Genomic DNA, 57,671 nt, shown 5'->3' with positions numbered 1-57,671 from the left:
GTGCATTTCCATTAGGTATTTATTTTTTGTCCGAGGATTTATAAAGAAATACAAAAATTAAATAAGGAACTTCAAGGAGGAAAAAGTAAGGTGACTTACAAATCGCGGCTTGCCATTTTAGTTGTACTAGACTCCATTTTGGTTGTTTCGTCTCTATACATAAGTTATGGACCTTTGCATCAAATGATTAGATTGACACATGGTTTATTTTTAAGTGCACTCATATTACTTATAAGTCACCATGTTTTTGCCAGTGTTTATAGGCTATATAACAAAGCCTGGGAGTATGCCAGTATCGGAGAATTATTAGCTATTGTAAAAGCTGTTACTTTGTCGGTTGCAATTACTGCTATTTTTCAGTTCGTTTTCTATGAAAAAGTATATTTTAGAGCTCTTGTAAGCACCTGGATGCTTTATATGTTATTAGTAGGTGGTTCAAGGTTTATTTGGAGAATGTTTCGAGACACCTATTTTGAACCTAAGCTGACAAAAAAACGGGCTCTCATAATTGGTGCGGGGTCTGCGGGCACCATGGTTGTAAGGCAGCTCCAAAAAAGCGTAGATGCAGAACTTCAACCAGTAGCTTTTATTGATGATGATCCCAAAAAATATAAATTACAGTATTTGAACATACCTGTATACGGTAATAAAAATGCTATACAAGACGCGGTAACAAAATTAAAAATAGATAATATAATCATTGCGATTCCTTCCTTAAATAAAGAAGAACTAAACCAGATCTTTGAAGAATGTGCAAAAACAAAGGTTAAAACACAAATTATACCTAAACTTGAGGATTTAATGACTGGGAAAATTTCAGTTAACCAATTTAGAAAAGTGCAGGTGGAAGATTTACTTGGAAGAGAGCCGGTAGAACTAGATATAACTAGTATTTCGGAATATGTAACCGGTAAAACAGTCTTGGTTACAGGAGCAGGAGGTTCCATTGGATCAGAAATATGCCGTCAAATTTGTAAATTTAACCCTTCAAAAATTGTACTCGTTGGGCATGGAGAAAACAGCATTTATCAGATTGACATGGAACTCCGAAAAAAATATCAGCAGGATATTGAAATAGTACCTGTTATCGGTGATATACAAGATAGAGACAGGATGTTTGAAGTGATGGAGCAGCATTTTCCTTTTGTAGTCTATCACGCTGCAGCCCATAAACATGTTCCATTAATGGAGTACAACCCTAGGGAAGCAGTAAAGAATAATATTTTTGGTACAAAAAATGTAGCTGATGCAGCTGATACTTTTGGTGTTAACACATTTGTCTTAATTTCATCAGATAAGGCTGTTAACCCTCCAAATGTAATGGGTGCCACAAAACGATTTGCCGAGATGATTATTCAGCATTTGGCAGAGCACAGCAGAACTAAATTTGTAGCTGTTCGATTTGGGAATGTACTGGGAAGTCGTGGAAGTGTTATTCCATTATTCAAAAGGCAAATACAAGCAGGGGGTCCTGTTACTGTTACTCACCCAGATATGACAAGATATTTTATGACAATCCCTGAGGCATCACGCTTGGTAATTCAAGCCGGGTCCCTTGCACGCGGAGGAGAAATATTTGTCTTAGATATGGGAGAGCCTGTTAAGATTGTTGAACTTGCTAGAAATCTAATTAAACTCTCAGGTTACTCCATAGAAGAAGTAGGGATTAAATATTCAGGAATTCGTCCTGGGGAAAAGATGTATGAAGAATTGTTAAATGAAAATGAAATTCACCACGATCAAATATTTCCAAAGATACATATTGGGAAAGCCACATTAATAAATCAAAAATATTTACTTAGCTTTATGCAAGAATTCGAATCATTTGATGAAGCTGAGATAAAAAATAGACTTTTAGATATGGCCAACAATAGGATTAAAGTAACTACGGCTGTTTAAGCTATTTAGCTAATAAAAATAAAAGATAAATAACAATTCAATTTGATTGTATCTTGTCAAAGAGGTGAGATTATTAACATGTTATATAAGATGCTAATAAAAAGATTAATAGATTTCATTTTTTCACTCATGGGAATGTTAATTCTTTTACCCGTCTTTTTAATATTGATATTGCTAATTAAAATGGACTCTAAAGGCCCTGTCTTGTTTAAACAAAGACGAATCGGAAAAGATAAAACTGAATTTTATATATATAAATTTAGAACAATGAAAACTGAAACACCTACAGACACGCCTACTCATTTATTAGGAAATCCAGAATTTTATATAACAAGAGTAGGAAAATTTTTGCGGAAAACTAGTTTAGATGAACTTCCACAAATATTTAATATCATTAAAGGTGAAATGAGTATAATAGGACCCCGCCCCGCACTTTGGAATCAATTTGATTTAATCAATGAAAGAGATAAGTATTTAGCAAATAATATTTATCCAGGATTAACAGGATGGGCGCAGATTAATGGCCGTGATGAGCTTCCTATTGAAGTTAAAGCCAAGCTTGATGGTGAATATGTTGAAAAATTAAGCTTACTTTTTGATTTAAAAGTGTTATTAAAAACAGTAGTAAGCGTAATTAGAAGTGAGGGTGTAAAAGAGGGGGCTCACCTTCAGAAGCATTAGGAGGATCATATATGTTATTTGTAACTGGCATTACTGGACATACCGGAAAATGGTTGCTTGATAGATTAATAAAAGAGAATTATAAAGGAAAAATTAGATGTTTAGTAAGAAAAAAAAGTAATACCACTATGCTTGATAAATCTGGACTAGATATTGAAACAATTTTTGGTGATTTAGAAGACCAAGAGTTCCTTCTTCAGGCAATAAAAGGTTCAGAAACAATCATCCATATATCCTCTATTTTATTTTCTAATAATATCATTGAGGCAGCTATAAAAAATAATGTAAAATGGGCTATTCTTGTCCATACTACAGGCAGGTATTCTAAGTACAAAAGTGCATCAGAGGAATATATAAAAATTGAGGATGGAATTCTTAAAAAACGAGACCAAATTGGTATAACTGTATTAAGGCCAACTATGATTTATGGTTCCTCAGGTGATAGAAATATGTTTAAGTTGGTTGATTATTTGGCAAGGCACAAGTTCTTTCCGATGTTTGGTAGCGGGGAGAATCTTATGCAACCCGTGCATGCAAGGGATCTGGGTTATGCATATTACGATGTATTAAATAACAAGGATAAAACTTTCAATAGAGAATATAATCTTTCTGGCAAAAATCCAATCAAATATATTGAACTAGTGAAGTGTGTTTCCAATACCCTAAACCGAAATAATAAAATCGTTAAAGTACCCTTATGGTTATCGATAATGGCTGCCAAATTTTACAACCAAATTAGCAAGAACGCAATAATATCTGAGGAACAAGTTCTTAGGATGCAGGAAGATAAAGTATTTAGTTATGAAGCTGCTGCTAAAGATATAGGTTACTCCCCATTATCTTTTGAGGAAGGAATTAAAGGGGAAGTCGAAGAGTATTTAAATAGCAAGCAGAAAGGCGTTTTAATGTGAAAATCCTTATAATATGCCAATACTTTTATCCAGAGCAATTTAAAGTAAACGATATAAGTTTTGAACTTGTTAAACAAGGTCATCAAGTGACTGTACTCACTGGCCTTCCGAATTATCCAAGTGGTGTAGTTGATGGTAATTACAAAAGTTTTAAGAATAGAAAAGAAGATATTAATGGGGTAAAGGTAATCCGATCCTGGCTCCTTGGAAGAGGTAAAGGAAAAAAAAGATTGGCTTTGAACTATTTAAGCTTTGCACTTAGCTCAAGTATTAAAGCATTTTTTTTAAAAAAGGACTTTGACTTTATTCTAGTTTATCAACTGTCCCCAGTTACTATGGCCATTCCTGGGATTTTACTAAAAAAACTAACGAAAAAACCGCTATATATTTATTCCTTCGATCTTTGGCCTGAGAGTATGGTCTCGGGTGGAATTTCTCCCGGCAGCAAAATATACAGTGCTTTGCTTAAACTTAGCAAATGGATATATAAGAGTGCAGATAAAATCCTGATCAGTTCTAAAATGTTTGAAGAGTACTTTAAACACACTTTAGATGTTCAAAGAGAATGTACTCATCTTCCTATATATGCTGAGGAAGAATTCTCACATATACAAAAAGAAAAAAATGATAAGGAATTTGTTAATTTGATGTTTGCCGGTAATATTGGTGAAATGCAAAGTGTTGAAACAATAATTCATGCAGCTGATATCCTAAAAGATGAACCATTAATTAAGTTTCATATTGTAGGGGACGGTTCATCTAGAGAAAAATGTGAAAATTTGACTAAGCAACTGAAACTTTCTAATGTTACCTTTTATGGACACCATCCTATTACAGATATGCCTGGGTTTTATGGCATGGCGGATGCCTTTCTAGTGACCCTGAAATCGAATAAGGTGATTTCCTATACTCTTCCAGGCAAAGTCCAATCATATATGGCTGCAGGTAAGCCTATTATAGGTGCAATTGATGGTGAAACCAATATAGTAATAAAAGAGGCCCAATGTGGTATTTGCGGACAAGCAGAAGATTATAGAGAGCTGGCTAAAAACATAAAAACTTTTTTGAGGACAAAAGATCAGCATGCAACCTATGGAGAGAATGGAAAAAGGTATTATATGTCGAACTTTTCTAAACCTATTTTTTTTGAGAGGTTAAACAACAGCTTAAGAAAATAAAAATTAAATGGAGATGTTTAATTTGTTCAAAGATAAAACGCTATTGATAACTGGTGGCACTGGTTCCTTCGGAAATGCGGTTATGAAAAGATTTTTAGATACAGATATAAAGGAAATTCGCATTTTTTCAAGAGATGAAAAGAAGCAAGATGACATGAGAAAGCTTTATAAAAATCACAAACTCAAATTTTATATAGGAGATGTTAGGGATAAAGATAGTGTGAAAAATGCAATGTACGGAGTAGAATATGTTTTCCATGCAGCTGCTTTAAAACAAGTACCCTCCTGTGAATTTTTTCCTCTTGAAGCTGTAAAAACTAATGTATTAGGGACGGATAATGTTCTCACGGGAGCTATTGAATGTGGTGTACAGAAAGTTATTTGCTTATCTACAGATAAGGCCGCTTATCCCATAAATGCAATGGGGATTTCTAAAGCAATGATGGAAAAGGTATTTGTGGCTAAGGCAAAAACAGTAGATTCAGAAAGAACTCTAATATGTGGTACACGTTACGGAAATGTTATGGCTTCCAGAGGTTCTGTTATTCCACTATTTATTGAGCAAATTAAAAATGGACAGCCAATAACAATTACGGACCCCAATATGACTAGATTTTTAATGAGTCTTGAAGAGGCAGTAGAACTGGTAGTATTTGCATATAAATATGCAGAAGCTGGAGATATTATGGTTCAAAAAGCACCTGCGGCAACAATTGGAGATTTAGCACAAGCAATCAAGGAATTATTTGATGCTAATAACGAGATAAAAATTATTGGTACCCGGCATGGTGAAAAACTATATGAAACGTTGCTAACCAGGGAAGAACATGTTGGTTCAGAAGACTTAGGTGGATTTTATAGGGTACCTGCTGATAAGAGAGATCTTAACTATGATAAATATTTTGTAGAAGGTAACCAAAAACTATCTTTAGAGGAGGAGTATAATTCCCATAACACAGAAAGGTTAAATATCGAACAGATTAAAGAAAAATTGTTAGAGTTGGAATATGTTCAAGAAGAGTTGAAAAAAGGATTGATTATAGTATGAAGATATTAGTTACCGGTGCAAATGGTTTTATCGGTAAAAATCTTATCGCAGAATTAAGGAACCGGAACTATACAGATATATTTGAATATAGTCGGGATTCTAATCCTAGTTTGCTTAATAATTATTGTAAAGAAGCGGACTTCGTTTTTCACCTAGCTGGAATAAACCGTCCTAAAGATCAGTCAGAATTTATGGATGAAAACTTTGGTTTTACTACTAAACTATTGGAAACCTTACAAAAATATCAAAACACATGTCCTGTAATGATTTCATCATCTATACAAGCAGAATTAGATAATCCGTATGGGATTAGTAAAAAAGCATGCGAGGACTTTTTATTTGAATATGGCAAAAAAACAGGATCGAAAGTACTGGTTTATCGTTTTCCAAATGTTTTTGGAAAATGGTCAAGACCAAACTATAATAGTGGGGTTGCAACCTTTTGCAATAATATAGCAAGGGATTTACCTATCAATGTTAATGACCCTTGTGTTGAAATGAACTTAGTTTATATTGATGATGTTGTGGAGGAACTAATTAATTCTTTGAATGGGAATGAACACTATGTAGGTGATTTTTGTGAGGTACCAATATTTCACAACATTACTTTAGGTGCAATTGTTGAATTAATTTATTCATTCAAAAAAAGCCGGGAAGAACGAACTGTCCCTGATATGTCTAACTCATTAGAGAAAAAATTATATAGCACCTATCTTAGTTTTTTACCGGAAGATCATTTTAGTTATGATTTAAAGATGAATGTTGATGAAAGAGGCTCTTTTACAGAGTTTATTAAAACTCCTGATAGAGGGCAAGTATCTGTCAATATTTCTAGGCCCGGAATTACAAAAGGAAATCACTGGCATCATACGAAAAATGAAAAGTTTCTTGTTGTTAGTGGAAAAGGGGTAATTCGTTTTAGAAAAGTCAATTCTGAAGAGGTTATAGAATATTATGTGAGTGGTGATAAGATGGAAGTAGTAGATATACCAACAGGATACACTCACAACATAGAGAATCTTGGTGAAACTGATATGGTGACTATTATGTGGGCCAATGAATATTTTGACCAACAGAAGCCGGACACATATTATTTGGAGGTTTAGAGTTAATGAGTAAATTGAAAGTTATGACTATAGTAGGTACAAGGCCTGAGATTATCAGGTTATCTGAGGTAATAAAGGCTTGTGATATTTATTTCGATCATGTTTTAGTACATACGGGACAAAATTGGGATTATACACTTAATGAGATATTTTTTGAAGAATTAGGATTAAGACAACCCAATCATTTTCTTGGAGTAGTGGGAGCTGATCTTGGGGAAACTATGGGAAATATAATCTCTGCATCATACAAGATTTTAAGTCAAGAACAACCAGATGCTCTCTTAATTCTTGGCGATACAAATAGTTGTCTAAGTGCTGTTGCTGCAAAACGTTTGAAAATCCCCATTTTTCATATGGAAGCTGGAAATCGTTGTTTCGATCAAAATGTGCCTGAAGAAATTAATAGGAAAATAGTTGATCATGTATCAGATATAAATCTTGCTTATACTGAGCATAGTAGAAGATATTTGTTATCAGAAGGTATTAGAAAAGAACATGTCTTTGTAACTGGATCACCCATGACAGAAGTTTTATATAATAATATTGATAAGATTAAAAATAGTAAAGTGTTAAGGGAATTAGGTTTAGAAGCAGGAAAGTTTATCTTAGTATCTGCACACAGGGAAGAGAATATTGACAATGAGAAAAATTTCTTCTCATTAATGACTGCTTTAAATAATATTGCAGAAAAATATCAGTTACCCATTATCTACTCTACACATCCGAGAAGCTGGAAGAAGATTGAGGAGAGAAAATTCAAATTTCATAATTTAATAAGACAATTAATGCCATTTGGTTTTTTTGATTATAATAAATTACAGTTGAATTCATTCTGTACACTATCAGACAGTGGTACGTTATCAGAAGAGTCAGCAATTTTAGGGTTTCCAGGCGTTTTAATTAGGACATCAACAGAAAGACCTGAAGTATTAGATAAAGGAAGCGTCATTGTTGGTGGAATAGAAGAAAAAGATATCTTTCAAGCAGTGGAATTGAGCAGAGCGGTATGGGAGAACAATAACAAAGTAATTTTAGCCTCAGATTATACAGATAATAATGTTTCATTAAAGGTCACTAAAATTATCCAGAGTTACACAAAAATAGTTAATAAGGCGGTTTGGAAAAAATGAAAAACGGCGTGATTATTGTAATTAATTACGCAAATGAAGAAGAAGTAATTAATTATGCAGAAATGCTAGGAAAACAAAATGCCTCAGAAAATTTGAATCTTGTTATTGTTAACAATAAATCAAGTGAAAAGGCAAAAGTAAAATTAAAAGATGAAATAAAAAAAATTGACCTACCAATCTACTACTTTGAACCCACTCACAATTTAGGTTATTTAAATGGAGCTCTTTTTGGCTATAGAGAATTTATTAAAACAAGTGGTAAAATGCCTGACTGGATTGTAATATCCAATACAGATATTATGATTTCTGATGCTCGGTTCTTTGAAAAATTATTATCAAATGAATATGCAGAAGATATTTGGTGTATTGCTCCTTCAGTTTTTTCACCAATGACGAATTCTTATCAAAACCCTCAATATCTAAGTCGTCATAGTTTAAAGAAAATAGATAGATTGATTTTTATTCATAGATTTCAAATTTCAGCATATATTTATTCACTTTTAGCGACTATTAAAGGAAAAATAAAAGCTCAAGAGAAAAAGGATAGTCAGTATGTATATTCAGCACATGGATGTTTTTTTGCCTTGAAAAGAAGTTTCATTGAACAATTAAAAAGTAAAGATTATAAAGGTTTTCTATATAGTGAAGAGGCTTTTATAGCTGAACACTTATTAATTTATGGTAAAAAGTGTTTTTATGACAATACATTAGAATTAGATCATAAAGAACATTCGGTCACTGCATTTTTAGGGATAAAAAATAAATCTAAATATATAAGAGAATCATTAAAATATATACGAGATGAATTTTACATTAGTAAGTAAGCCTATGAAAATAGCAGATTAGAAAAGTTTGATTGTATTCGTATATTTGGTAGTCTAATCAGAGTAATAATAAATCACCTCTTCCGATATGAGGCTATGTCATCCCGTATAGTTTGATGTTATGTTGTTCAATACTCAGTGAGGTTTTGATTATTCCGAGCGATTGTTGTTCATTGTTGCTTTGGATATCTGGTCCTTACTTTTTTTATCTACAATAATTTATCTTGATGAACACAAACTTGGTTTTCAATGATTTCTATAGAATTACCACTTTAGGAAAAATATAGATGTAGTATTTTCTTATAAAGGTTTACTTTTTTGTATATTTTTAACCTATACCGTAATAATGAAAAGTAAACTGGAGGAATTCATCATGTATTTTGCTTTAATATTAACTTTATCTGTCATTATTCCTTTTACAAAGATCATCAATTATTTTCGGTTGAAGATATTCCCGATTATTTTAGTGTCCCTTTTTTTAATGTTTAATAGAGGAAATAACGATTATTTGGGTTATTTATCTATCTTCTTTTACCCGGAAGGATACGCTGAGCCAGGATATGTTTTCTTAGTAAACATGATAAAATTTTTTGGCGGCACTAGCCACAACCAGGTGCTTTGGGTATTAGGAATACTATTCATTATTACTCTTTACCGATTTGCCAAACACTCCAAAACGATTAATTTTGTGCTGCTTTTGTATGTGATATTTCCTTTTGTACTAGATATAACACAGATACGAAATACATTTATGATGTTATTTGTACTAAACGCTTTTATTGAATACTTCCGAGGAAAAAAGATAAGAACTTTAATCTGGCTACTTATTTCTAGTACATTTCATTTCTTCGGCATATTCTACATTATTTCTTTCCTACTAATAGGTCTAAAGAAAGAAAAAAGCTATTACAAGCTTATAATCCTGATTAGTTTAATTGGTCTGTTTTTTATGCCAGCTTTGATTAGGTTCGGCATCTCCTACATACCAATCCCCCGGATTGTCGATAGATTGACGGTGTATACAGCGGACACTATCAAGTATAGCTCACTGTTTATATGGGGAGGAATACTTATCCTTGATTTAATTGTTTTCAGGTTGTTTATAAAGCGTATGGATTTAACTGAAAACAATAACAAAAATCAAATCCAGCTCATTTATGATTTCATGTTTACCGGTTTGGTTTTTTTAGGATGTGTTTTGTTCTTATTCGAGTTTAATAGGTTCTTCCGCAATTTATTCTTGTTAAAGTATTTATTAGCTGATTACATGTTACCGAGTATGACAAAAAACGCTAAATTGTTATTGGTAGTGTATTTACTGATTACGGCCGTCCTCTTTGCGTTTTTATACTCTTTGGGGATTGAAGGGATGGATTACAATACTGTATTACTACGGAATTCCATATTCGGTTATTAAGCGTTAATAAATCCATGCTCTTTCCATTCTCTAAGTTTAAAGGGATCAAAACTCAGAAAACAGCGATATCGGCGGAAAGTATAAACTTTGTAGCCCTGTACCCACTCAAGGAACGTGGAAAGACGGCTACAAAGTTTTTGCTTTGATATCTACTCAACGTGACTACAGAATCGAAAAACAAGGAAGAGCTACTTATAGCAGGAATACTTTTCGCTATTATGAGTGGGATAATGTTAATGGATAGAAATCTCCTGAATATATAATAAAGAAAATAATTCAATTTCACCGAATATTATCTAAGTTGAAGATGAATGGGGGTTATAAAATAGACTTTCAACCGATAACTCTTAAAGACAAAAACTACAAATATATTCACAATCTCATCAACTTTCCAGAAGATTGTAGGAAGGTTTAGAATTAGAATTATTATTTTGCGGAGAAATTATTTCCCCCTTTTTCATATGACGGTTTGTCAATCTAAGTGCGACATTTCCTCAGAAAACGCTTCGTGTGCAGTTTTCCAATTTAAACATTTCCTTGGTCTTTGGTTAATAAGGTGTAAAGCATAATTTAATTCTTTCTCTGACACCTTGGCTAGGTCTGTTTCTTTTGGAAAAAACTCACGCAAGAGGCCATTTGCGTTTTCATTACTACCACGCTGCTAGGAAGAGTAAGGGTGGGCAACACGCAAATTCTTTTCCACGGTCTACAGTGGCTGTTTTAAATGCTTCTTTTGGAAATAACGAAGATATTCGTTTAATCGATTCTTCTTATAGAAACTGCGGTTCGATCCGGCATCAATACGGCAATTTAGTAACGGGTTTTGCGTTCGTTAAATGTAGCAACACAGCCCTTACTTTTCCCCCTGCCAGAGACAACTGAATCCAACTCCCAGTGACCGAAGGTTTCGCGTTTTTTTATTTCTTTTTGACGCTTTTGGATGGAGGTTCCAATATTAAAACGGCCCCTGGTTTCCCTTGGCTTTTGGCGCTTTCCCTTTTGCCTTAAAACGAATAAATCTGGGATGGAAAAAAGTCCTTTGTAAAGCCAATTATAGATAGTCTTAAACGAAATAGAACCTTTTAACAAGCCACAAGAAATCTGTTCTGGTGGCCAGGTTAAATACAGCTTTTCCTTTTATTTGATTTGCTAAAACCGGAGTCCACTTGCCCACTGGTTTACAAGCCTGCCTTCGCTTTTTGTATTTGTTGAGGGCTATCTGGCTTTGATAGACTTGGACCAACTCTACATTACGATTTAACTCACGTGCAATAGTGGAATGGTGTCTGCCAAGTTGGCTCTGGTGGAGAAACCAGCGCTATGAAGCGCTTCTAGTTTACCTCGTTCAAATGTGGTAAGATGGGTGTAACTCATACTCGTCCTCCATGTAAAAAAGTTGTGTGGTAACTGCTATTTTACACGAAGCGAGTGTGGTTTTTTTGTATTTTCTAGATGTGCCACTTAATAATTCCATTTTTATTGATACTCTAGGGCCTCCAAGTGTTATATTATTTAATTTAAAATTGTGTTTTCTGAAATTGATCAAAAGGAATTAATGATAATTAATATGTAAAATAGTATAAGAAGCGAAATATATTCCATTTTTCCTAAGTGGTTTCATTAAGAATTTTAATGTGTTTTTATCTGTTAATGGCAGATTAACTTACATTGGCACCTCTATTATTTTTTTTTGTGTGAAAGCAACAAGTTCTACTAAGGCATAAAATAATATTTCGTATTATTGTTAAAAAAAGATAGGGGAATTTTTGATGCAGTTAAAGAAAGATCTTTTAAAAGTGCTAAATACAAAAGTTATAAACTTATTAATTGTTATTATTACTGGGTTTTTGATACCCGCATTTATATCAATAAATGAGTATGCTCTTTTACAAACCTTTTTATTATATGTTTCTTATGTCGGTATATTACATTTAGGATTTATCGATGGGATTTTCATTAAGTATGGAGGCAAACATGAAGATCAAATAGATACTAAAATATTAAAGGGAGAACATCATTTTTTTTTAGCATTCCAGTTAATTACAACCTTTTTGTTTTTATTAGTTGGAATAATAATTGAGGATTTTACATTGATTGCCGTTTCATTAGTTATAATCCCACTTAATATACAAACCTTTTTTCAATTTATATATCAGGCTTTAGGAGACTTTAAAAAATATTCAAAAATAATTTTGTATTCTTCATACCTATTATTTATTATCAATTTATTCTTTGTTTTTATACTAAAAGCTAAAAATCATTGGATATATATATTAGGTAATATATTAATTTACTATATTATTTTTCTAGGTTTAGAATTACATTTCTTTAAGAAATATAAAGGTATTCAAGCAGTAATTGAAAAAAAGAAAATAGTTTTAAATTTTAAAATAGGGATATTCATTATGATTGGTAACTTATCTTTTATGTTTTTTTATTCTGCAGATAGGTGGTTGGTTAAATATTTCTTATCAGTTAATGATTTTTCCTTTTATTCATTTGCAATTTCAATGATGATGGTAATAAATGTTTTAATTGGCTCTGTAACATTAACATTTTACCCTTATTTAGCAAGAGGTTTTGAAGAAAAAACCATAAAAATAATAAAAAAATATTTATTGATTATTGGAACATTATCAAGTGGAGCTTATTTTGGGTTTGCAGGAATTCTTTATTATTTTTTACCAAAGTATATTCCGTCACTTAAAATCATATCTATTTTATTCGCAGGGTATCCAGTTATAATTATAATTAATGCATTATATATTAATTTATATAAGACACGAAGAGAGGAAAAAAAATATTTATACACAGTACTGAAAATGGCTTTGATTTGTTTGGGAATGAATCTAGTTTCAGTCGCTATTTATAAAAGTAGTATTTCTATTGCTGTCGCTACAACAATATCTTTTTATGTTTGGTATATCTATTCTTCTAGGCATTTTTCTTTTTTAAAAATCACATATAAAGAAACAATATATCTTATGATTTATGCTCTAATTTTTTTGATTAGTAGTAATTACTTGAATTTATTATATGGCACAATTTTCTTTTGTTTTGGAATATCTCTATTAATATTTTCGTTTTACAAAAATGAAACGTCAATGTTAATTAGGAGACTATTTAGAAATAACTTTTAAAATGAAAATAATATTTTAACAAAATTGATAAAAAGTTTTCGGTTAACTAAAATGGATGAGGTAGACATGGATAGAGGAAATATAATAGACCAAGGGTTCTCCACCCCTATTTGCAATTCCTTTATTTTTTTGTATCTAATCTTTTTAGAACAAAATTATGTCCAACAACAAAGAGAATCCCTGCATGATATAGAATCTCATTTCGAACAAGTCGTGATAAACTCCAACACAGGATCAATCATAAACTGAATGCTGCGTAAAGTACAAACTGTACGATAATATTGTCGCGGTTCCGATAGCAGTGCTTTTACTACTCGTATATAAGACATTGATGTGCCATGCAGATAATTCCAAGAACCATGATAATAAGGTTTAATCATTTATATCCAATTTGGGGTTATTGTTCATAAAATAGATATCGATGTATGCCCAAACAAAGTGCACCATTGATATAATGCCGAGAATTTTGGTTTCGAAACTTTTGGGGCAATGCCCTATAGATCATTCTATAGGCACTTTAAGGATTTGGCTAATTAAAAATCATATGAGAAATTATCAAAAGTAAAAGCAAAAATAGATCGGGTAATTGAAGAGTAAATAACCATCGTTATCAATGAGGGTAAATAAAATGACCCCGGTATAGTACGAGGGCACTGAAAAAATCTCCTCGGTATAGAAAAAAGGTATAATCCCTCATTTAGTGAGGAGGTTATCCTTTTTTCTGTATAATTAGAGTATTAATTTTTTGTGAGGGTGGGTCAAAAACAACAATCAATTAGTTTTAGTCCGTCCATGGATCTATTTGACATGATCGTTCCCAAGGATAATTTCCGGCGCAAAATTAATGAACTGATCGATTTCTATAAATGTCAACACAAATATGTACACTTTTGTTCGTTTAACGATGTACAAATTCCCTCGTTTTCTTTCACAAAATGATCCTTCAAGCGATAGGAATCTGCTACCATTGTTACTACTGTCGCATGGTGTAAAATGCGGTCTAAGATGGCATTTGCAAGCTTAGGTTCCTGAAAAATTTCGTCCCACGCTTTAAAATTTCCATTCGTCGTTAAGAAGGTACTTCTTTTCTCATATCTCATATCTATTAGTTGGAAAAACAGCTTGGCATCTTCTTGATCAATGGGTAAATAACCGATCTCATCAATGATCAATAGTTTATATTTTGTGTAATGCTTTAACCGAGCCTGAAGGCGGTTCTCCAGTCGTGCCCGTCTGCAAATTCTGGATTAAATCATGGCACTTAATGAAATAAGTGCTTGTCCGTTTCTTTGCAGCCGCAATTCCTATGGCAGTGGCTAAGTGGGTTTTCCCGACGCCACTTGGTCCTAAGAAAACAATATTCTCGTTCTGTTCAATAAAACTGAGTGTTAGAAAATCCAGAATCTGCTGTTGATTGACGGATGTTTGGAAAGAAAAATCAAAGTCCTTTATTTCCTTCAGGTGTGGAAAAGCAGCGACCTTTACCATTGATTGAGTCATATTTTGTTCCCGCAAATCAATTTCATAATTGGTTAATTTAATTAGCGTATCAAGAAATGACATTTGGTTCTTTACTCCAAAATCCACGACTTCATTTAAATGTAAGGTCATTTGCTTTAGTTTTAAATACTCCAGGTTCCTTAATAACTGCTGATAATTAGTAGTCATGTCTTATACACATCTCCAATCGTTTCTAGATTTTTCTTAGCCCATTCATTAATTTCAGGATAGTGAGGAGCTGAAACAGCCAGAGCTGATTTATAATGTGCCTCCTGATAATTGAGCTTAGCTTTACTGATTGGATGTTGTGCAATGAGTTTCATGTTATAATAAATCCACAAATGGTCATCATACACCTGTAAGCTTACTTTCTTTCCCTGGTATTCTGGTGGTACAGAGTACTGGTTTGATTTGTAGGAAATCATGTTGGATGCATTGACTTTTACAAGTGTATGCTTGATTCGATAGGAATCTCTTACTTTTTCAGTTGGTAGCTGGAGTAAGTGGTTCCTTTCTTTTTTAAATTCCATAATCGGAATTTTCCCCGTCCTCTGATGGATCTGATGATTCACCCGGTTGGCTAAATCCTGTATAAACAGATGTAACTCCTCTAATGTGAATTGGCCCTGGTAGGCATGTATTTCATCTAACAGCTTCATTGTCGTCTCTATTTTCCCTTTTGTTCTTGGCCGTCCAGCAATACAGGCTCTTACTTTAAAGCCAAAATCTTTGGCAAACTGCTCAAACTTTGCATTTACTTTGCCTGGAGAATGTTCCGTTCTTGCTTCATCCATCACAGTTTTCATATTATCCGTAAGGAGTTCCGCAGGAACACCTCCAAATGCTTCAAAAGCTTCTGTTAAAAAGGAAAATAGAGTACTTTGAGAATTGGATATGCTCATATAAAAGGTTCGTATTCTTTAGGCAGAGAGAATGAGTGCCGCCACATTTATCTGACCTTCTCCCCATCTTTTGTCTCATACAGAATGTTTTCCTTCCAATCTAATTGAGCCTGTTTGCCTGGTGGAGTTTCATAACGGATCGTCCCCTTTGGAGAAGCTATGCGCTTGTCCTCCACAAAGTAGGCATTAAATTCAGGAATACGCGCAATATAGGCACGGAAGGTTGAAGCACCGCACTCCAGCCCATGGTTATCCTTTAAGTACTGCCAAAGGACTCGGTGATAATAAAACACCTGCTTGGAATCCTCTGATAGAAGTGCTGCGATTACTTCATAGCATTCATCAATCTTTGAGGATTTCTTTCTCGTCCTCTTAGGGACAAAACCATTTAAATATTTATCAACTGTTCACCGGTCAACCCCTAATTCCTCTGCCAATTTCCTCTTATTAATTTTCATTTTCAAATGCTCCATTAGCTGCTTGAATTTTGGTAAGTCAAAAAGACTCTTAATCTCAAAATCAACATCGATCTTTAATGATAGATACATAGCTAGTCACCCCATGACTAGTATGTAAAATGAAAGCAAAAATGTATATATTTATTCAAGCATTATTGAACATATTTAAAATAGCATTTCTACCTGCTCACTAAACTCTATGGGAGATAGGTAGCCTAATTTTGCAAATGGACGCATGTGGTTATAGTAATGCATGTAATTATCTACTTTTTCTAATACAATAGAATTTGTAAGACGTACTCTTCTCAGAGTGTAGAATTCTTCCGATTTTATGGAAGAGTGGAAGGATTCAATGACGGCATTATCAAAGCAATTGCCTTTCCTGAAGCTGCCGCAGCTTTGGACAACGGGGAATTTCTAACAATAGATTAGACACTAACCCATCATAAGTGATATAGGTTTAAATGGCTGTAAAATTGTCCTAAATAATGCTGATATCAAACAGAGGGACGCTATTGGAGTATTCGTTCCACAAGCAGGGGACGTAGTCCGTTTGGAAAAGCAAGATGGTCAATTTCAATAGGTGTGAAATGGATTAACAATCCCTATGGAAAACAGTTAATCGAAAAATTAGGCAAAGACGAAACACTTAAATGCCATTGAATAAACTTTCATAAACCCAAAAAGCAGAAGGCGACTTCTGCTTTTTGGGTTATTGCTTTATAACTTTATCCTGATGAGGGGGCAGGATCCTATTGTTTTTGAGTACTGGATTTTGCCTATTCATCCTGTGATTCCGAAGGTGGATGCCCAGCTTTTTGAAAAAACAAAGGAGTTTATTTACAATTGTTTTGAAAATCTGTCAGAAGATGCTCTTCTAACCAAAGGACGGATTCGCATTCAGTATCAAAAGGAGGGCTGTGTTGTCAATCTTATTCCTGAAGCATTTATCCTGATTATTTAACGATCATATCATCCTCTTATTACTACTGGAAAGACCCTATCCTTTTTCCCTAATCCCTAAAAAGAAAATTATCGAAGATTTGTTGAAGGGAAAATTAGATTAGCTTAACCAGGACCGCATTATCCAGGAGCCAAATCCTCTTGCTTAAAACAGAAAAATAGACCTAGTTTGCATGAACCGCTATCCGGGTAATTAAATAATAAATACTTTTATACCATTCACAGAATGCTCTGTACTTTTTGCAATTAGGTATAAAGACACTTGTAAGGTAATCAGCAAAGCAGACACATACTGTGCGATAATGGCATAACCACTGAAATGTGGTGACGCAAAGCTATAGGGACTACTGCTGCATAGTGTGGTTAAGTCAGCCAGCTGCCGAAACGGCTCCTGCGGTTTGTGTGAATAAGGAGGTCATTGTGTTGGGGATAGCTGTAAAATTAAAGTATCATTTTCATCTGTTTTTGTATAAATACAATAAAACGCTCGTTCAGGACGCTTTATGTGAAGATTTAAAATCGCGTTTGTTAGAAAAATCTAATTACCATTGGGAAAAGGCAGTAGAATTAAGTGGGAAAATTCAACAGTTCAATTCAAATATAAGGGACTTTATGTCGAAAATTAGTTAATCAAACGTTTGATTAACTTGTGTTGAGATAAACTTTTTTCGTTATAACTAAAAAGCAGATTGGCTGTCCCAATCTGCTTTGTCTTTATTTATTGATTTCTAAATGGTCTTTTAAATCATTTTGAATTTTTTGTTTTTCTTCCGGAGAAACAATACCATAATAAATCTTATCTATCATAGTACCTTGCTCTTTCATGGATATTTGTTCCATGTTGTTTCCGGCAGCCTTGTAATTTTTTTGGATATCTACCATTTCATCAAAGGTTAAGTTGGTTTTTACATTTTTGCCAATAGCATTAAATATACTATTATAGTTTGCTAAAGAGGATACACTTGCACCTTCATGGATAATAGCCTGAATGATTTCTCGCTGTCTCAACTGACGTCCGAAATCTCCTCTCGGATCTTCATGTCTCATACGTGTGAAAGCTAATGCTTTGTCTCCGTTTAAAGTAACCTGACCTTTAGGAAAGTGATAACTGCCTTCGGTAAAATCAATATCATTATTTACGGTGATTCCTCCAACGGCATCCACTATATCTTTAAAACCTTCCATGTTAATTTTCATATAGTAATCTATTGGTATATCAAGAAAGTTCTCTACAGTATTCATTGACATTGGAATGCCGCCAAATGCATAGGCATGATTAATTTTATCCTGTTTTCCTTTACCGACAATCTCAGTACGAGTATCGCGAGGTATGCTTAACATTTTTACAGAATTTTTATTTGGATTGACGGTTAACACGATAATTGTATCTGAGCGGCCTCTATCTCCCGTTCTTTCGTCAACCCCTAGCATTAAAACAGAGAAAGGCTGTTTTTGAGCTAAAGTAACAGGTTCATCACGTTTATCTGACTTTTCGCGATCTATAGGCTGATGCATTGTATTAACAGCAGTTTTTAAAGAATTATAGACTGAAAAAGCATAAACACCACCTGCGACTAAAATAACTAACAAAATAATTCCTAAAACTCGTGGCCATAATCTCTTTTTCTTCCTGTCTGCTCTCACTCAGTTTGTCCTCCAAGTATTTACAAAATTTTCACTCTAAAAAATAGAATATCAAAAAATGTAAAAAATTAATATAGAAATTTTTTGGATTTTTTATTTGTGACACTTTATTTTCATTGTAATTCTAAGAGAAAGAAAGTACATCTAGCATAAATTTTACAAACTACCTCATGAAAATTGGTCCGGTGTTAGAAGCTTAAGAAAGTCATTTATGGGACTTACTCTTATTTAATTTTGCTGATCTGTCTTTTAAATGATTAGAAAAGATAGTTGCCGAATGCGATTAAATTATCTTTCGGCAACATTCCCAAAGCTCCATAAAATTGCAGGTTTCGTTTTCCATTATAACTCTTTGTTATCCATGACAATTGACTCAACTGAATACATGTTAGTTTGGAAGTTTTTCAATTATTGACTGGAGGAGTATCTTTTTTTAAAGAGTCTGTTAGCAATTAATGATAATAAAAGTCCCCAGGACAAAATAGAAATAATTAAACCTGCTCTTAAAAAAGGCTGGTGATATTCCAATTCAACATGGTGTTTACCTTTTGGAACCATTACTCCTACAAACCCCTCATTTACCTTCAATGTAGGAACTGCTTTGTTATCGATTTTAACTCTCCAACCTTTATCGTAAGGAATTGAAACAAACAGCATTTTTTTCTTTGAAAGATTTATTTCTCCATCGATAGAACTATTTGTATATCTGTTGATGTGCAAGCTATTTTCTTTTAGATCTTTAATAGCCTTTTTATCTTCTTTATAATTAATCGGTTGTACTTTTAAGTTCTTTATTTTATAAATACCGGTTAATTCACCTGGGTCAATTCTTATTTGATTAATATTTTTACTATTCAAATCAAAGGTCGAAGACTTCCATTCAGCTGTTACGTGGAGATTGAACATTTTTGTATTGGTAAAAGGCTGGCTTTTATTTTTCCAAAAAATCTGTCCATTAGTAGTCCCTGGGCCTTTTATTTTATATTGTATTTTCCATTGTCCTTCATGAGGAGGAAGTGAAAGAATGATATTCGGGTCAGCGGAATTGGTATGAAGTTCAAAATTTCCTTTCCCCTTTTGTTTGGTTATCTTCCCATTTTTTACGCTAATATTAAGAATTTCGTTATTCTCGGTATTTTTAGGAACCTGGTATTTGTTTAACGGTTTAATTTTTTTGTTAATGACAACAGCGTGCATTAATGTTTCATCTTTTTCAATGGGCGAAAGGGCTTCGAAATCTTTCTCTGAAATGTAAGAGTCATAAGTAAAACCCATTGGAAGGGCGTATGGATTTTTGAATACTGTCACACCATGGAAAGATTTTAATTTTTTGTATCCTTGAGGGATTTCATCATCTTTTGAAAGAACATATTTAACACCGACCAAGTTCCTTAGATCATTTCTCCGATTAAAACCACTAATAATGTTATGATTATTGAATTCCGTATCTAAAACCTGTAAGAAGGAAAAATAACTTGGATTATTTAAGGAATTATATGATTTTACTCCGTTATAATCTTGAAATAAAGAGTCATTATTAGAGTATGAAACATAATTTTTATCAATTCTATATAAGTTTTGGTCGATTTCTTTTATATAATCGATAGCTTCATTTGAATAATCGTAATATCCCTCTTTTTTTTCTTCTACATTATTGGGTACTGTTAGGCGCTCATTAATGGTTGGGTAATTCATAACAATTAATTCTCCGGAAACAGCTACAGTCAAAGCAATCCAAATAACAGTAAGGTTTTTATGAATCATCATAATGATCAATGTATATAAAATCAGAAAGCCTGCTATCCACTTTGCTATTCCCTGTAAATATCGGATATCCAAATAATGTTTAGGGATCATTCCATGGGATTGCATAATTTTATAGCTTAAGTACCAGCCCACAATAACGATCAAAGTACTCAAAATAATACCTAAATAAGAAACTTTACTTCCCTGTGAGAATTCTTTTAGCATAAATCCAATCGAGAATACTATGATAAAGATGATGAAAAAGTTCCATCTATAATTAAAAGAGGAAAAAGCACTAAACATGTTTGAGAAAAACGGAAAAATCAAACTGAGTAAACATAAAGTAATTATTGCATAAATAATAATTTTATTCTTGCTGCTAGTTTTCAGAAACATCAACTGTGGTACCATGAGGAACAAAAGTAAGCTGCTGCTTAACATTGGACCTTCATAATAGTTTATTGAACCGAAATAGGGCATACCAATCCCTAATGTATTATTTGAAAACATGCGCAAAAAGATGGATGTATATTCTTTATAAGTTGCTAATTGAAAAATATCACTTGTTATAAATGTGCCATTGATTCTAGGACTGCTTAAAATTAAGTAGCTGACTGGCAGGAATACAACAGCTGCTGCTCCCAATCCTAAAAAATATAGACCAAAGAATTTAATTAGCAAATTTATATATTTTCCGAGTTCTATTTTTTTTTCAGAGAGCAGGAAATGGAATGTCACGTAAAAGAAAAGGAAAATACTAATCATAAATAAAAAGTAGGGAGAGTTTATTCCTAAAAGGGCAATACTTACAGGGAATAAATATGGATTTTTTCCTCTCCTCCAAAGTTCGACCGAAAACATTAGAAATGTAAAGAAGACAAGCATTGTTGCAAACCAGTAATGCTGTCCCCACAGCATCATGTAACCATTAAATGCCCAAATCAATGAAGATATAACTGCTGGAAATTTACTAATTTGGAATATATTTATATAAAGGTAAAATAAATAACCAGAAATAAGCAGTTTCATTATAGTGACCACTAAGATTCCATATGGAATAAAATGTACAGGAAATAACAAAATGATCCAAAAAAATGGATCAAATAGAAAAGCATACAATGTAAATGTACTGGTTCCAAGACCAATTTGAAAGGACCAGCTCTTTAACGTACCATTCAAAATAGCATCATAAAGATATTTATACATAGGCCAATAAGACTGTCTTGTATCCCCGCCGATATCATAAAAAATATATAACCGTTTATGAACGATAAAGTCAGAGAATAATACTCCAGCTACAATCAGCATGAATAAAAATAAAAGGGCTAAATATTTATCATGTATTTTTCCAATCTTCTTCATCTGCTAACCCCTCTTTAAGGTAAACCTATAAATTATTTAAAGGTCCATAATTTCTGAAGTAAAAAATTATAAATTACATTAAAAAAAGTAACCATTAGTTGAGCTAAAAATTCTGATATCTTTAGTCCATTTACTAAAATATAGAGTATTAATAAGTTAATTAACAGTGAGGATAGGTAGGTAGCAATAAATTTAATGGCCTGTACCAAATTACGCTCTTTTTTAAAAACAAACGATGAACTAAAAATATATCCATTAATTATTCCTGCACAGTAAGCCACGGTGCTTGCAAGAATATAATGAATGCCCAATTTCAAAAGAAAGTAATAAATAGCTAAAGAAATAATTGTATTTGAGGCACCTACTATACAAAATTTAATAAACTGCCCATATTTTTGAATGGACAGCTTCATCTTATTCATTATCAAATCCTGCCTTTTCTTCTATAATAAAAACAGGCCGTTTCCTTGACTCATCCATGTTACGCCATAGATATTCTCCTATTATTCCCATCATGATCATTTGAATGCCTGCAACGAATAAAAAAACGACCATTAAAGAGGTCCACCCTTGGACACTGACACCGTTCAAACATTTATTGACTACCAGATAGACTCCTGCGAGAAAAGATAAAATGGAGAAGATGATGCCAATCAATGACATAAAACGTATAGGAACATAAGAGAACGCAAGAAAAGAATCAATAAACAACTTTACTTTTTTAGCTAGTGTCCACCGTGATTTGCCAATTTCCCGTTCTTTACGAATGTAGTAAATTTTTTCTGTCTTGAAACCAGCCCAAAGGATTTGTCCCATTAAAGTAGTATTCTTTTCCTCAATACTTTTTAAAATATCTACAATCTTGCGGTCAATTAAGAAACAATCAAATCCACCTTCAGGCATATTGGGAAGAGCATACTTTCTCATCATTTTATAATATGTATTTGAAAATAATTTTTGTGTAAAAGATTCCTCCCGGTCTTCACGTACAGCTAAAACTACTTTATTTCCTTCTTGCCATTTTTCAAACATCCGATTAATAATTTCTGGTGGATCTTGTAAATCAGCGGATATTACTGTAGCACAATCTCCAGTCGCATAAGTTAGCCCAGCAAGGATAGCTGTGTGAGAACCAAAGTTTCTGGATAATTTAATTATTTTTATCTGTTTATGTTGATTTTGGAGTTTTAATAGCTCCTTATAAGAATTGTCCCCGGAACCATCATCCACAAAAATTAACTCATGCTCATATTTTGGGTTGCTTAAAATCTCGTGCTGTAACTTTTCATAGAGAAAAGGTATATTCTGTTCATTGAAATATATGGGAATCACAATAGAAAGCTTTTGCATCCGAAGATCTCCTTTTACTGAGCACGATTGGCCTCTTCTAGAAATTGCTCATAATCATTGATATACTCTGCTTTATCATATAATTCACTAGACAAAACCAGTAGGATGGAGTCCTTTGAAAAATCGTACATTTCCTTCCATACCATTTTATCTAAATAAACGCCAGTATGTGGCTTATCCAGTATGATTACATCTGTATTTTTGCCATCATCAACCTTAACTTTACAAGTTCCACTAAGATTAATTAATAAAAATTGTGATTGTCTATTTGCATGAAGGCCCCTTGAAACATTTGCTTGTGTACCATAAATATAAAAAATCCTTTTTATTTCAAAAGGTACCTCTTTAAGCTGTTCTACAACAACTAGTTGTCCACGGTCATCTCCTAATTGAGGAAATTCTATCATCCTATAACCCTTCATCATTGTATGCCTCCTTGAAGATCGCAAACCAGGTTAAGTCTCGAAGGCTGCCATGTGCTAAAACATGCTTTTTGAACTGTCCTTCTTCCAAAAAACCTACTTTTTCGTAAAAACGTATTGCCCGTCTATTTTCTGTAAGAACATTTAAATATACCTTTTCCAAATCCCATTCTTTAAATGCTTTTGCAAGTATTAATTTAGTACCTTTTAAGGCAGCTCCAGATCCAATTGCCTTTTTTCGCATAGCTATAGCGTATTCACCATTTTTACTAATTGGATCAATGTCTTTAATGCTAATAGTACCTAAATATTCATCATCTTCATCAACAACTGCAAAATGCTTGTTTACTTCATCAATTAGAGATTCGGCTATAAATGCCTCTACTTTTTGGCGTGTCATCGAAGAAGCATCAAACCGAAAATTTTTCATCAATTCCGGATCATGCATCCATTCCAGCATTCCATCTGCATCTTTCATCTGTAATTCTCTTAACCGTATCATCTGTTTACATCCTTATTAATATTTATTAATGGTATCAATTACATATTGGATTTCTTTATCTGTCATTCCGTTATACAATGGCAAGCTTATTATAGTGTTAGCATAGGCTTCAGTTATAGGAAAATCGTTTTCACTAAATCCTAAATATTGATACGCTTCGGATAAATGTGGAGGGATTGGATAGTGAATAACCGTTCCTATTTCGTTTGAAGTTAAATATTCCTGCAATTCGTCGCGGTTTTCTGTTTGTATAACAAATAAGTGCCAAACAGAAGTAGCATTTTTCCGCACTTTGGGAAGAGAAATTTTCTCATTTGTTATCTCTTTCAGATAGCGGTTAGCTAACATCTCTCTTTCCATATTTAGATCATCTAAATGTGATAATTTGATCTTTAATAGACCCGCTTGCAATTCATCTAAACGAGAATTATAACCAACGAGTTCATTGTGGTAGCGCTTTTGACTGCCATAATTTCTTAAAACCTTTATCTTTGACGCGAATTTTTCATTATTTGTTGTAATAGCTCCTCCGTCACCAAAAGCTCCTAAGTTTTTGCTTGGATAAAAGCTAAAGCAGGCAATATCAGAAAATGTCCCACTTTTTTGATCAGCAAATTTTGAACCATGAGACTGGGCACAATCCTCAACTACCATTAAGTTGTGCTTTTGGGCAATTGCTTTAATTTGCCGCATGTTAGACGTTTGGCCATAAAGATGAACGACTAAAATAGCTTTTGTCTTATTAGTGATTTTTTCTTCTATTTTAGAAGCATCAATATTGTAATACTCATCTGGTTCGACAAAAACAGGGGTAGCCCCATTAATGGTTATTCCCATAACACATGCTATATAGGCATTAGCCTGAACAATTACTTCATCGCCTTTGCCGACATCTAAGGCACGAAAAGCCATAATCAAGGCATCCAATCCATTGGCTACGCCAACTGAATACTTTGTGCCTATATACCTTGCAAATTCTTTTTCAAAACTATCTACCTCTTCACCAAGGACATACCATCCTTTACGCAAGATGTTTAAGGTTTTTTCCTCGTACTCGTTTTGAAATTTTTTATATTGACGGTCCAATACATTAAAATTTACCTTCATTTATTTGTCCCTCCAGTAAAATTAAGGGGTGAAAATCACCATTTTGATATTACAACCTATACTAAGTGGTATGTCTTTCCTTAACATTATTATACATTTTAGAAAAGACCGCCGATATTAACATGCCTCAATTTATCATAATACTACAAATTTCTACATTACATGTACTATTTTTACATTCTCATGAGCGTAAATAATTAAATATTATTTTTACCAATTGCCGCTGTAATAAAAATAAAAAAAGCCCTTCACATCTGAGAAGGACTTTTTGCTTTTTTTGCAAATGGATTGATTAACTTAGGGAGCTTCCATTTGTATTTTCTCCCCAATAGAAATGGGAAAAAGTGATTAATTATGTAGCTTAATGGTAGTAATAAGAGAATAGTGAATACAGTAAGTATTAAAGCGAGCACATTTGGATGGTCCTCTAATAACAGATCTCTTCGAAAATGTCTGTTAAATATATTAAAACCAACAATGACATGTAATGCCATAAGAGTTAATGAGTTTTTACCAATGAAGTTTAGTAATGGGCTAATAGACAAATATTGAGAAATATAAATAACAAACGATATGGCTAATAAAGCCCAAATAATTCTGTTTAGGTATAGACTTATAAGGGGCGGCAAATGTAATAACTGCCATCCTTGTTGGTATAGTGTCGAGTCATTTAAATTCCAAAGGAATAGTCCAGATAAAAGGATCAATATCCATGATTTTTTTAAATCCCTTTCCAACCATTTTACTAAACGGAGAAAATGGCCAAAGCCGAAAAAAGCGAAATAAAAAAGAGATTGATCTAAACTCCAAGGCAGTATATTAGAACTATTGACTACTTTTAGTATTGTGAAAGCAAAGAAACCAAGGGATAGAGCCACTCCTAATATAGCAAACTTATTTCTAACTAACTTAGTGATAAAATAGAATAGTATTTCTATTGTAAACAATGAGGTTAAAAACCATAATGGTACGTTGTAATAAATATAATTTCTTTTTGAACTTACTGTAGACTCGATAAATCTATAGAGGTCTATAGGAGTGGCTGTGTAATGTGAATATATCAATAATGAAATGACAGCAAATGAGAAATAAGGAATTAACAAAGTTTTTACCTTGTTTAATGCAAATTCTTTAAAATTGTTTTTGGGTGAAAATAGGAAACCTGATAAGAAAAAAAACAAAGGCATATGAAATGCAAAAATTTGTGATCTGGGTATGGCTGTAAGGGTGGAATGGCCTATGATAACTAAAAAAATACCTATTCCCTTGCAGGCATCAATCCAGGGGATACGATTAGAAGCTGGCATAGTCTTTTCCTTCCATAATATATAATTATTAGATTTAACTTAATTGTAACAAAATTCGACTTTTTTTATCAATAGTAAATACTCTAACCCACCTTTATTTCAACTGAAAACCAAGGTTGGTGAAAACCTATAATAATATAGCGGGGTATTTTTTTAATAAAAAAAATAATAATTGCAAGACTAAAATTAGTTTGTTGTTTTAATGCGGCTAATAAAACAAATTTATAAAATAGCACTTTATTAAAAGCTCTTTTGCCCAAAAACTGACTTTGAACCAGTTGAAAGTTGGATCTGTTTATGTGATTAAAAGGAGGTTAATGTAATTGAATAGTGCTGCAAAATATATGTATCATTATCACTTATTTTTACATAGGTACAATAACGCTCTAGTTAAGGGCGCTCTTTGTGAAAAGCTCAAAGCAAAGTTGAAGGCTAAATCTTCTTACCATTTAGAAAAAGCAGTTGGGCTGCTTTATTTGACTCAGCTAACTGGCATAAAATAAAAAACATATCTAATTTAGCTCTTTTTGCCGAAAATTAGTTAATCAAACGTTTGATTAAATAGGACTGACCCTACTTGTTTTAGGTCTTCTGTGTTGTCGAAAGATATTAAAGCCGGATATTTAACTAAGTAAGCTCATCCTTATATACTTTTATGTATCTCCTCCATAATTTATATAAGCACCCATTGCTCTGGTAGTGGGTATTTTTATTTTGGAATCAATATGATATTAAAAATGGAAATGATGGACAGAAAACAATGGGTATCATTGTTTTTGCTATGGTAGCAGGGGATTTCGAGACACTATAATTTAAGGAAAAAACTTCTATATCTCTTCGTTTATGAATTTATTCCTATGAATTTTTTGTGAAATTTCCTTTTCTTTAGGTATTAGAGTAAGAGAGTCTGCGGTTCGACAATTCTCTGGCGTTACTTAAGGAAATACTTAATACATTTTCTCTTAACAGGCATAACAAAATAAATACACGCAGCATAAACAAAAGCTGTCAGGATAATCCTGACAGCTTTTGTTTATTTGTTTAATTCTAAATGCTTTTTCAATTCATTCTGGATTCTTTGTTTTTCTTCAGGGGCGACAATTCCATAATAAATTTTATTAATCATTGTTCCCTTTTCCTGAATAGATATCTGTTCGATATTATTAGCGGCATCTTTATAGTTTTTTTGAATATCAACCATTTCATCAAAGGTTAAATTGGTTTTCACATTTTTTCCAATTGCACCTAAAATGCTGTTATAATTAGCTAAGGAAGAAACGCTTGCTCCTTCATGAATGATTGCCTGTATAATTTCCCTCTGTCTTAATTGACGGCCAAAATCACCTCTTGGGTCTTCATGTCTCATTCTAGTAAAACTTAAGGCTTTTTCCCCATTTAATTTGATTCTGCCTTTAGGGAAGTAAATTCCGTCCTGGGTAAAATCCAAATCATTGTTAACGGTTACTCCTCCCACTGCATCAACAATGTCTTTGAATCCTTCCATATTAATTTTCATATAATAGTCGATTGGAATATCAAGGAATTTTTCAATGGTATCCATAGACATTGGTACACCGCCAAAGGCATATGCATGGTTAATTTTATCTTCTTTTCCCTTGCCCACAATTTCCGTACGGGTGTCTCTTGGTATACTTAGCATTTTCACAGAATGCTTATTTGGATTAACAGTCAATATAATAATAGTATCAGAACGGCCTTTATCACCTTTACGTTCATCGACCCCAAGCATTAGAACAGAAAAAGGCTGCTTGGTTGAAAGGGTTAATGGTTCGGCGCGTTTCTTGGGAGCAATACGTTCAATCGGCTGGTGCATTGTCTCAACTGTACTTTTAACAGAATGAAGCACTGAATATCCATATACTCCACCTGCTATAAGCAGGATTAAAAGTAAAATTCCTGTTATTCGAGTCCATTTTTTCTTTTTTCTCTTTTGCGATCTCATTGAATAAACCTCCATATTTTTATGAATTAAACTCTGAGAGAGAAAAATAAACTAATCTATTTTAGTTAGCGGTTTTAATTAAATACAAAAATTTAACATCTAATCACTAGATTATCAGATGACTGCAAAAAAGAACATAAAAGTTTTAGGGCTTTTTTATTAGAATAGTAGATTTTTTATTAATTTCTATGTTGTGAATATCCAATTCCTTCAATATAATATTTTTGGGAGGTAATACATATAAATGAAAAAAATGGTATTGCTTATTGTGCTTTTAGTCTGTATATTCTTTAATAAAAGTCTTGGATTAATTATTAGAGCGGATATGCAAAGTTCTTTGTTAACAGATGTTGAGATAACTTCGCAACAAATTTCAGGCATATACGCCGAGGATGGGGCAGTAGAAGTATTAAGAGATGGGAAATTACTAAAGAGTGAGAATGTAAAAGAACATAAATTTCAGGCTATTTTTGATATACCTATTTCGGCTGGTGAATTAGTTTTAAATTTTAAAGGGCCTACCTTAGAAGACCAATCTTTTACTGTAAATTACGATCCTGCAACCCTTTCAGGGGAGGTAAATGATAAAAGTCAGATTATAAAAGGGAAGGTTCCAGTTGGCTCCAACATTGTGGCTAGTGTTAATGAAGTTCCATTAATTTTAAAGACTTTAGATAGTAGGACGGGAGAATTTGAGTTTTTACCGGATAGCCATTTAAGATATCAATCTATGGTTCAAGTTACTTCTACTAAGGATAATGTTAAAAGCATAGTCTATATAACTGTTAAAGCTGCACCTTCTCCTGGAAATCCTATTATTAATCCTGTTTCAAATGAGGATATAAGCATTCTAGGAAAAGCTGAGCCCAATAGTACAGCATATTTTATCTATAATAATATTAGACATTTTGTGAAAATTGGAGCTTCGGGAATTTTTGAATACATATTGGAAAATGGAAAACCGCTAGGAGAAGGAACCAAGATTTCTGTATATATCGTTGACCGGGTTGGAAGAAGCAGTGGAGTGGTTTATGTAACGGTACTAGATAAAATTCCGCCGCTGAAGCCAGTTGTTTCTCCAGTATCGGATAAGTCCTTTTGCATTTCTGGAAGAACAGAGGCTTTGGCTACTGTTTATTTATTAAGGAATAACAAAACTTATGGAGTGGTAAGAACTGATAGCAAGGGGAATTTTATTTTAAAAATGCCGTTACAAGCAAAAGGGACAATTTTTGATTTATATGCAGCCGATGCAAGCAAGAACGCAAGCTTGAAAAGCAGGGCTGTTGTCGTGCCTCGTGCTAGATTAGGAAAAGTAGTTCTTTCTGCCCCGCTTATCAAGCAAATGCCTGAGCTTCCAAGAGGCTGTGAAGTAACTAGTTTAACAATGCTACTAAACTTTGCTGGAGTTAAAACGAACAAAATGGTCCTTGCTTCTGCTATTAAAAAGGATCCTACACCCTATACATATAGAAATGGCAGGTATTATTTTGGAAATCCGAACTTCGGCTTTGTCGGAAATATGTTTACCTTTAGCAAACCGGGATTTGGAGTATACAACAAACCTATTGCAGAGCTTGCAATCCGATACCTGCCGGGCCGTATCATTAATTTATCCGGACAATCCTTTAATAATGTATTGGATTATGTTTCTGCCGGGCATCCTGTATGGGTTATCAATACCAGCTGGTTCAATATAGTACCCAGCCAATATTGGAAGACCTGGTATACTCCCCAAGGGGGAGCAATTCGCATTACTATGAAGGAACATTCGGTTCTCGTAACTGGATATGATTCCAAATATGTTTATTTTAATGACCCGCTTGATGGGCAAAAAAACAAAAAGAGGCCAATTAGCCAGTTTGTTAGTGGGTGGAAACAATATTCCAGCCAGGCGGTTAGTTTCTATTAGATATACATTGGGAAAGGGACAAACCCTTTCCTTCTTTTTTGAAGGTAAATCCAATATTATTTAAAGTTAGATGATAGATTGGTTATCTGAATAACATAATCAGGCTGCCACTTTATATTGTGGCAGCCTGTTATAATATTACACATGATGTTATGAAAAAATACTTCTAACGTTGTATAAAATGGTTGGATAATTAAGGGATATTAAGGGCTTTAACGGTTTTAATGTGGAATAACCACCCATGCATTCGGCAAATATCGCATTCCGACTCGTGTACTAGTGGCTGGCTTCAATAATAGCTGGCCATCTTTAATCATGGTAGTAGAACCTCCGCCATCCATTCCAATTGCATTAACAACCTCGTATTTCTCAAACATTTCAGCCATATCAGACATTGAGGCGCCCCGGTGAGTTTTATCCCAGTAAAAACGCCCATCTGTTATAATCATAACAATGCTTCCGTCTTTAGTCTGCCCGAGGGCTGTCCTTGGTGCCCAACCCCATGCGCCATCAACTGCTGGGCCTACCATGTTTTCACCATTTACAATTAACTGGGGTCCAAAACTAACTGCATCTGTAACACCAAGCTTTATTAATTTTTTTGCTGAGTACTGTCCGGTAATAAATTGACCATCGCTTAAAAATCCTCCAATAAGTGAGGGGGTATCTCTGTCACCCAAGGGGGCTGAAAGAACTTTTCCGCTGCTTATTACAATTCCTATCATTTCTCCGCCATTTCCTTTGCCGCTTGGATCTAAAAAACCACCCGCATTAATTCCAGCAATCCCCTTTTTATCCTTAATTAAATCTGAAAGTGGCTGGCCTTTCCCTACCATTTTTGTGCTTGCAATGTGTACTGTTGTCGGGTCAGGAATAATCATAATTTTAGCTGTATAATTTATTGTATTTATTGTGTCCACTTTAATTTTGTCTGATAATGATATGGCAGGATGAAGCTTCTCCTTATTTCTATCAATTTTGGTTTGAACAGTATGTGGATGATTTCTCTCGTTATATATTGCCTCAATTTCAGATTTTGGGAGTAAAAGCTCCATATATTTCTCGTATTGAGGATGATATTTCGATAGCACAGTTCCCAAAAGCATTCTGCGTATCTGAAGACCTTGATTAGTACTATATAAAAACACGCCTCCTGTAAGGACGAGGATTAAACAAATTACAAAAAGAACTTTCCAAAAACGTGGACGTTTTTCTTTCCTGTTTAGTTGCTTCCTGGAAAAAGAAATCGTATTGCTAGTTTGTAGTTCCATACTACATCTCCCTATTAAAAGCAAATATAAACCTAATTAATAGTATAATTAAACCTAACATCTGGCAAGTGGCAATTGACTTCCAATTGATAATATGTCTTATACATATATAGTGAAATTGAAAATAATTGAGTAATATACATGTCATGTTATCGCAAGCTAAAAACTGATAAAATGTTTGATAGTACAGGATAGTTACTTCATATTAATGTTAAAAATAAAAACGTAAGTAACCGAAATCTGTCCTCCTATTAATTGCCGTTCAAAAAAGAGAAAGGTCTTAAAAATTGGAAGGAAAGTAAAATAATAAGCATCAAAAATTCAGGAATGATAAAAGGGTACTAATGAATTTGTTAATTAATACAATTATGCAATTTTGTTTTAATACGATAAAATATAAAAAGCACAAAGAAGGGTAATTAAGTTTTGATAAGGCCCTTTAAAATTAGGAGTTGACTGTTATTCTTAATCCGGATATTTCAATTATTATACCTGTTTATAATGGTGCTGGTACTATTAAACAAGCTATAGCTTCATGCTTGGCTCAAACGTATGAGAATTTCGAAATAATAATTGTTGATAATGCATCCACTGATAATACTAAGGAAATTGTGAGTTCTTTTAACTCGGAGAAAGTTAAATATTTTTATACAGATCAAAAGGGAAGATCAAATGCTAGAAATATAGGCTTACAAAAAGCAAAAGGTGAATGGATACAATTTTTGGATGCGGATGACCTGCTGGATGAAAATAAATTAACATCTGGAATGAAGATTTTAAAATCCAATTCTTCTTGCGATGCAGTCCAATGTTCAACAGAATATGTCAAAAACGGTAAGGTAATTAACAATCTCGAGCCATACTGTAATGAAGATGTGTATGATAATCTTTTAGTGGGAAATACTATACCAATTAACTCTATTTTATTAAGGAAAAGTAAATGTTCTTTATTTCCTCAGGGTATGGAGTACTGTGAAGACTGGGTTTTTTGGATTGAAAGTTTATTAGACTGCCACATTTGCTTTGATAAAAGCCTCAGTGGAGCCAAGGTTATTGTCCATGAGGCTAATACGATGAGTAATATCCAAAAAATGAAATTTTATGAGCTTGAGGTTTTATTAAAATACAGGAATAAAAAGATACATTTCAAAAAAAGTCTTCTGAGAGATATAAAAATTATCAAAAGATATGCCGAATATCTATTGTTTGCAGATAAAAGCAATGCATTTATCGATTCCAATGCAAACAAGTACCTTTATCTAAAAACACTAAAAAGTATTTGTAGAATAACTGTAATAAGAAATTACCTGAAGAGGAAAATAGGGGAGAAGAATAAACAAAATGTATACCAATAATAAAAAGATTGCTGTGGATGCTTATTTTTTCAATAACTTTGGAGATGATTTGTTCTTAGAAATACTAATCAATCGCTACCCTGATGCCTATTTTGATTTTATTACTCCAAGTAAGGATAGAATTAAGAATTTTATCGATAATCCAAGAATTAATCGTGTTAACCGAAAGCATGCACTTATTAATGCAAAGAGTTATGATATGTATATCATGATAGGTGGTTCTATGTTTCAACAGCCTCCAAATTGGAAGATGCAGTGGTTGAATCTATATTTAATGATTCGTACCTTTAAGTTATTTAATAAAAAAACGGCTATTATTGGTTGTAATTTTGGCCCTTATTCCAATCCCTCCTATTTGACTGCCTATAAATACCTTTTTAAAAATTTGAATTATATGTCTGTAAGGGATGAAAAATCCTTTAGCATTCTTAATGAAAAAAACATTAATATTCACAGCTATCCAGATATGGCGTTCTCTTTCGATACCGAACCGTACCAGAAATATAACAGTGATGAAAAAGAGAAATGCATAGGTGTTTCTATTATGGATTTTGGAAAAGAAAACATTGATTATGAAAATAAGATGGCTGATATTGTAGGAAGGCTTCAAAAAAACTCGAGAGTAAAAATTTTTAGCTTTCAAAATTCAAACGAAATTAATGATTTAAACATTATTAAAAAGGTATTATCCAAAATAGAAGGCGATAAAGAGAATATTGAAGTAATAAATTACGATGGTAATATCCAGCGTTTTTTAAATGATTATGCACAGTGTAGTTCTTTTTTAACTACAAGATTCCATTCGCTGATTTTGTCTATTACGTTTAATCAAAAGATAATAGCAATAAATTATAATCCAAAGATTGAAAACACCCTAAAGTTTTTACAATTAGAAAATATTAATTTAATTGAGCTAAATGACATGGAAGGTATCAACCCCGATCACCTGCTCGATAATAGTAAAGTAAACTATAATATGAAGGATATTAAAGACAAAGCAATCGCCCATTTTCAATATATAGATTCAGTTATTGGAATTAACAAATAGGTTTAAACTACTGGGGAAAGTGCAGAAGATTGATCAAAGAAAATGGTTTGATCAATATTCTTTTATTTATAAGGAGTAAACCATGAATGCAAAACGAAGTTTTCTAAACATATTAATTGGAATAGGAAGTCAGTTAGTTACAATTGGCCTTGGGATATTTATACCAAGGCTATTAATGTTGAAATTTGGTTCGGAAGCAAACGGGTTAATGACTTCAACTAGCCAGATGATTGTATACTTATCTCTTTTGGAGGCAGGCGTAGGAGCAGCTTCGCTACAGGCGTTGTATAAGCCCGTAGCAAGTGATGATAAAAAAGAAGTAAATGAGATTATTGCGGCAACCTCACGCTACTATAAAAAAACAGGAATAATCTATTTTATTGCAGTTGTAGTATTGTCATTAATATATCCGCTTGTAGTAAATTCAAATATAGATAAAACAACGATGATACTGGTAGTTTTATTCACTGGGTTGGGTGGAGCGTTTAACTTTTACTTTCAAGGTAAATATAGAATCCTTCTTACTGCTGAGGGAAAAAGCTATGTAGTTAACTCAATCCTCACCCTAATAAATATATTAAGCAATGGTGCAAAAATTGCGTTGTTAATGCTCGGATATAACTTAATTATTGTTCAAGCTTCTTTTTTTATTTTGTCATTAGTTCAAATTATTATTTTTCAAATTTATATGAACAGGCACTATAAATGGCTAGACCTTTCGGTAAAGCCTAATTTCAAATCAATATCTCAGAAAAACTCTGCATTAGTACATCAATTTTCTTCTTTAATATTTAGCAATACAGATGTTCTTATCCTTACTGTTTTCACAAACTTAAAGGTAGTAAGCGTATATGTTATGTATAATATGCTGTTTAGTATAATAGATAACATAATTAATACTGTTAGCAGCAGTATTACATTTGTTCTTGGACAGAGTTTTCATGATAGCAAAGAGAAGTTTTTGAAATTATATGATGCTTATGAAGTATATTTTATGGCATTTGCCTTTTCTTTATTTACCGTTACCTATCTCTTGGTTCTTCCATTCATGAAAATATATACAGCTGGTATTGATGATATTAATTACATTGATAAATGGCTGCCAATATTATTTGTTTCGATTAAATTATTAATTTATCCTCGATCCGCGGGGAATAATGCAATTAATATAGCTGGACACTTTAAAAAGACACAGTATCGTTCTATTTTAGAGTCCGCGATTAACCTTGTGTTTTCTTTAATCTTTGTGAAATTATTGGGGATTTATGGGGTGCTTCTTGGTACATTATTTGCAGTGTTGTACCGTTCAACTGATATTATTATCTATTCAAATAAAAATATAATAGGGCGCAGCCCATTAAAGACCGTAAAAAGATGGCTAGTATATACCTGTGTTTTTATTATTATTATTTTTACTTCAGAATTTATTAATATAAATCCAGGATCCTATATAACAGTTTTTGGTGTTGCCTTTTTCTTAACCGTCATGACTTTCCTGATTTATTTCACTGCAGGTTCTCTAATGGAACAGAAAGTCTACCATTATGCTAAAGAACATCTCAAAGCTCGTTTAAATAGAAGCAAAAAGAAATTACAAAATCAGTAGGAGGATTGTTAATGAGTAAGAATGAGAGTTTTAAAAATAGTAAATGTTATGCACTTTTAAATTCTATAATTGAATATAAAAAAGGCCAACAGAGACAAACAATCGAGTATGGTGATCTTAAGGAATTAGTGAAGGGAATTCTTAAAAATAGCCATAATCAAAATGAAAAAGAAAATTTAGAAACTTTATTGAAGCTTGCTTTTGAAATTATCGAAGGAAATACCTCGGAAAAGGTACTTAGTTTCTTTCTGAAAAAGCAATTTGGTTTTTCCTCTATTGAAGTTGAAGAAGTAATAAGTAATTTAAGAGAAGATGCTGAAAAACATGTAACTTTTGTTAATTCATATCCAAAAATCAGTATAATAATTACTACATATAATAGAAAAGATTATCTCTATCAAGCGATAAACAGTATATTGGAACAAAATTATCCAAATAAAGAAATTATCGTTATAGATGATAATTCATCAGATGGTACAGATGAACTAATGAAAGAAAAATTCGAAAAAGAGTCACGTGTAATTTATATTAGAAAAGAAAAGAATTGCGGGCCCGGAAATAATCGTCGGGAAGCATTTGAATCATTTGCTGATGGGGAATATACTTTATTTTTAGATGACGATGATTATTTAGTGGATATGAATTACTTAACAAAAGCAGTTGATTTTCATATCCAACATCCAGATATTTCTTTTGTAGCGGCAAATGTATTTCTGGAGTACTCCAGCAAAGAGCAGTTAAAGATATCTAAATTGGGACTTAAGGAAATTACTAATAAGTACGAGTATTTATTGAACTTTGAAAAGCAGGATTTTCCAAAGCCTGTTTCAACATTGACCACAATCTTTAAAAGGAGTTCGCTAATCGAAATGGGTATATTAAACATGAAAATGGTTAATGATGCCTCCATTTATTTACGCGCTTTGTTAATAGGAAATGCGGGCTTTCTTGATAGCATAGTTGGGGTTTATAGAATTCATGGTAATAATATAACTTTCCACCTAAGTAAGGAATTCTTAGTAGAAAATCTAGATGAGAAATTAACGTTGAAAAAGATGGCGGTTGAACAATACGGTTTCAATACAAAAGATATGGATGAATGGTTTACGTACAATGTTTATACTACAGTATCTTACTTTTTTTATAACTCGGCTAAGAAAAAGGAAGATTTTGAATATGTTTATAAATGGACGCAAAAACACTCTCCATCTCTCTATAAACAACTCCAAAAAGAATTTAAATTTATCTTAATCAAAAAGAAGCTGAAAAAAGTACTGAAATTATAACATTAAAAATACTACGTATTTTAATTGCTTTAATTTAATAGCTATAATGGTTATGAGTAGGTAAATACATTAACTTAATTAATTTAAGCACCAATGAGGCGACTTAATTGGAACAGAATAAATTTTTTGCCGGGTTACAAATAGTTTTGAAAGGAAGATATGATGTGAAAAAAGTAAAAAAGGCTATTATTCCTGCAGCTGGACTGGGTACACGTTTCCTTCCTGCTACAAAAGCGATGCCAAAAGAAATGCTTCCAATAGTAGATAAACCAACTATTCAATATATAGTAGAAGAGGCCATAGAATCAGGCATTGAGGATATTATAATAGTGACGGGAAAAGGCAAGCGAGCAATAGAAGACCACTTTGACCATGCTTTTGAGTTAGAGCAAAATCTTCTTGATAAAGAGAAATATGAATTGTTGGAAAAAGTCCGAAAGATTTCTAACATGGTGGATATCCACTATATTCGTCAAAAAGAGCCAAAGGGACTTGGACATGCAGTTTGGTGTGCAAGAAACTTCATTGGAAATGAACCTTTTGCGGTTCTTTTGGGAGATGATATCGTTAGAGCTGAAACACCATGCCTAAAACAATTAACTGATGAGTTTGAACGGACACATGCATCAGTTATTGGGGTGAAGAGAGTACCTAGTGAAGAAACAGACAGGTATGGTATCATCGATCCGATTGGTCAGGAAGGCCGTTCTTTTCAAGTTAGGAACTTTGTAGAAAAGCCTAAACTGGGAACTGCTCCTTCTGATTTAGCTATTATAGGAAGATATGTTTTCACTCCGGAGATCTTTATGTTTTTAGAAAATCAGGAAATTGGCGCAGGCGGAGAAATACAATTAACCGATGCCATACAGAAACTTAATCAAATTCAAAGAGTATTTGCATATGAATTTGAGGGTAAAAGATATGATGTTGGTGAAAAGCTGGGATTTATTGAAACAACTATCGAATTTGCTCTTGAGAGAGAAGATCTTAGAGAAAGTCTAATTAATTTTATGGCAAATAAACTCGAAGAACACCAATAATCCTTTCTGAGTGCAGCCACAACAGTTTAATTAGCGTATTTCTTAAACCATTTCAGTCTAATTTTGAAATGGTCTTTTTTTTGCGAGTTTTTTAGTCTGTGAAACATCTTTTTAAGTTGATAATCAATTTATTCATAAGAAAAAAAGCCTGCAGACTTATCTAAAAGGTTTTAGATATCTGCAAGCTTTTTAGCTTATTCACCTGTATAAATCGGAGATACTTTTTCCTCTGGTAAACCTAAATGCTTTCGGAGTTTATCAGATAATTCTTGTCTGGTTTCATTAGTAACTATATAATACCAGCCATCGTCAGGAATTGATTCTCCTTCACCCTTGACTTCCATTTTTTCAATGTTGTTGGCTGCAACTTTATAATTCGATTGAATTCCTATCATGTCATCAAGACTTAGATTCGTTTTGATATTATCTTCAAGAGCATTTAATATTTTTTTGTAGTGTACTAAAGAATTAAATTTCTTTCCTTTGTCGACAACTTTTATGATAACCTCTTTTTGTCTTTCCTGGCGGCCGAAGTCGCCTAGAGGATCCTGATGTCTCATACGAGCATATTGCAAGGCCTTTTCACCGTTTAAATGCTGTTCTCCCGGTTTTAGGGTTACACCATCCAGTTCAAATTTATATTTATTGTTTACATCAATACCGCCAACTGCGTTTACTATATCCTTGAACCCTTCCATATTTATTTGAGCATAATAATCAATAGGAATATTCAAGAAGTTTTCTACAGTGTCAATTGTCTCTTCTATGCCGCCGTATGCATAGGCAGCATTTATTTTACTGATTCGATCTTTTTTAGAATTACTATTGTTAACAAGTTTGGTCCGTGTGTCACGTGGGATGCTTAGTAGTTTAGTTGATTTAGTTTCCGGATTAATCGTGGCGATAATCATTGAATCCGTTCTCCCTGAGTCGCCCTTTCTTTCATCAACACCAACAAGAAGAATAGAGATAGGATCCTTTCGATGAAATTCAACTTTTTCACTGCGTTTTTTTGACACCTTGAGATCAAAAGAATTATTCATTTTATTTACAGCACCAGCAACATCCGAATATATATTATAAAAGTAGATTCCAGCACCAATAATTGCTATGAATAATGCAAGAAAGAAGACCCGAAAAACTCTAAGTTTTCTCTTTCTTTTTCCTTTCCTACTTAATCTAGTATTCAATCAAAGAACTCCTTTTTTAAGGTAATTATGCTGAAATTTCTTTCAGCAGATATCAAAAATTATAATGGTGAACAGTAATAATATCAACCAAAAACGATAAATTGGAAACAAATTATACAGCATTCGACATATATATGGCTTATAAGACACTTAAAAAAATGATATAATTAATCTTCGTAAAAAGGGGTAAAATTACGTTGATAAAAAACGAATTTTATGTCGGACATGGGAAATCCTACGAATATTAATCCCTTAATAAAATTTTTTTGAATAATTTCTCCCATTTAGTGATTCAATGTAAATAATACTAGAAAAGGTCCTATACCTTAAACAATTAAACGGAAAGTGTGTGTGGAATTTGACTAGAGCGACCGTAGCAATCAGTATCGTGACTTATAATAGTAAACATATTTTCGATGTTCTAGATAATTTAAAAAAGCAATTTGCAGGACTTCCGAATTTTCGCTTTGTTATTTTTGATAATAATTCAAATGAAGACTATAAAAAACATTTAAAGGAATATGAGGATTTCGCCGACATAACATTTTATCCTGAAAATAACGGTTTTGGTTTTGGCCATAATTATAACCTTCTTAACGCTTCTGAAGAGTATTTTCTTGTGTTCAATCCAGATATCATGTTAGAAAGAGAAACTCTATTAGGGATGTTAGATAAAATGGAAAACGATAAGAGTATTTCTTTACTTTTGCCAAAGGTATTAAACTTTGATGGAACTACACAGCATTTAATTCGGAATAGGGTTACAGTTTTTGATTATGCGTTGCGTTTTATTCCTTTTCAATTTATTAAAAAATTGTTTGATAAACGTCTAACTTCCTATGAATGTAGGGAACTTCCAGATGACAGAGATGTTGATGTGAAAATGGGATCAGGATGTTTTATGCTTTTACGTGGAGAGGATTTTAAGGAAGTAAATGGATTTGATGAGCGGTATTTTATGTATTTCGAGGATACTGACTTGTGCCTTGAATTTAATAAAAGAAGAAAAAAAGTAGTATATACTCCATATGCAAAGGTTGTCCATTATTATGAACGTGGTGCGCATAAGAATTCCAAGCTATTTAAAATTTTTGTGCAGTCTTTGTATAAATTTTTTGATAAATGGGGTTGGAAGCTTTATTGATTTGGTATTGACCTGTGGTTTTTAAATCTATTTATATCAAAGAGAATTAGGGAGAGGGGCTTATTTTGTGAATAAATTCGAAAGAATATTGATGACAGTTTTTCTGGTTGAACTTTTTGTGGGTGGTGGAGGAAGGCTAATTGATTTCGGGATATTATCAATTCGTCAGGTACTATTTTTGGGACTTATATTAGCACTTGTGTGGCGAATAATAAAACATAAATCCTATTTAGATAAAAATATAAATACCTTTATAAGATTTACACCTGTAACCATAGGAATTTACATTTTATTGTTTTGGTTTGTTATAAGCGCAATTATTGGTTTAATCAATGGGCACGCAATTTCAGTCATTGCAACTGATTTTTTTAGAGTGTCATTTTTCCTGGTTTATTTCCCTTTAGCTTATTACATCGCTGATGAAAGATTTTCCAAAACTCGTATTATAAAAATATTGAAATACAGTGCCCTCGCTGTAGCGATCTTTACCATTGTGGTGAGTTTGCTCGGGAAAACAATTTTTAGTTCTAATTTTGAGCCGTTTTACCATTTTATGAACAAAGTCATGAATCACGATTTATTTTTCAGGCCAAGTAATAGTGTCTTTTATAAGAGTCATTTATTTGTGTTAATTGGGCTGATTATTTCTTTGAATGACGTTTTAAATAAAAAGTTTTCAAAGCTTGATGTGCTTCTTGTTATATTTGGTTCTATCTCAGTTCTTTGGTCGGAAACCAGGGGTTTTTTACTGGCATTTATGTTAAGTATGCTTATGATTATCCTTTTAGATGGGAAAGTCATTTCAGACTCAGTAAAAGGAATTTCTAATAAATTTAATCGTATTATTCATTCTAAGAAATATTTAAAGAAAGCCGCGATCCTTTTAGTCATTTTAATTGCTGTACCATTTTTATTTAAATATATGACACTTGAAAGATTTCAGGAGGAAGTTGTAGTACAGCAGCCTGCGGGTCAAGGAGATCCGACCAACCAACAAGAAGCTAAAGTAAAAAAAGAAGTTAACGATGTAAGTGTGAATGAGCGGGTAAAGTTTATCGTTGGTTCGAAAGATATATTGTTGAAAAGTCCACAGAATTTTGTAGTGGGAAGCGGGTATGGGACTGAAATCGCAGGAAGAATCGATGGTATTGAAATGAGTTTCTTGGACATTTTAGTTGAACAGGGACTTATTGGATTGGGAATATGGGTATTCTTATTCATGATAGTTTTCTACAATTATTATATAGCCTATAAAAGGGATAAAAAAGTTGACCACCTGGAAATTTCCCTTATGGCAGCTTTTATGGGAGTGTTATTACTTACAAATATTAATCCGTTTATTAACAATCCAATCGGAATCAGCTTTTTTCTTGTTTTATTAATCCTTTCTCAAAGAAGAAAAGACTCCAGTCTAATTGAGGGATAACTTATTTATGAAAACAACAGTTGTAATGGTATTGTACAAGCAAAAGATAGAAGAAAGTAAGACATTTAATAGTTTAAAAACTACTGTGCTGTCGACGGAAAAATATAATGATGATTTTCAATTCATCATCTATGATAACAGTCCTGAAATTCAGGCTTTTGATGGTAATAGATACAAAATGGATATAAGGTATATTCATGATGAGCGGAATCTTGGAATAGCGGCAGCGTATAATTTTGCCTTATCAGCTGCAAATGAAAATGGCAGTGAATGGCTTCTCCTTCTGGACCATGATACTGTTATTACCAATGATTATTTTAACCACGTCATTAACCATGTTAGTAATTTAAATGATATTAATAAAGACATAGCAGCCGTTGTTCCGAAGATTTATAGTGAAGATATTATGATATCCCCCGTTTACTCAGACGGGATCCGATTAATAAAAGGGGATAAGCCAAATGAAGGAATTCAGGATAAGCCTGTCATGGCAATTAACTCCGGGGCGCTTATTTCAGTGAGTTTTTTAAACAGAATAGGTGGATTTAATGAAGAGTTCCAACTTGATTTCTTGGATCATTGGCTTTTTCATGTAATTTACCAACAGGGCTTTAAAGTAAGGCTTTTAAACGTTTCGTTAGATCATGAGCTGTCAGTAATGGATTATAAAAGGGTATCATTCCAACGTTACAAAAGTATATTGGATTCAGAATTAAGATTCTATCGTAATTATAAAAAAAGCATGTATCAATTATTTAAAAGAAACCTAGCTTTCCGATTTGCTAAACAAGTTCTAACCGTAAAAGATAAACGAATTGCTTTCTACACACTCAGTAAGCTTTTTTCAAAATAGAAAGGATTTTTATAATGAGGTTATCAGTTTGTATGGCCACTTATAACGGAAGCCATTTTATTCGCCGCCAACTTGACTCCGTTTTAAAACAGTTAGATAAGGATGATCAAGTTATCGTAGTAGATGATGGTTCTGGGGATGGAACTCCTGAATTAATTAAGGAGACATATGGAAATAAAGTAGAAGTCCATATTAATATGCAAAACTTAGGTGTTATAAAAAGTTTTGAAAAAGCAATTTCTTTAGCAAAAGGGGATATTATATTTCTTTGTGACCAGGACGATGTCTGGGAAGATATAAAAGTGGAGCGGGTAAAGAAGGCTTTCATAGAAAAGGAAGCAGATTTGGTGGTCCATGACGCATCAGTGGTTGATGGGGATTTACAGGTAGTCGATCCTTCATGGAACCACTTTAATAGAAACAACATCAGGCAGGGAATTCCGGGGAATATATTGAAAAATGCCTTCACTGGCTGCATGATGGCTTTTAAAAGAGAATTGCTTCCCGCTATTCTTCCCTTCCCGGAAACCATTGAGATGCATGATCAATGGATAGCGCTTGTATGTATTTATAGGAAGAAGAAAATCGCTTTTGTTGAAGAGCCATTAATGAAGTATGTGAGACACGGAGGAAATGTAACCGGAATGAAAAAAAGGTCACTGGCCCAACAGCTAAAGGGACGGATTGGCACACTAAGTGCGCTGCTGCACTCAGCCAAAGGGTAACTGTTAGTTGTTTGATCATTCTCCTTTGTGGTATTTTTTATAAGGAAAAACTATATAAGCTTTGACTTCGATTTTCTTTTTAAGTATTTACCTCTATAATAGGGAATCGAAGTGTATAAAATTTTTGCTATACTAACTAAATATTGATTTGTAAAAGGAGTGGGATTTGTGAAAGGAATAATCCTTGCTGGAGGAAGCGGTACTAGACTATATCCCCTAACTAAAGTTGTTTCAAAACAGTTATTACCGGTCTATGATAAACCAATGATTTATTATCCATTATCTGTTTTAATGCTAGCGGGTATAAAAGACATTTTGATTATATCTACACCTGAAGACATTGGCCGTTTTGAACAAATCTTAGGAGATGGATCGGATCTGGGAATAAACTTTTCTTATAAAGTCCAGCCAGATCCTGGAGGCCTTGCGCAGGCTTTCATTCTCGGTGAAGAATTTATCGGAGATGATAACGTTGCACTAGTCCTAGGAGACAACATCTTCTATGGACATGGCTTGACAGATTTATTGAGAAGGGCTGCTGCACGTGAAACCGGTGCATCTGTGTTTGGTTATTATGTAAATGATCCTGAGCGTTTTGGCGTTGTTGAATTTGATGAAAACGGAAGAGCAGTTTCTATAGAAGAAAAGCCTGTGGATCCAAAATCAAATTACGCCGTTACTGGTTTATATTTTTATGACAATCGCGTTGTGGAAATTGCCAAAAACATTAAACCATCTTCGCGTGGAGAATTAGAAATTACAGATGTGAATAAAGCATACCTGGAATCAGGCGAACTAAACGTTGAACTGCTTGGACGCGGCTATGCGTGGCTGGATACCGGTACACATGCCTCCTTGCTCGAAGCTTCACAGTTTATTGAAACAGTAGAAAAAAGACAATCTCTTAAGATTGCCTGTCTTGAGGAAATTGCTTATAAAATGGGTTATATCTCAAAAGAAAAGCTTCTTGAGCTTGCTAAGCCTTTAATGAAAAACCAGTACGGTCAATACTTGGTGAAAATAGCAAGTCAGGGAAAATAATCTTTAAGTGAGGTTAGAAGCATGAAAGTAACGGATACTAAGCTGCCGGGAGTAAAAATTCTAGAGCCTAAGTCCTTTGGGGACCATCGCGGCTATTTTATGGAAAGCTATAATAAGGAATTATTTGATTCACTGGGTCTTAAATATGATTTTGTACAGGATAATCAGTCCTTGTCTGCAGCTGTAGGAACCTTGCGTGGGCTCCATTTTCAACTAAATCCTAAAGCTCAGACTAAACTTGTCCGCTGTATAACAGGAGCTATTTATGACGTAGCGGTTGATATCCGCCAAGGTTCACCTACATACGGACAGTGGGTTGGCGTTATTTTGAGTGAGTATAACAAGCGCCAGCTTTTAGTTCCAAAGGGTTTTGCACACGGTTTTTGTACATTAGTGCCTGACAGCACTGTTGCTTATAAAGTTGATGAATATTATTCTCCAGAACACGATGGAGGTATTCTTTGGAATGACCCAGACCTGGGCATAGAATGGCCAACCGATAGCCCAGTTCTTTCTGAAAAGGATACAAAGAATCCAACTCTTACCGAAGCAACTCACCTAAATTTTGTTTTTGAAAAATAGGAGGAAATTATGGACACAAAATTATTAGTAACGGGCGGAGCAGGTTTTATCGGAAGCAACTTCGTTCGCTATATGGTTAATAAGTATTCGCAATATGAAGTAGTCAATCTTGATTTGCTGACCTACGCCGGTAACCTTGAGAACTTAAAGGACATCGAGGACCAGCCTAATTACCGTTTTGTGAAAGGCGATCTTGCTGATCGCGATTTCATTAGCAATTTATTTGAAACTGAAAAATTTGATTATGTCATCAACTTCGCTGCCGAGTCCCATGTTGACAGAAGCATTACAAATCCGGATGTTTTCGTCCGTACCAATGTTCTTGGAACCCAGGTACTTCTAGACGCAGCAAAAAACATTAACGTTAAAAAATACCTTCAGGTTTCAACTGACGAAGTTTATGGAACACTGGGGGAAACTGGTTATTTTACTGAAGAAACACCACTGGCTCCAAACAGCCCGTACAGTGCAAGTAAAGCAGGTGGAGACCTTCTTGTCCGTGCTTATAATGAAACTTTTGGACTGCCGGTTAATATTACTCGCTGTTCAAATAATTATGGCCCTTATCATTTCCCAGAGAAGTTGATTCCGTTAATGATCATTAACGCTTTGAATGATAAAGAGCTCCCAGTGTATGGCGATGGCTTAAACGTTCGTGACTGGCTCCATGTTGAAGACCATTGCCAGGCAATTGACCTTGTTTTACACAAAGGCCGTGATGGTGAAGTTTACAACGTTGGCGGAAACAATGAGCGTACTAACATTGATATAGTTAAAACAATCCTTAAACAACTTGGTAAGCCGGAATCTCTTATTAAATACGTAACAGACCGTCCAGGCCATGACCGCCGTTATGCTATTGATGCAACGAAGCTTCGTGAAGAGCTTGGTTGGAAACCTAAATACAATTTTGAAACGGGTATCGAACAGACAATCAATTGGTACTTGGAAAATCAGGATTGGTGGAAAAATATTATTTCCGGTGATTATCAGGATTACTTCAAGAAACAGTACGGTTCCAGACTGAAAGAGGTAGAATAATGAAGGTTGTCGTAACAGGTGCTGCCGGACAATTGGGCCAGGATGTACTTAAGGAACTTGAAAGAAAAGGTCATGAAGGAATTGGAGCGGGGCGTGAACAGCTCGATATTACAAATGAAGAAGCAGCTATTGCTTTTATTGAAGATGTTCGTCCTGATGCCATCCTTCATTGTGCAGCTTATACTAATGTCGACAAGGCTGAGGAAGACGAGGACAATGCTTATAAGGTAAATGCACTTGGAACGGAATACTTAGCTAAAGCAGCCAAAAAAGTAGGTGCCAAGCTTTTATACGTAAGTACGGATTATGTGTTTGACGGCAATGCGAAAGAGCCGTATGAAGTGGATCATCCAACAAGCCCTCTAGGAGCCTATGGCCGCACAAAATTGGCTGGCGAGGAACTGCTTAAAAAGAATCTTGATGAGTTCTTTATCGTCCGTACTGCCTGGGTATATGGCATTTATGGAAATAACTTCGTTAAAACAATGCTTCGCCTTGGAGAAGAACGTGGCGAGGTAGGGGTTGTCCATGATCAGGTTGGCTCTCCTACCTATACGGTAGACCTTGCGGCATTTATTGTTGAATTAATTGAATCCGAGAATTATGGAGTTTATCATGCTTCTAACGAAGGAATTTGTTCATGGTATGAGTTTGCTGTTGAAATTTTTAAACAGGCAGGTTTGGATGTTAAAGTGAATCCTTTAACATCCGACAAATTCCCAAGACCCGCTGCAAGACCTAAGTATTCAGTCCTTAGTAAGAAGAAAATTACAGAGCAAGGCTTTACGCCTCTGCGTGACTGGAAAGAGGCACTTGCTGCGTATCTGGAAGAGTCAAAACGCTAATTAAGAAAAGCTGTCGAGAATACATCTCGATGGCTTTTTATTTTGACACATGTTTATGAGGTTCCTTAAACCAATGTTGGTAAATTCTACCTAAATCGTTAAGTTTGTATTCTTATGTATAAATTGATTTCTACCGGGTATAAAGTCAGTACCACCATAAAAATTGAGAAGAAAGCGAAACATTTATTGAGGTTTTTCGTCAAATTAATAGAAAGTTAAGATTCATCATTTATACTGCAAAGGCAGACACATTAGAGACATCAAATATGTTTTCTTAGTGTTTTATTCTATAAGATAGTATGCTATAATCCATAAAGATGTAGTTTATTGTCATATGAATCTATGTTAATCTTATGTTTCAAAAATATATAAATCCTGAGAGTTAACAGACAGGAAACATAATCATGGAGGCGTCTATGTTCTATATTACCCTTGTCACTTGTTTCTTTGCCGCAATACTCCTGACACCATTAGTAAAAAAACTTGCTTTCAAAATTGGTGCCACTGACAAACCGAATAAAAGAAAAGTACATCAGAGAATAATGCCAAGACTTGGTGGCCTGGCTATATATATAAGTTTTCTGATCGGTATTTTTATGATAAAGCCTTTGAGTGAATACCACATGCCAATTGTCTTAGGGAGTCTAATAATTATTTTGACTGGGATAATTGATGACGTAAAGGAAATATCACCTAAGGTTAAACTGGCTGGGCAAATAGCAGCCGCGTTCATTGTTGTATTTATGGGAGAAATTAATATCGAATTTATTAATTTGCCATTTGGCGGCCGTATTGATTTTGGTATCATGAGCATCCCAATCACTATGATTTGGATTGTTGGTGTAACCAATGCAATTAACCTAATTGATGGACTCGATGGCTTGGCAGCGGGTGTATCAACAATTGCATTATTTACTATAGCTGGGATGGCGCTAATGATGGGAAATATGTATGTTTTGGCAATGGCTTTAATCCTTGCAGCTAGCACGTTGGGATTCTTGCTTTACAACTTCCACCCAGCCAAAATTTTTATGGGTGATACAGGGGCTTTATTCCTTGGTTTTATGATAAGTGTGCTAGCCCTTCTTGGTTATAAAAATGTAACATTTATATCTTTGCTGGTTCCTGTTATCATATTAGGTGTACCTCTTTCCGATACGTTCTTTGCGATTATTCGGCGCCTGGTAAATAAGAAGCCACTTTCAGCACCTGATAAATCACATCTTCACCACTGCCTTTTGAAAGCAGGTTTCTCACACAAACAAACAGTGCTATTAATCTACGCAATGAGTGCGATGTTTGGGCTTGCCGCCTTTATCTTCTCTCAGGCTACTGTATCAGGTTCCCTGATTGTTATTGTCGCTCTGCTTATTTTAATCGAAATTTTTGTCGAAAAAATTGGGCTAGTCGGAGAGAATTATAGACCATTGCTGAATTTTGTAAAAGGCTTGAATCCTGCAAATGCAAAAGACAGATATTAATAGTTTACTAGAACCCCGGGGGATTTTTGGGGTTCTTTTTATTATGTAAAAAAGTGATTTAATTTATTTTTATAATTTTATCTTAGTTTTTTCTATTTATTTTATGCGAATGAAAATCAAAATGAAACAACGATTGAACTTGGAAACTGTTCTATTTTTTCCCTGTTTTTTGAAGGTTTCTGTAAAAGCTAAATGGGACAAAATAATGCGAAGGAGGAATAATATGATCATTCTTACCTTGGTAGTGTGTTTCTTGTTATCCATTTTTATTACACCAATGATCAAAAAACTTGCTTTCAAAATTGGTGCGACTGATAAACCAAACCAGAGAAAAGTTCATCATCATCTGATGCCGAGGCTAGGGGGATTAGCGATATATGTAAGCTTTGTAGTTGGAGTAATGCTTACAAAGCCACAAAATTGGTATTATATGCCTATTTTAGCAGGAAGTAGTATTATTATTATTACTGGTGTATTAGATGATGTTTTTCAAATTTCGGCTAAGTTAAAGCTGCTCGGTCAGCTTGTAGCAAGTCTGATTGTTGTTCTAATCGGGGGTCTGCATGTTGTATTTATTAATTTGCCATTTGGCGGACATTTCGAATTTGGCTTTTTAAGTATTCCTTTTACAATCATTTGGATTATAGGGATAACAAATGCAATAAACCTTATTGATGGGTTGGATGGACTGGCAGCAGGTGTTTCTTCTATTGCCTTGTCAACGATAGCAGGAATTGCACTTTTGCAGGGTAACATCTTCGTATTTACTATAAGTGTAATCGTAGTAGCAAGTACCTTGGGATTTCTTGTTTTTAATTTCCACCCAGCCCGAATTTTTATGGGTGATACAGGGGCCCTTTTTTTAGGGTATATAATATCTGTGTTATCCTTACTCGGATTTAAAAATATTACCTTTATTTCTTTTGTAGTGCCGGTAATTATTCTTGGTGTGCCGATTTCCGATACGATTTTTGCAATTGTGAGAAGGCTGATTAACAGTCAACCACTTACAACGCCTGATAAATCTCATTTACACCATTGCATATTGCGCCTGGGCTATTCCCATCGCCAGACTGTGTTAATTATCTATGGGCTTTCTGCACTTTTTTCTATATCAGCAGTTGCATTATCACAGCTTAATTTTAAGGGTTCGTTTTTATTAATTGGAACTTTAGTTTTGCTGATCGAACTTTTTGCTGAAAAAATTGATCTTGTTGGTAAAGACTATAAACCATTACTAAAAATAATCCGTATCCTGAGGCTGGATAAAAATAGATAAAGCCCGGCAGTTGCCGGGCTTAAAGTGTTACGTTTTTTTCAAGGTAGAGTACTTCGCCTGATTCTATTACTCCTTGTCCATTAGTCATTTCTGTTATCCAATCGGAAAAAGAACCAGTTTGTTCATCTTCCACAAAGACATTGAGTTGGACGGTGTCCAGGTACTCAATATCTTTAAGCGGATAGATTGAATTCCTCAATTCATTCTCCAACTTACCAAGCCAGGTGTAATCTGCTTTTACATGCATGACGCACATTAACCTGCGTTCCACAACGCCGGTTGCATTAATTCCTTCAGATGCTGACTTACCATAGGCACGGATAAGCCCGCCAGCCCCGAGTTTTATTCCGCCAAAGTATCTCGTTACTACCACAACTGTATCCTTAAGATGCTTTTTTTTCAATACCTCTAGGATTGGAACACCTGCAGTTCCGCTTGGTTCTCCGTCATCATTGGCCTTTTGGATGTTATCAGTTTCACCGATTAAATAAGCAGAGCAATTATGATTCGCATTCGAATGCTTCTTTTTTATTGTCTGTATAAATTCCTGGGCTTGTTCCTCTGTTTCCGCCCTGGAAACATGTGTAATGAATCTTGATTTTTCAATAATGATTTCATGTTCTCCATACTCTTTTACAGTATAGTAAGAGGCTAGCATCCGTTTGTCTCTCCCTTCATGTCTAATCCACTTATTTTAAAATGTCGAAAAGGTGAAAATTTTAGCGAATGTAAAAAACTTTTAATATTGACGTATATACAACATGGTATAATAAAATGGATAATTTCTCACGTGAAGTTTATTTTTTGAAATAATATTAGAAAATCTTTCCTGGTCCTTTTAGCACGATTGGTAAATGTTTATCGATTGTGTATATAGGCTAAATGGTATAAAACAGTAATATGAGTATACAACTATTTATTGATTTTTTCGAAATTTGGTGTTTTTAGGCAGGATATGAATAGTAACATGCCGTAATTAACGATAAAATATGTTAAAGCCAGTGGTTTTTCCGTTGGAGGACTCATGATGACATTAAAGAATTTTGATACAAAGGCTCTTGATCATATTTTAGAAAAAATGATCGAAACAGTTGGAAGCAGTAAAGATGAAGTTTTCAGGATTGGCGAGAATTGCCGTCAGGATTTCGAAGCTATTTCAGAGGAGCTAAAAGAGGTCAAGCTGCAGGTCGCCAGGACAATTAGTGAGGGGGACCATCTAGACACACAGGCTCGTTTTGCACGTAAGCGTCTTTCGGAAGTTAGCATGCATTTTAAAAACTACACCGAAGCGGAAGTTCGCGACGCGTATGAAAAGGCGCATAAGTTGCAAATGGATTTGACGCTGAATCGTCAACTCGAAAAACAGCTGCGCGACCGCCGGGATGATCTGGAAAGAAGACTTCTGGGTATTAATGAAACGATTGAAAGAGCCGAACATCTTGTATCGCAAATATCAGTTGTCATGAATTATTTAATGAGTGATTTACGACAAATGGGCGAGATAATCGAGGATGCCAAAATGAAGCAGGACTTTGGCCTAAAGATAATTGAAGCGCAGGAGGAAGAGAGAAAGCGTCTGTCGCGCGAGATTCATGATGGACCTGCTCAAATGCTCGCAAATGTTATGATGCGCTCAGATTTGATTGAGCGGGTTTACCGGGAGAGAGGGCCAGAAGAAGCTCTCGGCGAAATCCGTAGCTTTAAACAAATGGTCAGATCTTCTTTATATGAGGTCAGAAGAATTATTTACGATCTTCGTCCGATGGCTTTGGATGATCTTGGTCTTGTCCCAACACTAAAAAAATACTTACAAACGATCGAAGAATATCATAAGAAAACAGTGATTTCCTTTAAGAATCTTGGCCAGGAGCGGCGTCTTCCTTCTAAATATGAGGTGGCTCTTTTCAGACTTATTCAGGAATCAGTGCAAAACGCATTGAAGCACGCAGAGGCTAAGGAAATTCAGGTGAAACTCGAAATATGTAAAGAAGCCATTACTGTCACTGTAAAAGATGACGGTAAAGGTTTTGATAAGAATGAAAGAAGAAGCGATTCCTTTGGCTTAATTGGAATGAAAGAACGCGTTGACTTATTGGAAGGTCAAATTACAATTGATTCCAAAAAGGGTGCAGGCACACTTGTCATGATCCAGATACCGATATTAGATAAAGATTAGAAGGATACAGGGAGGCGAAGGGTTTTGGCTACAAAAATTGTCATTATAGATGACCATCAATTATTTCGTGAAGGTGTAAAAAGGATACTAGAATTTGAAAAATCATTTCAGGTTGTGGCAGAAGGTGACGACGGAAGCCAGGCGCTTGATTTAATAGAGGAACACCAGCCGGATGTCGTCATTATGGACATCAATATGCCGCAAATCAATGGTGTAGAAGCAACTGGAATGATTACAGAAAAATACCAAGATGCAAAAGTAATTATTCTTTCCATTCATGATGATGAAAACTATGTAATGCATGCATTACAAACTGGTGCAAGAGGCTATCTTCTGAAAGAAATGGATGCTGACGCGCTTATTGAGGCAGTTAAGGTAGTTGCTGATGGAGGATCTTATCTCCACCCGCGTGTCACTCATAATTTAGTTAATGAATATCGCCGCTTACTTGCCAGTGGTGAAGAGGCAGTTTCATCAGGGCTTCGTGGTATTGAAATTCGCCGTCCGCTTCACTTGTTGACGCGCCGTGAATGTGAAGTGCTGCAAATGCTTGCCGACGGAAAAAGCAACCGCGGAATTGGTGAAGCACTTTATATTAGTGAAAAAACAGTTAAAAACCATGTAAGCAATATCCTTCAAAAAATGAATGTAAACGACCGTACCCAGGCTGTGGTAGTTGCCATTAAAAACGGCTGGGTGGAAGTTAGATAATTTTGATCCCCTTCGCTTAGTGCGGAGGGGTTTTTTGAAAGATAAGAAAGTATATAATTTTTTTCCACCACAGTCCTTGATACTGTGTTTTTTTTTTTGTATGGAAAACAATATTTTAAAACGCATTTTCTTTGATGAAAATCAACATTGGGAGAAATTCAAAAATAAATATAAAAGAAAAATCAGGCCTATCGTCATAAAAGAAGTAGAGAAATTTCGCGATTGCGGAAATCCCAAAAAAGGTTTTAAGCTCTTTGTTTGTGAAGGCTGCCATGACGTTCGGAAAGTTCCTTAACGGTGTAAAGGCCGTTTTTGTACAACGTGCTCTGTAGGTGAAAGTGAAGAATGGAGCCGTTTATTAACAGAGGATGTTCTACAGGTAAATCACCGTCATGTAATCTTTACGATCGATGAGGGGTTAAGAGATGTATTTCTATTACATCGACATTTGTTAAAAGATTTAATGGACGCAGCTGCAAAATTATTAATAGACTTCTTTCAAAAGAAAGCAAAGGTGACCCCGGGAATAATTGCCGGACTCCATACGTTTGGTTCAAGAGTGAATTTTAATCCTCATGTTCATATGCTGGTGACTATGGGTGGTTTAACCAAGAAAGGGGAATGGAAACAGTACGATTTTTTGCCGTTTGCGATGCTTCGTAAACAATGGCAGACCGTTGTTTTGAAATTCATCCGTAAAGGATTGTCGCCGAGAGAAAAGAAACAAGTTCAAGCACGACTGCAAAAGGCTTTCACTAATAATGGGGAAGGCTTCTATGTGCATGCCCCAAAACAGAAAGGGAACCTAAAAGAGCAACTTCGTTACATTGGTCGTTATATTCGTCGACCTGCGATTGGGATCAATCGGATCGAGGCATATGATGGCCAAAACGTGATATTTAAATATAAAGATAAAACAGATGGAAAAGAAAAGATGGAGACAGTAAGCGTGGAAGAATTTATTTCACGTTTAATTCGTCATATACCGGATGAACAATTTAAAACAATTCGTCACTATGGTATGTATTCCAGAAGATCAAAGAATCAAAGTAAAAAGGTGTTATCTGCCTGGCAACAAAAAAAACGATGGATGGTAAAAGTGAAAAAAACCCTACGTCGTCAGACGTGGCGTGAAAGAATTGTAGCCAGTGGAAAAAAAGATCCTCTCGTTTGTCCAAGGTGTCAGTGTTACTATGAGTACAAGGGAGAAGTCTGCCTTGAGAATGGAAAACTAGAAATAAAGGTAGCCTTGTGCCAAACCACAAGAATATATTTAGAAAGGGTGATTCACGATCTCACCGGTATCAAAAGTTCGCAAAAAAGGGAAGAAAAAGAAGAACTTCAACCAGTCCAAGAAACAGAGCGTCAGCTTTGTTTGTTTAACGTGTCATGAAAAGGAAGAGATCCCTTAAAGTGTAGTGAGAGATTTTGATTTTATGGATGATGGAGATTCATCTACTCCTCCTATGTTTTCATGTGAAAAATGCGGAGGGGAAATGTACCCAGAGTATTACAAAGGAGTACATGGCATAGAGTACAAAATATCGGATATTCTCTAGCCAAAAAAGGACCGGGCGTTTTTTGCCCGGTTTTTCTTATGTTTCGTATAAACTAATGCAAATTTATTCCTTTTCATATAGAATAAAATCACTACATATAGTAGATAAAAAGGACAAGGAAGGTATCACTTTTATGAAAACGGCAATCGTAACGGATAGTACAGCATACATTCCGAAAGAATTGCGCGATAAATGGAACATACATATGATCCCTTTGAATGTGATTTTTGGAAACGAAGTTTATCAGGAAGAAGAAAATATAAGTTCCATAGAATTTTTTGAGGAGGTAAGAAATCGGCCGCTTCCTACTACTTCGCAGCCGCCTGTAGGTCAATTTGCCGAGTTGTTCGAACGCCTGGGAGAGGAGTATGATGCTGTGATCAGCATTCATTTGTCCAGCGGCATCAGCGGAACCTACCAGGGAGCTGTTACAGCTGCGGGCATGGTGGAGAATGTGAAGGTCTATCCTTACGATTCCGATATCAGCTGCATGGTTCAGGGGTTTTATGCGTTGGAGGCTGCTGAATTATCTGAGGCAGGGGTTGAACCAGAGGGCATCATTCGCCGTTTGGATGAAATGAAGCAATCAGTCAGAGCTTATTTTATGGTAGATGACTTGAGTAATTTGCAGAGGGGCGGACGGCTGTCGAGTGCTCAGGCTTTTGTCGGAAGTCTGTTGCAGGTAAAACCTCTTCTTCATTTTGTAGATAAGAAAATTGTTCCCTTTGAAAAAATCAGGACACGTAAAAAAGCGATGAAAAGAATCGCAGATTTACTTGGAGAAGATGCTGCGAGCGGGGAAGAGTACAAGGCAGTTATCATACACGCCAATCGTGAACAGGAAGCAATTGAATGGCGGGAGGAACTTCAGGCAGAGTATCCAAATGTCGAATTCTTAATTGGTTACTTTGGCGCAGTTATCGGTACACACCTTGGCGAAGGTGCCATGGGAATGGGCTGGGTAAAAAAATAATGTGAAATGCCCTTCCGGTAAGGCCGGAAGGGTCATTTTTGGGGTTTGGCGGAATAAAAAGCGAATTCGGCGGAATACTCCTTTAGGTTCGCGGAATTAGGGTAAAAGTCTGCGGACTAAGTTCTCAACTCCGCGGAATACAAACTAGATTCCGCGGAATAAAATCAACTTGGTATTTTAAGACTCAAAAAGTTAATAATTTTACCGCCAAATCAGCAGGAAATCTAAATGCTCAACAAGAAATATAAAAAATAGAAAGGAGGAATAACTTTTGTATGCTAATAGGCGATCTAAACCTCACAAATTACTCGTGTTGGAGATATTAAAGAACGGTCGGTTATCACCAAATCATTCGAAAATGCCTATTATCGAAGAAGCGCTTTTTAAAAGAACGGCAGGATATAACGGTGAGGTTGCAGTAGACTATTATCTTAAATTTCTTCCCCAAAAAGAAAATACAATTTTTTATGGTTTGCGATTACCCTATGAAGATACTTATTTTCAAATTGACACATTACTCCTCTCTAAGAAATTTGCTCTCATTCTCGAAATAAAGAATATTTCTGGTACTTTATACTTTGATCAAAAGAGCGAGCAGATGATAAGGATTGGCTCTGATGGCAATGAACAAGGTTTTGAAGATCCACTCTCACAGGCAAAAAGACAGCAAAGGCTGCTCAAACTATTTATTAAGCAGAACGGACTTCCTGATCTGCTTATAGAATACTGTGTTGTCATCAGTCGCCCTTCCACCATCCTAAAACCACTTGGATCTCCAATATTCCATAAAGTATGCCATGCCCACTCGCTAAACCTCAAAATAGAACAAATAGAGAAATCCCATCAAAAAGAAATCCTCGAAAATAAAACAATTCAAAAAGCAAGCCGCCTTCTTTTGAAAAAGCATGAACCCGCGAGCGATGTGAAATCTAAAAACTCTATCAACTTGAAAAATCAGATATATTAACAGGTGTTCGCTGCCCGGCTTGTTCTAAGATAGGTATGGATTATTGTCGCGGGAAATGGAAGTGTTCGCAATGCGGAACATTTTCAAATGATGCGCATCTTGAAACTCTAAACGAGTACTGTGTTCTGTTTGGATTTGCAATAACTAATTCTGAAATGCGTCGATTTCTTCATCTCCCGTCAAGCGATATCAGTCAAAACTCCTGAAGTCTATCAATTTGCCCTCCTCAGGTTCCACCAGAGGGAGAGTATATGAATTAAGGAAGTGTTTTTATGTTGAAAAATGAACTCCAATCAATCCTCTCCGGCAAGCAGCTTCTTCCTGACGAGCTTTCGTTTCCGCCATCTGATCTTCTCAACTATGAGGAAGTTACCTATAAAGAAGGTATTACTTTCAAAAATAAAAAGCCAATTTGTAACCGGTGCGGTAATTCCGATCCGGTTTGGTTTGCCAAATTCCCATGCGCCCGTTGCAGGAATACTGAAGTTTACTGCCGGAAGTGTATTATGATGGGCAGGATTAGCGAATGTACTCAATTAGTTGGGTGGAGCGGCCCACCGCCTGAAATACAGCTGCCGGACAAAATCCTTGAATGGAATGGAACTCTTTCTAAGGGGCAGAGTGCAGCCTCGATTAGAGTGGCGGAAGCTATCCGGAAAAACAAGGAACTTCTTGTTTGGGCAGTGTGCGGAGCAGGAAAGACAGAAATTCTTTTTCCGGGGATAGAAGCTGCACTTGCAAAGAAAAAACGTGTTTGTATTGCGACTCCAAGAACAGATGTTGTATTAGAGCTTGTCCCCCGCTTGAAATCCGCTTTCCCCAATATTCCTATTGCTGCCCTCTATGGCGGCAGTGAGGACCGCCATGTTTACGCCCCGCTAACCATTTCAACTACTCACCAGCTTCTCCGTTTTTATAACGCCTTCGACACTCTTATTCTTGATGAAGTAGATGCTTTTCCCTATACAGTGGAAGAATCACTTAAGTATGCGGCGGTCCAAGCAAGAAAGCCGGAATCTGCAATTATTTATCTTACCGCAACACCAAGTACGAAGTGGCAAAGGGAGTGCCGATCAGGTAAAAGAGACTTTGTAACCATACCAGCTAGGTTCCATCGCCACCCTTTACCAGTTCCCCTATTCGAGTGGTGTGGTAATTGGAAAAAGCTTTTAACTAAGGGCAAAATGCCAGCGCCGGTTTGCAAATGGGTTCAACAGAGACTTGGAGTAAATAAACAATCTTTAATCTTTTTTCCAAACATCAAAATCATGGAAAAAGCCTTACCTATTCTCCGCCAGATTGATTCCAAAGTAGAGTCTGTACATGCGGAAGACCCTGACCGCAAAGAGAAGGTCCAAAAGATGCGTGATAACCTAATACTAATTCTGCTTACGACAACGATTCTTGAACGAGGAGTGACGTTTCCGAATATTGATGTTGCCGTCATTGGAGCCGAAGAAGATACCTTTACTGAAAGTGCACTTGTTCAGATTGCCGGAAGGGCAGGGAGAAGTCCGAAGTTTCCAACTGGGGATGTTACTTTTTTTCATTATGGAAAAACAGAGGCGATGCTGAAGGCGAGGAAACAGATAGTCGCGAT

The 57,671-nt window shown here is 34.6% G+C and carries 45 protein-coding genes, 5 pseudogenes and 1 riboswitch (1 of these 51 only partly in view); of the genes and pseudogenes, 34 read left to right on the top strand and 16 right to left on the bottom strand.

Annotated elements, in window-relative coordinates:
• The first annotated feature begins 90 nt into the window (after nt 1-90).
• The 9 genes from G8761_RS05225 to G8761_RS05185 all read left to right on the top strand — a co-directional run bounded on the left by G8761_RS05225 (nt 91) and on the right by G8761_RS05185 (nt 10,194).
• On the top strand, nt 91-1,899 hold the full coding sequence (locus tag G8761_RS05225) for an SDR family NAD(P)-dependent oxidoreductase (protein WP_166024374.1): 1,809 nt from the start codon (nt 91-93) through the stop codon (nt 1,897-1,899).
• Between the two features lie 78 nt (nt 1,900-1,977).
• A complete protein-coding gene (locus G8761_RS05220; RefSeq protein ID WP_166024372.1) occupies nt 1,978-2,580 on the top strand; it encodes a sugar transferase in 603 nt (200 codons plus the stop codon).
• Between the two features lie 11 nt (nt 2,581-2,591).
• On the top strand, nt 2,592-3,491 hold the full coding sequence (locus tag G8761_RS05215; protein ID WP_166024370.1) for an NAD-dependent epimerase/dehydratase family protein: 900 nt from the start codon (nt 2,592-2,594) through the stop codon (nt 3,489-3,491).
• A complete protein-coding gene (locus tag G8761_RS27610) occupies nt 3,488-4,669 on the top strand; it encodes a glycosyltransferase (RefSeq protein ID WP_166024368.1) in 1,182 nt (393 codons plus the stop codon). Before G8761_RS05215 ends, G8761_RS27610 begins: the two co-directional genes overlap by 4 nt.
• Before the next feature lie 22 nt (nt 4,670-4,691).
• Complete coding sequence (locus tag G8761_RS05205; RefSeq protein WP_166024366.1) at nt 4,692-5,717, top strand: nucleoside-diphosphate sugar epimerase/dehydratase; 1,026 nt, start codon at nt 4,692-4,694, stop codon at nt 5,715-5,717.
• Nucleotides 5,714-6,823: a capsular polysaccharide biosynthesis protein CapF gene (locus G8761_RS05200; protein WP_166024364.1), complete on the top strand. Its 1,110-nt coding sequence runs from the start codon at nt 5,714-5,716 to the stop codon at nt 6,821-6,823. Before G8761_RS05205 ends, G8761_RS05200 begins: the two co-directional genes overlap by 4 nt.
• 5 nt (nt 6,824-6,828) lie before the next feature.
• Nucleotides 6,829-7,953, top strand: coding sequence for a non-hydrolyzing UDP-N-acetylglucosamine 2-epimerase (wecB, locus tag G8761_RS05195; RefSeq protein WP_166024362.1), 1,125 nt, complete (start codon nt 6,829-6,831; stop codon nt 7,951-7,953).
• Nucleotides 7,950-8,777: a hypothetical protein gene (locus G8761_RS05190; RefSeq protein WP_166024361.1), complete on the top strand. Its 828-nt coding sequence runs from the start codon at nt 7,950-7,952 to the stop codon at nt 8,775-8,777. The genes wecB and G8761_RS05190 overlap by 4 nt, the downstream gene beginning before the upstream one ends.
• A 373-nt stretch (nt 8,778-9,150) precedes the next feature.
• On the top strand, nt 9,151-10,194 hold the full coding sequence (locus G8761_RS05185) for an EpsG family protein (RefSeq protein WP_166024358.1): 1,044 nt from the start codon (nt 9,151-9,153) through the stop codon (nt 10,192-10,194).
• 472 nt (nt 10,195-10,666) lie between these two features.
• Here the strand turns inward: G8761_RS05185 and G8761_RS05180 are convergent.
• Nucleotides 10,667-11,568 (bottom strand): annotated as a pseudogene (locus G8761_RS05180) (IS30 family transposase).
• 395 nt (nt 11,569-11,963) lie between these two features.
• Here G8761_RS05180 and G8761_RS05175 point away from each other — a divergent pair.
• Entirely contained in the window at nt 11,964-13,334 is a 1,371-nt protein-coding gene (locus tag G8761_RS05175; RefSeq protein ID WP_166024356.1) for a lipopolysaccharide biosynthesis protein, read from the top strand.
• 869 nt (nt 13,335-14,203) lie between these two features.
• On the opposite strand, the pseudogene istB reads toward G8761_RS05175, so the two are convergent.
• The 3 pseudogenes from istB to G8761_RS05160 form a co-directional block, all read right to left on the bottom strand.
• Nucleotides 14,204-15,002 (bottom strand): annotated as a pseudogene (gene istB, locus G8761_RS05170) (IS21-like element helper ATPase IstB).
• A pseudogene (gene istA, locus G8761_RS05165) lies at nt 14,999-16,284 on the bottom strand (IS21 family transposase). Before istA ends, istB begins: the two co-directional pseudogenes overlap by 4 nt.
• Before the next feature lie 75 nt (nt 16,285-16,359).
• Nucleotides 16,360-16,578, bottom strand: a pseudogene (locus tag G8761_RS05160) (IS3 family transposase); the annotation flags it as partial.
• A 391-nt stretch (nt 16,579-16,969) separates the two neighbouring features.
• Here G8761_RS05160 and G8761_RS05155 point away from each other — a divergent pair.
• Nucleotides 16,970-17,158, top strand: coding sequence for a hypothetical protein (locus tag G8761_RS05155; protein WP_166024354.1), 189 nt, complete (start codon nt 16,970-16,972; stop codon nt 17,156-17,158).
• A 293-nt stretch (nt 17,159-17,451) separates the two neighbouring features.
• Nucleotides 17,452-17,541: riboswitch (cyclic di-GMP riboswitch) on the top strand.
• A gap of 330 nt (nt 17,542-17,871) precedes the next feature.
• Here G8761_RS05155 and tagU (G8761_RS05150) read toward each other — a convergent pair.
• The 8 genes from tagU (G8761_RS05150) to G8761_RS05115 all read right to left on the bottom strand — a co-directional run bounded on the left by tagU (G8761_RS05150) (nt 17,872) and on the right by G8761_RS05115 (nt 26,597).
• Nucleotides 17,872-18,801 carry a polyisoprenyl-teichoic acid--peptidoglycan teichoic acid transferase TagU gene (gene tagU / locus G8761_RS05150; protein WP_166024352.1) on the bottom strand — a complete coding sequence of 310 codons (930 nt, stop codon included), beginning with the start codon at nt 18,799-18,801 and terminating at the stop codon, nt 17,872-17,874.
• Nucleotides 18,802-19,209: 408 nt separating this feature from the next.
• The gene (locus tag G8761_RS05145; RefSeq protein ID WP_166024350.1) at nt 19,210-21,909 is read right to left on the bottom strand and encodes a YfhO family protein; all 2,700 of its coding nucleotides are present in this window, start codon (nt 21,907-21,909) and stop codon (nt 19,210-19,212) included.
• A gap of 32 nt (nt 21,910-21,941) precedes the next feature.
• A complete protein-coding gene (locus tag G8761_RS05140; RefSeq protein ID WP_166024348.1) occupies nt 21,942-22,331 on the bottom strand; it encodes a GtrA family protein in 390 nt (129 codons plus the stop codon).
• Nucleotides 22,324-23,259, bottom strand: a complete 936-nt coding sequence (locus G8761_RS05135) for a glycosyltransferase family 2 protein (protein ID WP_166024346.1) — start codon at nt 23,257-23,259, stop codon at nt 22,324-22,326. Before G8761_RS05135 ends, G8761_RS05140 begins: the two co-directional genes overlap by 8 nt.
• 14 nt (nt 23,260-23,273) lie before the next feature.
• The gene (locus G8761_RS05130) at nt 23,274-23,684 is read right to left on the bottom strand and encodes a sugar 3,4-ketoisomerase (RefSeq protein WP_166024345.1); all 411 of its coding nucleotides are present in this window, start codon (nt 23,682-23,684) and stop codon (nt 23,274-23,276) included.
• On the bottom strand, nt 23,668-24,183 hold the full coding sequence (locus G8761_RS05125) for a GNAT family N-acetyltransferase (protein ID WP_166024342.1): 516 nt from the start codon (nt 24,181-24,183) through the stop codon (nt 23,668-23,670). The genes G8761_RS05130 and G8761_RS05125 overlap by 17 nt, the downstream gene beginning before the upstream one ends.
• 15 nt (nt 24,184-24,198) lie before the next feature.
• A complete protein-coding gene (locus tag G8761_RS05120; protein WP_166024341.1) occupies nt 24,199-25,290 on the bottom strand; it encodes a DegT/DnrJ/EryC1/StrS family aminotransferase in 1,092 nt (363 codons plus the stop codon).
• A 248-nt stretch (nt 25,291-25,538) separates the two neighbouring features.
• Nucleotides 25,539-26,597 (bottom strand): acyltransferase family protein, encoded by a 1,059-nt coding sequence (locus G8761_RS05115; RefSeq protein WP_166024339.1) that lies wholly within the window; start codon nt 26,595-26,597, stop codon nt 25,539-25,541.
• Nucleotides 26,598-26,920: 323 nt separating this feature from the next.
• Here G8761_RS05115 and G8761_RS05110 point away from each other — a divergent pair, with 323 nt between their 5' ends.
• A complete protein-coding gene (locus G8761_RS05110; RefSeq protein WP_166024337.1) occupies nt 26,921-27,100 on the top strand; it encodes a hypothetical protein in 180 nt (59 codons plus the stop codon).
• Nucleotides 27,101-27,630: 530 nt separating this feature from the next.
• On the opposite strand, the gene tagU (G8761_RS05105) is transcribed toward G8761_RS05110, so the two are convergent.
• Nucleotides 27,631-28,560, bottom strand: coding sequence for a polyisoprenyl-teichoic acid--peptidoglycan teichoic acid transferase TagU (tagU, locus tag G8761_RS05105; protein ID WP_166024335.1), 930 nt, complete (start codon nt 28,558-28,560; stop codon nt 27,631-27,633).
• A gap of 244 nt (nt 28,561-28,804) precedes the next feature.
• Between tagU (G8761_RS05105) and G8761_RS27005 the strand changes: the two genes are divergently transcribed.
• Nucleotides 28,805-30,472, top strand: a complete 1,668-nt coding sequence (locus G8761_RS27005) for a C39 family peptidase (protein ID WP_243449896.1) — start codon at nt 28,805-28,807, stop codon at nt 30,470-30,472.
• A 221-nt stretch (nt 30,473-30,693) separates the two neighbouring features.
• Here G8761_RS27005 and G8761_RS05095 read toward each other — a convergent pair whose 3' ends face one another.
• Nucleotides 30,694-31,743 (bottom strand): phosphodiester glycosidase family protein, encoded by a 1,050-nt coding sequence (locus tag G8761_RS05095; protein WP_166024333.1) that lies wholly within the window; start codon nt 31,741-31,743, stop codon nt 30,694-30,696.
• 452 nt (nt 31,744-32,195) lie between these two features.
• Between G8761_RS05095 and G8761_RS05090 the strand changes: the two genes are divergently transcribed.
• The 5 genes from G8761_RS05090 to galU all read left to right on the top strand — a co-directional run bounded on the left by G8761_RS05090 (nt 32,196) and on the right by galU (nt 38,078).
• The gene (locus G8761_RS05090) at nt 32,196-33,098 is read left to right on the top strand and encodes a glycosyltransferase family 2 protein (protein ID WP_166024331.1); all 903 of its coding nucleotides are present in this window, start codon (nt 32,196-32,198) and stop codon (nt 33,096-33,098) included.
• Nucleotides 33,085-34,146, top strand: coding sequence for a polysaccharide pyruvyl transferase family protein (locus G8761_RS05085; RefSeq protein WP_166024329.1), 1,062 nt, complete (start codon nt 33,085-33,087; stop codon nt 34,144-34,146). Before G8761_RS05090 ends, G8761_RS05085 begins: the two co-directional genes overlap by 14 nt.
• Before the next feature lie 82 nt (nt 34,147-34,228).
• Complete coding sequence (locus G8761_RS05080; protein ID WP_166024327.1) at nt 34,229-35,752, top strand: MATE family efflux transporter; 1,524 nt, start codon at nt 34,229-34,231, stop codon at nt 35,750-35,752.
• A gap of 11 nt (nt 35,753-35,763) precedes the next feature.
• On the top strand, nt 35,764-37,038 hold the full coding sequence (locus G8761_RS05075) for a glycosyltransferase family 2 protein (RefSeq protein ID WP_166024325.1): 1,275 nt from the start codon (nt 35,764-35,766) through the stop codon (nt 37,036-37,038).
• Nucleotides 37,039-37,202: 164 nt separating this feature from the next.
• Complete coding sequence (gene galU / locus G8761_RS05070; RefSeq protein WP_166024848.1) at nt 37,203-38,078, top strand: UTP--glucose-1-phosphate uridylyltransferase GalU; 876 nt, start codon at nt 37,203-37,205, stop codon at nt 38,076-38,078.
• A gap of 194 nt (nt 38,079-38,272) precedes the next feature.
• On the opposite strand, the gene G8761_RS05065 is transcribed toward galU, so the two are convergent.
• A complete protein-coding gene (locus G8761_RS05065) occupies nt 38,273-39,268 on the bottom strand; it encodes an LCP family glycopolymer transferase (RefSeq protein WP_166024323.1) in 996 nt (331 codons plus the stop codon).
• 358 nt (nt 39,269-39,626) lie between these two features.
• On the opposite strand from G8761_RS05065, the gene G8761_RS05060 reads away from it, so the two are divergent.
• From G8761_RS05060 to G8761_RS05015, 10 genes are all read left to right on the top strand, one after another.
• On the top strand, nt 39,627-40,412 hold the full coding sequence (locus G8761_RS05060; protein ID WP_166024321.1) for a glycosyltransferase family 2 protein: 786 nt from the start codon (nt 39,627-39,629) through the stop codon (nt 40,410-40,412).
• A 67-nt stretch (nt 40,413-40,479) separates the two neighbouring features.
• On the top strand, nt 40,480-41,838 hold the full coding sequence (locus G8761_RS05055) for a hypothetical protein (RefSeq protein ID WP_166024319.1): 1,359 nt from the start codon (nt 40,480-40,482) through the stop codon (nt 41,836-41,838).
• Nucleotides 41,839-41,845: 7 nt separating this feature from the next.
• A complete protein-coding gene (locus G8761_RS05050) occupies nt 41,846-42,691 on the top strand; it encodes a glycosyltransferase (protein WP_166024317.1) in 846 nt (281 codons plus the stop codon).
• A 14-nt stretch (nt 42,692-42,705) separates the two neighbouring features.
• A complete protein-coding gene (locus tag G8761_RS05045) occupies nt 42,706-43,416 on the top strand; it encodes a glycosyltransferase family 2 protein (RefSeq protein WP_207789103.1) in 711 nt (236 codons plus the stop codon).
• A gap of 168 nt (nt 43,417-43,584) precedes the next feature.
• Nucleotides 43,585-44,457, top strand: a complete 873-nt coding sequence (gene rfbA, locus G8761_RS05040; protein WP_166024315.1) for a glucose-1-phosphate thymidylyltransferase RfbA — start codon at nt 43,585-43,587, stop codon at nt 44,455-44,457.
• Nucleotides 44,458-44,478: 21 nt separating this feature from the next.
• Nucleotides 44,479-45,039, top strand: a complete 561-nt coding sequence (rfbC, locus tag G8761_RS05035; protein ID WP_166024313.1) for a dTDP-4-dehydrorhamnose 3,5-epimerase — start codon at nt 44,479-44,481, stop codon at nt 45,037-45,039.
• A gap of 9 nt (nt 45,040-45,048) precedes the next feature.
• Nucleotides 45,049-46,080, top strand: coding sequence for a dTDP-glucose 4,6-dehydratase (rfbB, locus tag G8761_RS05030; RefSeq protein WP_166024311.1), 1,032 nt, complete (start codon nt 45,049-45,051; stop codon nt 46,078-46,080).
• The gene (gene rfbD / locus G8761_RS05025) at nt 46,080-46,925 is read left to right on the top strand and encodes a dTDP-4-dehydrorhamnose reductase (protein ID WP_166024309.1); all 846 of its coding nucleotides are present in this window, start codon (nt 46,080-46,082) and stop codon (nt 46,923-46,925) included. The genes rfbB and rfbD overlap by 1 nt, the downstream gene beginning before the upstream one ends.
• A 416-nt stretch (nt 46,926-47,341) precedes the next feature.
• On the top strand, nt 47,342-48,406 hold the full coding sequence (locus G8761_RS05020) for a glycosyltransferase family 4 protein (RefSeq protein WP_166024307.1): 1,065 nt from the start codon (nt 47,342-47,344) through the stop codon (nt 48,404-48,406).
• 223 nt (nt 48,407-48,629) lie between these two features.
• The gene (locus G8761_RS05015) at nt 48,630-49,685 is read left to right on the top strand and encodes a glycosyltransferase family 4 protein (protein ID WP_166024305.1); all 1,056 of its coding nucleotides are present in this window, start codon (nt 48,630-48,632) and stop codon (nt 49,683-49,685) included.
• Between the two features lie 19 nt (nt 49,686-49,704).
• On the opposite strand, the gene G8761_RS05010 is transcribed toward G8761_RS05015, so the two are convergent.
• Nucleotides 49,705-50,343, bottom strand: coding sequence for a YigZ family protein (locus G8761_RS05010; protein ID WP_166024303.1), 639 nt, complete (start codon nt 50,341-50,343; stop codon nt 49,705-49,707).
• Nucleotides 50,344-50,712: 369 nt separating this feature from the next.
• Here G8761_RS05010 and G8761_RS05005 point away from each other — a divergent pair, with 369 nt between their 5' ends.
• The 6 genes and pseudogenes from G8761_RS05005 to G8761_RS04975 all read left to right on the top strand — a co-directional run.
• Nucleotides 50,713-51,861 (top strand): sensor histidine kinase, encoded by a 1,149-nt coding sequence (locus G8761_RS05005; protein ID WP_166024301.1) that lies wholly within the window; start codon nt 50,713-50,715, stop codon nt 51,859-51,861.
• 24 nt (nt 51,862-51,885) lie between these two features.
• A complete protein-coding gene (locus G8761_RS05000) occupies nt 51,886-52,572 on the top strand; it encodes a response regulator (protein ID WP_166024299.1) in 687 nt (228 codons plus the stop codon).
• A gap of 100 nt (nt 52,573-52,672) precedes the next feature.
• Nucleotides 52,673-53,965: pseudogene (locus tag G8761_RS04995) on the top strand (IS91 family transposase).
• 299 nt (nt 53,966-54,264) lie between these two features.
• The gene (locus tag G8761_RS04985; protein WP_166024297.1) at nt 54,265-55,104 is read left to right on the top strand and encodes a DegV family protein; all 840 of its coding nucleotides are present in this window, start codon (nt 54,265-54,267) and stop codon (nt 55,102-55,104) included.
• Between the two features lie 271 nt (nt 55,105-55,375).
• Nucleotides 55,376-56,071 (top strand): nuclease-related domain-containing protein, encoded by a 696-nt coding sequence (locus G8761_RS04980; protein WP_166024295.1) that lies wholly within the window; start codon nt 55,376-55,378, stop codon nt 56,069-56,071.
• Between the two features lie 272 nt (nt 56,072-56,343).
• Nucleotides 56,344-57,671: the 5' portion of an ATP-dependent helicase ComFA gene (locus G8761_RS04975; protein ID WP_166024293.1), read on the top strand. The gene runs 40 nt beyond the window's last position; the window shows 1,328 of its 1,368 coding nt (coding positions 1-1,328); the start codon lies at nt 56,344-56,346; the stop codon falls past the right edge of the window.

Source organism: Neobacillus terrae (genome assembly GCF_011393025.1).
In the GTDB taxonomy this organism is placed as follows: Bacteria; Bacillota; Bacilli; order Bacillales; family Cytobacillaceae; genus Neobacillus_A; species Neobacillus_A terrae.
Note: the sequence above shows the minus strand (reverse complement) of the source record. Positions and strands in the feature narration are given on the sequence as shown.

Coding starts and splice junctions, on each gene's coding strand:
- G8761_RS05220 (WP_166024372.1), top strand. CDS start 1,978: ATGTTATATAAGATGCTAATAAAAAGATTAATAGATTTCATTTTTTCA.
- G8761_RS05215 (WP_166024370.1), top strand. CDS start 2,592: ATGTTATTTGTAACTGGCATTACTGGACATACCGGAAAATGGTTGCTT.
- G8761_RS05200 (WP_166024364.1), top strand. CDS start 5,714: ATGAAGATATTAGTTACCGGTGCAAATGGTTTTATCGGTAAAAATCTT.
- wecB (WP_166024362.1), top strand. CDS start 6,829: ATGAGTAAATTGAAAGTTATGACTATAGTAGGTACAAGGCCTGAGATT.
- G8761_RS05190 (WP_166024361.1), top strand. CDS start 7,950: ATGAAAAACGGCGTGATTATTGTAATTAATTACGCAAATGAAGAAGAA.
- G8761_RS05185 (WP_166024358.1), top strand. CDS start 9,151: ATGTATTTTGCTTTAATATTAACTTTATCTGTCATTATTCCTTTTACA.
- G8761_RS05175 (WP_166024356.1), top strand. CDS start 11,964: ATGCAGTTAAAGAAAGATCTTTTAAAAGTGCTAAATACAAAAGTTATA.
- G8761_RS05145 (WP_166024350.1), bottom strand. CDS start 21,909: ATGAAGAAGATTGGAAAAATACATGATAAATATTTAGCCCTTTTATTT.
- G8761_RS05140 (WP_166024348.1), bottom strand. CDS start 22,331: ATGAATAAGATGAAGCTGTCCATTCAAAAATATGGGCAGTTTATTAAA.
- G8761_RS05135 (WP_166024346.1), bottom strand. CDS start 23,259: ATGCAAAAGCTTTCTATTGTGATTCCCATATATTTCAATGAACAGAAT.
- G8761_RS05130 (WP_166024345.1), bottom strand. CDS start 23,684: ATGATGAAGGGTTATAGGATGATAGAATTTCCTCAATTAGGAGATGAC.
- G8761_RS05125 (WP_166024342.1), bottom strand. CDS start 24,183: ATGATACGGTTAAGAGAATTACAGATGAAAGATGCAGATGGAATGCTG.
- G8761_RS05120 (WP_166024341.1), bottom strand. CDS start 25,290: ATGAAGGTAAATTTTAATGTATTGGACCGTCAATATAAAAAATTTCAA.
- G8761_RS05115 (WP_166024339.1), bottom strand. CDS start 26,597: ATGCCAGCTTCTAATCGTATCCCCTGGATTGATGCCTGCAAGGGAATA.
- tagU (WP_166024335.1), bottom strand. CDS start 28,560: ATGAGATCGCAAAAGAGAAAAAAGAAAAAATGGACTCGAATAACAGGA.
- G8761_RS27005 (WP_243449896.1), top strand. CDS start 28,805: ATGAAAAAAATGGTATTGCTTATTGTGCTTTTAGTCTGTATATTCTTT.
- G8761_RS05095 (WP_166024333.1), bottom strand. CDS start 31,743: ATGGAACTACAAACTAGCAATACGATTTCTTTTTCCAGGAAGCAACTA.
- G8761_RS05085 (WP_166024329.1), top strand. CDS start 33,085: ATGTATACCAATAATAAAAAGATTGCTGTGGATGCTTATTTTTTCAAT.
- G8761_RS05080 (WP_166024327.1), top strand. CDS start 34,229: ATGAATGCAAAACGAAGTTTTCTAAACATATTAATTGGAATAGGAAGT.
- G8761_RS05075 (WP_166024325.1), top strand. CDS start 35,764: ATGAGTAAGAATGAGAGTTTTAAAAATAGTAAATGTTATGCACTTTTA.
- G8761_RS05050 (WP_166024317.1), top strand. CDS start 41,846: ATGAAAACAACAGTTGTAATGGTATTGTACAAGCAAAAGATAGAAGAA.
- G8761_RS05045 (WP_207789103.1), top strand. CDS start 42,706: ATGAGGTTATCAGTTTGTATGGCCACTTATAACGGAAGCCATTTTATT.
- rfbC (WP_166024313.1), top strand. CDS start 44,479: ATGAAAGTAACGGATACTAAGCTGCCGGGAGTAAAAATTCTAGAGCCT.
- rfbB (WP_166024311.1), top strand. CDS start 45,049: ATGGACACAAAATTATTAGTAACGGGCGGAGCAGGTTTTATCGGAAGC.
- rfbD (WP_166024309.1), top strand. CDS start 46,080: ATGAAGGTTGTCGTAACAGGTGCTGCCGGACAATTGGGCCAGGATGTA.
- G8761_RS05020 (WP_166024307.1), top strand. CDS start 47,342: ATGTTCTATATTACCCTTGTCACTTGTTTCTTTGCCGCAATACTCCTG.
- G8761_RS05015 (WP_166024305.1), top strand. CDS start 48,630: ATGATCATTCTTACCTTGGTAGTGTGTTTCTTGTTATCCATTTTTATT.
- G8761_RS05010 (WP_166024303.1), bottom strand. CDS start 50,343: ATGCTAGCCTCTTACTATACTGTAAAAGAGTATGGAGAACATGAAATC.
- G8761_RS05005 (WP_166024301.1), top strand. CDS start 50,713: ATGACATTAAAGAATTTTGATACAAAGGCTCTTGATCATATTTTAGAA.
- G8761_RS04985 (WP_166024297.1), top strand. CDS start 54,265: ATGAAAACGGCAATCGTAACGGATAGTACAGCATACATTCCGAAAGAA.